Consider the following 57,671-nt stretch of genomic DNA (forward strand, 5'->3'; position numbering starts at 1 on the left):
AAAACAAGGAAATGCCTCCAAAAAATACGAGCACCTTGAATCGGGATTGGTAGGATCTATGTTAAATGTAAGAGGTGTAGAAAACGTAAAAGCAGTTCAGAAAATTGCTGTTGAAAAAACAAGACTCGGAATTCCATTACTTATTGGTTTTGATGTAATCCATGGGTACCAAACTTTAAGTCCAATTCCTTTAGCAGAAGCAGCAAGCTGGGATTTAGCTGCCATTAAAAAATCATCTGAAATAGCAGCCGAGGAAGCAGCAGCAGCCGGTATCAACTGGACTTTTGCTCCTATGGTTGATATTTCTAGAGATGCTCGATGGGGACGCGTTATGGAGGGGGCTGGTGAAGATCCTTATTTAGGAAGTTTAATTGCTGAAGCCCGTGTTAAAGGTTTTCAGGGTGAAGATTTAAGTGCTGTCAACACAATTATTGCCTGCGCAAAACATTTTGCGGGTTATGGATTTGCAGAATCGGGTAGAGAATACAATACGGTAGACATCGGAACTTCTACTTTATACAATACCGTCTTCCCTCCTTTTATTGCTGCTACTAAAGCAGGAGTAAGAACTTTTATGAATTCTTTTAATGAATTGAACGGCATACCAGCAACTGGTAATAAGTTTTTACAAAGAGACATCCTAAAAAACAAATGGGGCTTTGAAGGTTTTGTTATTTCTGACTGGGAATCGATAATTGAAATGACAGACCATGGATATGCAGAAAACGACAAACATGCTGCCGAAATAGCGATCAATGCGGGGTCTGATATGGATATGGAATCTTATGTATATGTAAATTATTTGGCCGAATTAGTCAAAGAAGGTAAAGTTGACGAAAAACTAATTGACGATGCAGCAGGGAGAATTCTAAAGGTAAAATTTGAATTGGGCTTGTTTGATGACCCTTATAAATATTGCGACACCGAAAGAGAAAAAACCATTGGAAGCAAAAAAAATAAGGAAGCTGTTTTAGATGTTGCAAAAAAATCTATCGTACTATTAAAAAACGAAAACAATCTTTTACCGCTTAAAAAGAAAGGTGCTAAAATTGCTTTAATTGGCCCATTGGCAGCCGACAAAACGAGTCCGTTAGGAAGTTGGCGTTTGGCAGCTGAAGACAATACGGCTATTTCTGTATTGGAAGGTTTGCAAAAATATACAGACAACAAAGTAACTTATCATAAGGGAGTAACACTTACTGAAGGAAAACCAGAATTTGTGACGGAAACCCAAATCAACACAACGGATAGAACCGGTATAAAAGAAGCCGTAAGTATTGCCAAAAAGAATGATGTTGTAGTTCTTGTTTTAGGGGAACATGGTTTCCAATCTGGAGAAGGTAGAAGTAGAACTTCCTTAAACCTACCTGGATTACAGCAAGAACTATTAGAAGCTGTTTATCAAGTAAATAAAAACATTGTATTGGTTTTAATGAACGGACGCCCCTTAACAATTAATTGGGCTGACAAAAACATTCCTGCCATAGTTGAAGCCTGGCAGCTTGGAACACAAAGTGGACATGCCATAGCTCAAGTTTTATATGGAGATTACAACCCTAGTGGGAAATTACCAATGACTTTTCCGAAAAGCGTAGGGCAAATTCCAATTTACTACAATTACAAAAACACAGGAAGACCCACAATACCCGCTCCAAATCAAGTTTTTTGGTCGCATTATATTGACGAAAGCAATGAGCCTTTGTATGAATTTGGATATGGATTGAGCTATACTACTTTCAAATACGAAAATTTAAAACTAAGTTCTCATAAATTCAATAAGGACACTGAATTTACGGCAAGCATTAGCTTAACCAATACAGGTAAAGTGGCCGGTAAAGAAGTTGTTCAATTTTATATCCAAGACTTATTTGCCAGTATTACAAGGCCTGTAAAAGAGTTAAAAGGATTTGAAATGGTAGCGCTAGAACCTGGTGAATCAAAAGAAATTTCATTTACAATTGATAAAAAAATAATTGAATTTTATACTGTGAACAACAAATGGGAATCAGAACCCGGTGACTTTAAAATCTTTATTGGAGGTAGCTCAAAAACGGTTTTAGAAGACACATTTAGTTATAGTAATTAGTTACAAAATACTTTTAATAAATAGCCGCTAAGCTTTTCACAGTTTAGCGGCTATTTGTATTTTAGTACAACTAGAAATTTATCGTTTTCGAAGGATATATTTCTGAATTTTAATTACTTTATTCAACAGCTAAATTCACTAAATTGGATTTTATAGTTCCAACACGAACCTCAACACTTGCGTTTTCTTTTTTACTTGTTGATTGCAGTAAAATAATGGCCTTTCCTTTGTGAGTTACAATTTTATTTGATTGGTGATTTTGTACGTTCTTTTCCCAACCATTATCAATACCAATATTTTTTACAGCACCCGTCATATAAAATTCTATTTCCACATCTGCATCGGTGATTAAGTTATTGGCTTCATCTACCAACTTGGCAGTTAGCACGGCTACATCATAGCCATCAGCATTTAACGCAACCTTATTTGATTCTAAAATAATTTTAGAGAATTTACCGGGCGTGTTTAAAACAAATTCATCTGCTTTTTGCCCATGATTATATCCTATCACTTTTAATTCCCCTTTTGCAAAAGGAACCATCCATTTGATAATATTATCATCTTCACTATAAGCTGAACGTTTTTGTTTTCCTAGTGATTTTCCATTCAAAAACAATTCTGCCTCTTCGCAGTTTGTATAAGTTTGCACAACAATTTGTTCCTTTTCCTTATAGCTCCACTTTTCGTACACTTTGTACCACTCCCATTTTCTTAGCATTTTCCATACTGGAGGTGCCGTATACTGTATATCAAATTTCCATCCTTCTTTTTTATCAAAAGAAAACTCAGATTCTGAAGCCGGCGTAGTTACTGCATATACTTTAGGATCATTTTTCCACAAGCATTCAAAAAAGTGCCCTCTCGGATTTTTAAATCCTGCATAATCAAACAACGAAATATTCAAACCTTTACGTGGCCAAGGACCAGCTTCACCCATATACGCAAATCCTGTCCAAAGAAAAATACCCGATACAAAATCTCTATCTACAACATTCTTCCACTCAGAATAAGCACACCAATTTTCTGAACCAATTATTTTTAAGTTCGGATATCTTTTATGTGCCGCATCATAATCAGCCGCTCTATAATTAAACCCAAATACATCCACTGCTTGTCCGTAGCCACTTACCATTCCTATAGAAGGCTGCACACTACCACATGTAACGGGTCTACTTGTATCTATTTCTTTTACCCATGCCACTAATTTTTTTGCAGTAGCTGCTAAAGGATCTACTCCCTTGGTTATTTTATCAAATGCTTTTTTGATTTTTATAGAATCATAACTTGGCGTTCGATGATATCCATCGGCTTTATTTTTTCCATTCACAGCCGCATATGTTTTCGAATAATCGCCAAAGGTCCATTCAATCTCATTTCCGATACTCCACATAACTACCGAAGGATGATTAAAATCGCGTTTTATTAAATCTTTCAAATCTCTTTCTGCCCATACTTTAAAGTGTTCTGGATAGGCTTTTGCCGCTTCTTTAGGAGCTGCATTGTCACCTAAATACACCAAACTTTTTCCTTTCGGCACATGCCATTCGTCAAAAGCTTCATCCATCACCAGCATTCCTTTTTCATCACAAACTTCTAACAATTCAATAGAATGCGGATTGTGTGAAAGACGTATTGCATTGACACCAATAGATTTTAATTGATTGATTCTGTACTCCCAAATTGCTTTTGGAACAGCAGCACCAACAGCACCTGCATCATGATGTAAGTTGACACCTTTTATTTTTACGCGATTCCCATTCAATGAAAAACCTGTATTTGAATCAAAATTAATGGTTCGTACTCCAAATTTTTCAGATGTATTGTCTAAAAGTTTTCCGTTCTGTTTTATTGCTACTTGAAGTGTATACAAATGTGGCTTTTCCAAAGACCAAAATATAGGATTGGCCAATTCCATCTGTACATTATTATCTGTTGCTTGGGTTTTTACTTCCTTGCTTGCCACAGATTCATTTTGCTGATTAAAAACTTCGTATACGATAGAAATTTCATTTTTAGCATTGCTTGGAAAATTTACTTGCGTTGCTATATGTATTTCAGCCAAGCCTGTTTTTACAACAGGAGTAGTTATTTGCACTCCCCATTGTTTGATATGTAAAGGAGCTTTTTTAATGAGTTGTACCTTTCTATAAATTCCAGAACCGGTATACCATCTTGAATCTACATAAGCTGTATGATCTACTTTAACGGCAATGGTATTTTCCTCTTTTCCATAATGCAAGTAGGGAGATAAATCATAAGAAAAGGAACTGTAACCATTTGGTCGAGTTCCTAATAAATGTCCATTAACCCAAACGGTAGAATTGTTATAGACTCCGTCAAAAGCTATAGAAATATGCTTTCCTTTGTCCGATTCATCTAAATTAAAATCTTTTCTGTACCAACCCATTCCACCAGGAACAAACCCCGTACTGGCCGCTGTATTTTCTTTTTGATAACCTTCCTCAATACTCCAATCGTGTGGCACTTTTACAAGCTTCCAATTGTCATCATTGAAGCTTAACTGTTCTGCATTTGAGAAATCTCCTAAATTAAACTTCCAATTGGCATTAAAATCTTCTACTGTCCGTCCTGTTTTTTCTGGTTCAGAGCAAGAATACAAACTCAGAATTAAGCATATTAATAAGGCTATTTTTTTCATATTTTGAAAACGAATTTTGGTTGATATACATTTAGTTTTACGGAGTACCGTGCAACAAGTATACTTAAACAAAAAGGTGAAACCATAGAAAAAATCAAGATTACTGTTTTGGCAACGGTGGTGTTAACCGTTAAAACACTGCGCAAAACCCCTTATAAAACCTAGGTTTATAAAGATTCAACTCAAAGTAGAGCAATTTTGACTATTTTTGTAACAATGGCTAAAAAACCGACACAGACCGAAATAAATGAGGCATTGCAAAAAATTTGTAAACATGCCTTATTTGTAAATTCTCCTCAAAATACACGGTTGTTAAGCTATCTTGTAGAACAAGCAATAAAAGGGAATAAAATTAAAGAACATGTGATTGGTCTTGATGTATTTCCCGACTCTTACTCCCTTGAAAAAAACGATGGTTCTGTTAGAGTGTACATGTATAAGCTTCGTAAAAAACTTGAAAAATACTACGCCTTAGAATCAAAACACACGACCCTTGTTTTTGAAATAAAAAAAGGGCAATACAACCTTAGTTTTTCAGACATTAAAAATTATGATGCCTCAAAAAAAGCTTCGAAAAAAAGTATCGAAATCCCTTTAAAACAGCTCTACTTTTGGGCAATTATTTTATTTCTGCTTGCTAGCTTTGCTTTTTTTTACACTCATTTATTCCCGAAAAACAATTATTGTTGGAATGCTTTTTTCTCTGGAAAAGAAAAAAATCTATGCCTCGTTGCTGATCATTTTGTGACGATGAACAAAGACCAAAATAATTTTAGTATCTCAAATGAAATAAACAATCAGAATGAATTTATAGTCTATGCAAACAAGCATAATGAAGCACATTTTGAAATAGCCGACTTTACCTTGTTTACCAAAATGGCTCCATTTACAATCCAAACATTGACCGCTTGGTTTTATGATAACCGAAGTGATTTTCTTTTAAAAACGGACAGTGATTTTAAATACGAAGAAAGCAGAGAGAAAAATATTCTTTATGTAGGACAGTTTAAAACCATGAAAGAAAGCAAATCTATATTTCTGAAAAACAGCAAAAAATTTAAAATAAACAAAGACGGCTTTTCTTATATAGAAAGTGGTGGTATAAAAAATTACACCACCACTTTTAATCAGTCAAATAAAACGGAATACGCTTTGGTTTCTTTTGAAAAAACAAGCAACAACAAAGAAGCTTTATTTTTTGTTTCCAATCATGATATTGGCGTACTGGCAACGGTAAGAAATTTCACCGATAGAAATTGGCTTGAAAACTTCTACAAAAACCTACCTACTAAAACGTCTCATTTTAATGCTTTATTTGAAGTACACGGCATACAACGTACTGATATGAATTGCAAACTGGTACAATTAGAAATTTTAGATTAAATAACACCTTGTGCTAACATCGCATCTGCAACTTTTACAAAACCGGCAATATTTGCCCCTTTTACATAATCCACATAACCATTATCATCCGTACCATATTTGATACAAGCATCGTGAATATCTTCCATAATTTCTTGCAATTTATGATCTACTTCTTTTCTAGACCAATTAAAACGCAAAGAATTCTGTGTCATTTCTAAACCAGACGTTGCCACTCCACCTGCATTGGAAGCTTTCCCAGGAGCAAACAAAATTTTAGCTTTATGAAATTCGTAAATGGCTTCTGGAGTAGAAGGCATATTTGCCCCTTCACTTACACAAACACATCCATTGGAAAGTAACTTTTTAGCATCCTCACCATTTAATTCATTTTGCGTGGCACATGGAAGTGCAATATCACATTTAATGCTCCAAGGGTTTTCACCTTTGAAAAACTGAGCTTTAGGATATTTATTTAAATATTCAGAAATACGCGCTCTTTTCACATTTTTCAATTCCATTACATGCGCTAATTTTTCTGCATCTATCCCTTCTGCATCGTAAACAGTTCCTGAAGAATCAGAAAGACTTACTACTTTAGCCCCTAATTGTACCGCTTTTTCTGCCGCAAACTGTGCTACATTTCCTGAACCTGATACCGTTACTATTTTTCCTTCAAAAGAATCATTGATTCCTTTCAACATATTTTGAGCAAAATAGACATTTCCATAACCTGTCGCCTCTGGTCTAATTAAAGAACCACCCCAGCTTATTCCTTTTCCTGTTAGTACCCCAGTAAATTCATTTCGAAGTTTTTTATACATCCCAAATAAAAACCCAATTTCTCTAGCACCAACACCAATATCTCCTGCTGGAATATCTGTATTCGGACCAATATGACGGAACAATTCACTCATAAAAGCATGACAAAAACGCATAATTTCATCGTCTGATTTTCCTTTCGGATCGAAATCAGAGCCCCCTTTACCACCACCCATAGGAAGCGTAGTTAATGAGTTTTTAAAAACCTGCTCAAAAGCCAAAAACTTTAGGATGCTCAAATTCACAGAACTATGAAAACGCAAGCCTCCTTTATAGGGTCCAATAGCAGAATTCATTTGAATACGGTAGCCTCTATTTACGTGTATAATTCCTTTATCATCAACCCATGAAACACGAAACATAATCACTCGTTCTGGCTCAACCATTCTCATTAAAATATGCTGTCCCCTATAAATGCTTTGACTTTTAATATAAGGAATTACCGTATCTGCTACTTCTTGTACCGCTTGTAAAAATTCAGGTTCATGAGGATTTCTGCTCTTTACCTGATTCATAAAATCTTGGATAATTTTTTTCATATCGTAAATGGATTAAACTATTTTTAACTTGTTATTACGAATGTAATAAAAGTCCTTCTCAAAAATTAGAAACTCCATAACTTTGTCGTATAAAATATTTCTCTATACATTTTTTAACATTATTTTTTATTTCATGTAATTTTACAAAATGGAAAAAAAACAAATGGCACTTACTTGGACTATACTAATTGGCTTAAGTGTACTTTTATATTATCCACAAATTAAAACACCTGTACAAGGGCGTCATGCTTGGGCAATGGCAGATCATTTTGCCATCTCTTTAAATTTTTTGGAGAACAGTTTTGATTTTTTTCACCCCGAAACCTATTGTTTAAATCCTCAATTTGCTGCGACAAATGCTCCTCAAATAAAAAATGACGCTTGGTATTCTTCCCCAAAAACCCCACAGGGAATTACTTCAATAGATCCGCCGATGCATCACTATGTAGTGGCCTTGCTGATGAAGACATTCCAAACAAAGAATCCCATTGTTTATCGGTTTTACATGCTTTTGCTTAGTCTTATCGGACTCTTTTATCTTTTCAAACTCAGTTATTTAGTAACCCAATCTTTTTGGATTACCACAGCAATGTCCATTTTTGTAATGCTTGCCCCTACCTTTACCTACTATGCTGTTGGTTTTTTACCAAGTAGTGCTGCTTTAGCATTCCTGTTTATTAGCGCTTTTCATATAACGCGTTTTCACTTTGAAAAGCAAAACAAGAATTTATACTATTCGTTAGTCTTTATGACCTTAGCCGCATTGACAAGATTTCCATTTATTATATACCTTATCGGTTTATTAAGCACTTATTTACTTATTGGCCTCTTGGATAAAAAAATCTATTGGAAAAAAATGCTTTTACTAGTAGCTTGTTTGGTTATTGTGCTTTCTTATTTCATGTACAACAAATTTTATCTATCAGCTTATTTTGGCTCCAATTTTTTAAGTCACCCTTTGCCCGTTACAAGTTTGCATGAATTTATCAATGCTATTTGGAAAACCCTGTACCACGAAAGCTGGAGGTACTTTACTTTAATACATTATTTTTGTCTATTCTTCGTTGGATTTCTCTTTCTAAAAAAACGCAAACAGCAGCTTTCTTTTAAACAAAAAAACTTTTTATTTTACTATTTAAGCATTGTAAGTATTGGTGTTTTTTGCTATTCCTTTTTAATGCTCCAGCAATTTGTAGCCCATGATTATTATATACTAGATACTTTTTTTCCGATTCTCCTATTTTGGTTGCTCGCCTTTTTAAAACAGGTTGATCTGAAGCATTTAACCAACGTAAAAAAATACTTGGTTATTTTTACCATTTTAGCCTTTGGACTAAATCGTCTTGTTTTTAAAATGGGTTATGATGCGAGACCCACTACCCCTTTAGAAATAACCAGAACGAACTTTATTGACAGTCATAAAATTTTAGACAGTTTACAAATAGCTAAAAAAGCCAAAATTCTATTGATTGATTCTTACAGTCCAAATTTAGCATTTATAGGATTGCAACGAAAAGGCTTTTGCTTGATGAGGCCTACTAAAAAACGCATCCTAAGAGCCATGACTTGGGAGTTTGATTATATTATTACGCAAAATTTTTCGTACAAAGAAAAGGTTTTAAAAAACTATCCAACATTCGAAAATGAGACTGAAATCTACTTTTCAAATGATAAATTTACTATTCATAGAAAAAAATAGTTCAGGTCTGTTTCTTTTTTTAAATTTGCACCCTAATTTCAATAGACAATGTTAGATAAAGTAAACGAACTGATTGGTGAGGTAAAAGCTTTTAAAGCCACGAAAAAAGAAGAAGTTGAAACTTTTAGAATTAAATACTTAGGAAGTAAAGGAATTTTAAAAGACTTATTCAACGACTTTAAAAATGTTGAAAACAGTTTAAAAAAAGAAGTAGGTCAGGCATTAAATAGTTTGAGAACTGCGGCTACTGAGCGTGTCAATGAATTAAAAGATTCGTTTGAAAACAGTAGTGAGTCACAGAGTTTTTACGGAGACTTGACTAGACCTTCTGAACCGATTAACTTAGGTGCTAGACACCCTATCTCTATTGTTAGAAATCAAATTATTGAAGTTTTTGACCGCATTGGATTTACGGTTTCTGAAGGACCAGAAATTGAAGATGACTGGCATAATTTTACTGCATTAAACTTGCCTGAATACCACCCGGCTCGTGATATGCAAGATACTTTTTTCATTGAAAAAGATCCAGATTTGTTATTGAGAACGCATACTTCCTCAGTACAAACTCGTTATATGGAAAACAACACACCTCCTATTAGAACTTTATCGCCTGGTCGTGTATTTAGAAATGAAGATATTTCAGCTCGTGCACATTGTATTTTTCATCAAGTAGAAGGATTGTACATTGATACAGATGTTTCTTTTGCCGATTTAAAGCAAACCCTTTTGTATTTCACAAAAGAAATGTTCGGAAAATCAAAAATTCGTTTACGTCCTTCTTATTTTCCATTTACAGAGCCAAGTGCCGAAGTAGATATTTATTGGGGATTGGAAACTGAAACAGATTACAAAATTACCAAAGGTACTGGTTGGTTAGAAATAATGGGATGCGGAATGGTAGACCCAAATGTATTGAAAAATGCAAATATTGACCCAACAAAATACAGTGGTTACGCATTTGGAATGGGAATTGAACGTATTGCTATGTTGTTGTATCAAATACCAGATATCCGTATGTTTTATGAAAACGATGTTCGTTTCTTAGAGCAATTCAAATCGGCTTTATAGCACTTTTACAAGCCTGTTATATACCATTTTAAAGTTTAAATAGTATCTTAGTAGAAACAAAAAAAAGACACTTATGAAAACGATGACTTGTAAACAATTGGGCGGAGCCTGTGCAAAAGAATTTCATGCAGAAACCTTTGAAGAAATGGCAGAGCTGAGTAAAAAACACGGAATGGAAATGTTTCAAAAAGGAGATGCATCACATTTAAAAGCGATGGAAGAAATGCAATCTTTAATGAAATCTCCAGAAGCAATGCAGCTATGGTTTGAAGGAAAAAGAAATGAATTCAACGCCATTTAAAAAAATATCATTACTAAAAAAACACTGAAATAAGTTCAGCCTTCATGAAAAAAGATATCGTAATCCCAGAAGTATCAGATGTTTTTATGGCCATTGTAAAAGAATACAATGAAGATTTTAAATGCGATGATTGGAATGCTTATATCATCAATAACAAAGAAGTAGCTTTAGAAATGTGTTTGATTGTTTCTAAAGGAGATGAGGAAACAACCAAACTAAAAACTTCTGTTTTAAGAAAGAAAATAGAAACCTTACCTGCCAAATCTTTTGCCAAAGTAGAATACATAAATCCTGCAGTTTTAAGGTTGAACAACACCTTTGAAGTCACTTTTTTTGAAGGAAACAAAATGTTTGACAAATCGTACACCTTTAAAAAAGGAACGGTAAAAGAAGGCACCTTGCGTATGTTACCTTTGCTAAAAAAAGAAGGCGTACTCATCAAATAAGTAGCGTGTATCCAGGTTTTCTTAATTTTTAATTTATCTTTAGGCGAAAATTAAAATTAAGCAAAACCATTCCCCATGTCTTTGAAACCTTTTTTTATCGCTTTTATCATGTCTCTATCTCTTAATGCCCAAAACATTCCGATGTATGTAGGAGGTTACACCACGGGAGAAAGTGAAGGAATTTACCAATTTCAATTCGACACAAAAACAGGGAAATTATCTGAGAAAAAATTAATAGCTAAAGCAACAAACCCAAGTTACTTAGTACTCTCTCCTAAAAAGGATTTTTTATATGCTGTTTCGGAAGGAGCTAAAAAAGGAAGTAATTCTGGAGATGTAACTTCGTATAAATTCAACAACGACGGAAGTCTAGAAAAAACAGCTACTATAAGTGCCAACGGAAAATCACCGTGTCATTTAGGTATCAACAAAAAAGGAAACAAATTGGTTGTCTCTAACTATGGAGGAGGTAATTTTAGCATATTTCCTATTGCTGATGGAATTTTAAAAGAAGCTGTTCAAATAGTCAATTTGAATGGAGCAGATAAAAAAGCACACACCCATTCTGCACAGTTTCACAAAAATGAATTATTTGTCGCTGACCTAGGTGTAAATACGCTAGAGCACTACAGCTTTAACAAAAAAAGATACATCTCTCAAAAGAGCATCCCAATTACTCAAAAAGCAGGTCCTAGACATTTTGTAGTGACTAAAAAAAGAGACTTTATTTATATTATTAATGAATATGGTGGTACCATAACTACCTTAAAAAAACAAGGAGATTCCTATGCTAGAACGGGTAAAGATGTAGCAACTGTGAAAGAAGGCTATAAAGGAAAAATTTCTTGTGCAGATATTCATTTATCGAACGATGAAAAATTTATTTATGGAACAACACGTGGTGAAAATACCATTGCCGTATTTAAAAGAAATAAAAAAGATGGAAGCATCGAACAAATTCAAAATATTTCTACCGAAGGAAACTGGCCTAGAAATTTCACTTTAGCTCCTGATGGAAATTTCTTACTTGTGGCCAACAAATTAAGTAGTAATATTACTGTGTTTTCAGTTGATAAGAAAACAGGTAAATTAACTTATTTACATGAAACTGCAAGCCCAAACCCTTCTTGTTTAAAATTCTAACTACAAGTTCCATCAATTTTTTAACTATTGAATTCGAAACTTATAAAAGCTTAATCCAATAGCTCTGTCAATAATTTAAACTGTCTTTTCGGACTTCTTTTTAAATACACAATATTGTAAACAGTATCAATAATTGGCGTACAGGCTTCGTTCTTTTGATTTATTTCATAAGCACTTTTAACGGCATAATACCCTTCAGCAACCATGTTCATTTCCATCATGGCAGACTTAACAGTATAGCCCTTCCCTAGCATGTTACCAAACATTCTATTTCTACTAAACGTTGAATAACCCGTCACCAATAAATCACCCAAATAGGCCGAGTTATTGATATTTCGTTTCATCTTATGAATTTTTTTGATGTAGCGTTTCATCTCACGGATAGAATTCGACATCAGTACGGCTTGAAAATTATCGCCATAACCTAAACCATGTGCAATACCTGCCGCAATAGCGTAAATATTTTTCAACATGGCTGCATATTCGGTTCCAATAATATCATCTGAAATTTTACATTTGATATAATCGCTTGATAGAACCTCACTTAAAAACTGTCCTTTCTCTTCATCTTTACAAGCAATTGTTAAATAAGAAAGACGTTCCATAGCCACTTCTTCTGCATGACAAGGTCCTGTGATGACACCAATATTTTCATAAGGAACATCTTGTTCTTTATTTAAATGCTCTCCAACAATCAACCCCGTTTCAGGCACAATTCCTTTAATCGCAGAAAAAATAGTCTTCTCTTTTAAACTAGATTTTATTTTTGCCAATTCCGAGCTTAAAAAAGCAGAAGGAATTGCCAATATAATAACATCGGCATAGTCTACCATTTTATTGATATCACTACATAAATATAATTTATCTACGTTAAATTCCGCAGAAGAAAGATAATTCTGATTGTGTTTGTTTTCTTTGATATATTCTATAGAAGCTTCATTTCTCATATACCAGCCCACAGTTTTAAGATTCTCGCACAGCATTTTTACAATGGCTGTAGCCCAACTTCCTCCTCCAAAAACGGCAACTTTTAATGATTCATTCATATTCCTTGGTTGATTTATTCTAGACCTCAAAAATAACAATTAATAGTGAACTAAAAATTCTTTCCCCACTTATTCTAATAAACACGTAGACTGCAAGCACTTTTACTATCTTTGCAAGGACCTAAAACAATACATTGAGCACTCTTAAACGTTTTTTAAAAGACACCTTAATCTATGGCTTTGCTGCAATTATGCCCAAAGCAATCAACGTTCTTTTGGTAAAGCTTCATACAAGTTCATTAAGTACCAGCGAATACAGTGTAAATACTTCTTTTTATGTTTGGGCTGCCTATTTTAATGTGCTTTTTACCTACGGAATGGAAACCGCTTTCTTTCGTTTCTTCAACAAAGAAAAAGACAAAGGAAATGTTGTTTCTACTTCATTTATTAGTGTTTTAACAACATCCATTATTGCATTATTGGTATTGCTTCTCTATAAAAATGAAATGGCAAGCTTTTTAGGCTTTTCAAACCCCTTGTATTTTAGCATTCTTGTTTGGATTTCCATTTTAGAAACTCTTGTCGTTATTCCTTTTGCCTACCTAAGAGTTACTGGAAAATCGAAAAGCTATACTTTGTTTAAGCTTTTAAATATTTTAATTTATGCCGTATTTAATTTGTTCTTTTTATGGTTGTTGCCAAAGCAAATAAACCTGACGAGCACTGTAAATCATTGGTATAATCCTACTTTTAAAGAAGGCTATATTTTTATTGCCAATTTAATTGCTAGTTCTATCACCTTTTTATGCGTTTTACCTTTAATATTGAAGTTTAAAATTTCATTTAATTTTTCTTTATTAAAAAAAATGCTTTCGTATTCTTGGCCAGTCTTAGTAGCCGGAATTGCCTATACCACCAATGAAAATTTAGACAAATTATTGCTTGAAGAATGGTTGGGTAAAAGTGTAATGGGTGCCTATGCGGGTGCCTATAAAATTGGGGTAATCATGTCTCTATTTATTTTAGCATTTAGACTTGGAGCTGAACCTTTTTTCTTCAACCATGCCAAAGAAAAAAATGCGCCTGTTACCTATGCACTTATTTTAAAATGGTTTACCATAATTGGTGCTTTATTCGTTGTATTTATTGTTGGATTTATGAATCTAATTTCGCAACTATTTTTAGGAAGCAAAGAATATTATACCGCACTTTCTATTGTTCCTATTATTTTAATTGCCAATTTACTTTTAGGTATTTATAATAATTTATCCATTTGGTACAAGCTTACCGACAAAACACGTTACGGAATGTATTTTTCCATTTTCGGAGCTCTTATCACTGTTTCATTGCTATACTTATTAATTCCAAGTGTAGGGTTTATTGGCGCCGCATGGGCTACCCTAGGAGCTTACGGATCTATGCTCGTACTCTCTTATATTTTTGGTCAAAAGCACTATCCAATTCCATACGATTTAAAAAAGATTGGCATCTATTTAGGCCTGTCAATTAGCTTTAGTAGTTTGTCTTATTTAAAATTCCAACAAAACTATTTTGCCAGCGTTCTTTTCCTAATTCTGTTTTTAGGAATTGTATACCTGTTAGAAATAAAAGAATTGAAAAAACTACTTTTAAAAAAGTAAATACGCTTAAAGATAAAACCCTAAATTTGCTATCGATTTCAGTAAAATTTACCATTCCCCTTTTTAAAACCTACGCACTAAACATGGAAATACACATCATCAACAAATCAAAACACGCTTTGCCACATTATGAAACTTTAGCTTCAGCAGGTATGGACTTAAAAGCAAATATTGACCAAGCTGTTGTTTTAAAACCTTTAGAAAGAGCTATTATTAAAACCGGCCTTTTTATTGCCCTACCAGTAGGTACCGAAGCACAAGTTAGACCTAGAAGTGGTTTGGCTGCCAAATTCGGAATTACGGTACTAAATAGCCCAGGAACTATTGATGCAGATTATAGAGGTGAAATAGGTGTTATTTTGGTCAATATTTCTAATGAAGATTTTACAATTAACGACGGTGAGCGCATCGCACAATTAATCATTGCAAAACACGAACGTGCTGAATGGAAACAGGTAAATACGTTGGATGAAACTGCAAGAGGTGAAGGCGGCTTTGGAAGCACAGGAATCTAGAATAATTTAACAAGTTCTATCACTTATTTAAAGTTCGGACTTTACTATTTTTTGTATCTTAACTTCTTATAAAATTACGTTATGAAACTTATGAAAATAGTACTACTCCTTGTTTTGCTACTTGTTATTGTTGTTGGCTACCTACACTACCCAAAACTAAATATGATTTCAGGTTATGCTGCAAAAAACATGGCGACCAATGTGTTTTATGCAAACCGCCCTATTGATTCAATTAACACATATGACAACGGTGTTCCGTTAATTAAATTGGCCAAAACTAAAGTTGATTCAAAGAATAAAATTGTAAACTCGAGTGTATTTGGCATGCTTGAAAGGAAAGCCTTTTATAGGGAGGGGCTTGGAGCTGTATTAATTGATGATGACTATAACACAGAACAAAAATTTATTCAACCTAAACGGAGTAAAATTGACAATAAACTTCCTTTCCCTTATGGAGATATTCTTCCAAAGGACAGCCTATTTTCAACGATAGATTATGACAAATTAAATACAGCTATTTCCAATGCTTTTTTAGAAAATCATCGTCCAAATTTAAAAAACACGAGAGCCTTACTCGTCGTTTACAAAGATCAAATTATTGCTGAAAAATATGCGGAAGGCTTTGACGAAAATTCAAAATTTTTAGGCTGGTCAATGGCAAAAAGCTTGTTAGCTGCTGTTTTTGGAACCTTAGAAAAAGAGAAGAATTTTGACATTCACCAACCTGTTATTGCAACTTTAAAAAATACTGGCTGGGAAAATGACGAACGAGCACAGATAACAACCCATCATTTATTAAAAATGGTTAGTGGTTTAGATTGGGAAGAAGACTACACCAAAATATCAGATGTTACCAAAATGCTGTTTTTAGACAGAGACATGACAAAGTCGCAAGCATTAAAAAAAGCTTCACACAAAGCAGGAACCAATTTTATATATTCTTCTGGAACTACAAATTTATTATCTGGAGTATTAAGAGCACAGTTTAAAACCTACCAAGAATATTTAGATTTTCCCTACACCTCACTTATCGATAAAATTGGAATGAATTCCATGCTATTTGAAACAGACATGGAAGGTAATTATGTAGGCTCTTCATATGCATGGGCAACCGCTAGAGATTGGGCTAAATTTGGATTGCTTTTTTTACATGAAGGCAATTGGAACGGAGAACAAATTTTCAATAAAACTTGGGCACAGTACACAGCTACACCTACAAAAGAATCGGCCAATGAATATGGCGCACAATTTTGGACAAATACAGACGGCTTTTTACCAGATGCTCCTAGGGATATGTATTATGCCGATGGATATCATGGACAAAGAGTGTTTATCATTCCTTCCAAAGAATTGGTTATTGTAAGAACCGGTCTAACTCATAAAGGAAGAACCGACTCCTATGACATAATGAACAAACTAGTAGGAGATGTTGTTAGTGCTATTAAGGACTAATTTTTCAATCTAAAAGTAGAATCACGAACAATTAGTTCTGTTTCTACCTCAATTGTTTTAAAACTAAACGGTTCTTCGTTTTCATTTTCCATTTCCTTAATCAGGTACTTTATGGCTGTTTTTCCAATTTTTGAACCGGGTTGATTTATAGTCGTCAACTTTGGCTCAATAATGGTTGAAATATTCGAATTACTAAAACCCACAACAGCAATCTCATCTGGAATACGCACATTGGCATTCTTCAAAGCTTTGATAACACCAACTGCACAACTATCGGTAATACAAAATATAGCATCTGGACGCACCTTATAACTCAATACAATATTGCACAAACGTCGACCGTGTTCTAAGGAAATGTCTTGTGTACTCAAAACTAAATTTTCGTCAACTTCTAAACCGTTGTTTTTCAAAGCCTCCAAATAACCTTCATAACGCATTTTAGAATTATAAGAACCCTCAGACTCTTTAAATATCGCTATTCTTTTTTTTCCCAAACGGATAAGATGCTCAACCGCATTGTAAGCCGCTCCTTTATCATTAATAATTACTTGAGTACAAGGAATTTTTCTCGAAACTTTATCAAACAATAGAACTGGAACCTTATCGGCAACATTCAATATTTCCTCTATGTCTTTGGTTGTTCTTGCAAGTGAAAGCAAAATACCATCAACTCCAAATTGCAGCATCGTATGCAGCATTTCGGTTTGCCTTTCAAAACTATTTTTTGATTCAGTAACAATTACACGATAACCTTTTTCTTCTGCTTTGCTAATAATTCCTTCAATAATAGTAGACGTATAATAATGTGATATTTTAGGAACAATAACACCCACTATTCGTGTGCGATTGGAGCGAAAACCTTGCGCAAACAAATTGGGAAAATAACGCAACTCCTTTGCTTTAGCTTTTACTTTATTCTTGGTTTCTGCACTAATATCTTTATGGTCTTTTAATGCTCTTGAAACCGTTGAAATAGACAAACTCAATTGATCTGCTATTTCTTTTAAAGTGACATTGTGTTTTTTTTTCATCCTCAAATAGTTAGGCAAATAAATTTATTTAGAACAAAATACAAATTGCAAACGTTTCCGCAAACGTTTGCTGGTGTTTTTTTGTAAATTTCATAAAAAACACTTGTTTTTGTAAATACTTTTACACCATAACCATAATCTAATTATTAAATCGAGAAATCATGAAAAAAATTATTTTCACATTTATTTGTACATTTCTTTACTTCAATAGCAATGCACAAACCGAAATTAGGGGGACTGTAAAAGACGACAGTAACATGCCTATTCCGCAGGCAAATATCTTTATAAATGGAAGCACGTCAGGAACTACAACTGACTTTGATGGAAATTTCAGTTTCACTACAAATTTGGAAGGAACGCAAACCTTGCAAACTTCCTATGTAGGTTATGAAACTAAAAATCAAACCGTAAACTTAAATGGCACGACCATAAAACTAAATATCATTTTAAATGAAGGAGCCAATGCTTTGGATGAAATTGTGTTAACAGGTACTTCTACAAGAAGATCTCAAAAAGAAACACCGCTTTCAATAACATCGTTTGGCGCCAAACAATTAACAAAAATAAGCACAAGCAGTCAGGCCGATATTTTACGAAGTGTTCCCGGTATTACCGCTGAAGGTGGTGGTGGTGAAGTTGCTTCCAATATTTTTGTGAGAGGTTTGCCTTCTGGAGGACAATACCAATTCAACCCTTTACAAATTGATGGGATGCCTGTATTGAGTACTTTCGGATTGAACTCTTCAGCACATGATGTTTATTTCAGAAATGACATTGGAATGAAAAGCTTGGAATTTGTCCGTGGAGGATCTTCCATCTTATATGGCGTTGGTTCTGTTGCCGGAATTATTAACTATACAAGTGCTACCGGTAGTTCTGAGCAAAAAAACATTTTAAAAACTGAATTTGGATCTAACTCAAGATTTAAAACCGACTTCTTAACTAGCGGTCCTTTAGGAGGAAAAGATTCGAATACTTTTTATGCTTTATCAGGATTTTATAGATACGACCAAGGACCTATAAAAACAGGTTTGGATACGGAAGGTTTTCAATTAAGAGGAAACATCAAACAAATTACTAAAAATGGTTCTATAACTGTTTCTGCACAATATATCGATGACAAAGTACAATTCTACTTACCATATGCCTTAGAAGGAGGTACTCGTAACAGACCTACAGGAAATAACGGAAACAAAATCTACACGCTACAAACGGCTGCGGCTTCCGACATTTCTTATGCAACTCCTAACGGAATCTACAACTCTCCTATTGAAGATGGTGTAGTTACCAATGGTGGTTATATTTTAACCAACTTCAAACATAATTTTTCTGACGATCTAAAATTAGACGCCAAAGTACGTTACTCAAAATACAAACATCAATTTAACTTATTTTTAGACGGTAGTGGACTTAGCGGTGCTAAAGTGGTAGAAACACAAGCAGAATATTTAGCAGCAAGAGGCTTAGCTTCTGGAAATTTCACATCCTTAAACGGACAAGCTTTACCTGCTGATGCTTTGCTATTTGAAAACAGAATTCTTGATAGAGATAGACCTTTAACTGAATTGATGGGAGATTTTAAAATCACGAAAACTGCCGGACAACACAATATTACTTTAGGTACTTTTATGTCAAGATCTAAGGCCGGAGATTTTAATGTCATTACCAATTACTTAAGTGAATATAACGACAGACCTGAATTGGTAGATGTTTCTGGATATACTGTAAACGGTGTTACGAACAGAGGAGCTTCTTACACAAACAGAAATATAAATAGTAACAAAATTGCCGTTTTTATTGCTGACGAAATAAAATTAGACCGTTGGAATTTAGATTTTGGTGTTCGTTACGAAAGAGCTTCTGGAGATATTGAATTTGAAGGAAACGATGTTTACACTGTAGACAATACCGGAATTGAAAATTTAGACAATGTAAAATGGGGAAATGGAGCTTGGACAAGAGGTCATGTTTCTGCCGATGATTTTGCTGTTGCCGCTGCTGCTTTGTACAAAGTAAATGACAATTTAAGTACCTATGGAAACTTCTCTAAAGGTTATTTCTTTCCTGAATTAAGAGGAACTAGTTTTAACGCACTTGGCCAACCTGCTTCTTATGACACAGAAACAATTATTCAAGGGGAATTAGGTGTAAAATATGGAAAAGAGAAATTCTCTGGAACGGCTGCCTTGTATTCTGTGAATTTAACAGACAGACGCTCGGTTAGTTTTGTAAATGATGGATCAGGAGGAGTTATTGAAGAAGTAGATACACAAGATACTCGCACCTTTGGTATTGAAACTACATGGAAATACAGATTTACAGATAGTTTTGATTTTTCTGGTTCACTTACTTACCAAGATCATGAAATCACAAAATCTGAAAGTAACCCAGAATTTGAAGGAAACGAATTACGAAGACAACCAAATTTAGTTTCTTCATTGTCTCTTAATTATGACGATAGCGCTTTTGATGGTAGCTTGGTATACAATTACACAGGAGAAAAATTCTCTAACGATTCTAATTCAATTGTATTAGATGCCATTGGCGTAACCAACTTTAACCTAGGATATACTTTTTCTGCAGGTGAAAATGGTGAAACTGTTAGAATTGGGACACAAGTCTACAATGTATTCAATTCAGAAGGAATTACAGAAGGTTCTCCAAGACTAAACAACGGTCAAACAGAAGAAGAATTTTTTGTAGGAAGACCTGTATTACCTACCCGAGTATTCTTAAACGCAACTTTCAACTTCTAAAAAAATAAAAGTTAAGATTGGTTTTAAATCCGCTCATCACTTGCAAAAATCCCCCTTTTGCAGTGGTGAGCTTTAAAAAACATAGTATGGAAAATTTAGAAAAAAAAGCACAAAACGTATTAGTACAAAATTGGAAAGACGGTTTCAGTATTCCTTGTGCTAAATTATACCCTTTTCAATGGAAATGGGACTCTGGCTTTATTGCCATTGGTTTTGCTCATTTTGATATGGACAAAGCAGAAAAAGAAATAGAAACCTTGCTAAACGCACAATGGTCAAACGGATTTATACCGCACATAGTTTTTCATACAGAAAGTGATACTTATTTTCCTGGACCCGACTTTCACAGAGCCGACTTGCATCCAAATGCTTCCAAAGAATACAAATCAACAGGAATGACACAACCTCCTGTTACCGGCTTTGTATTGGAGGAAATGTACAAAATCAGTAAAGATAAAAAGCGTTCTTTGGCTTTTATAGAATCTGTTATTGACAAAGTATATGACAATCACAGCTATTTTTACAGAGAAAGAGATCCGAAAAATGAAGGCTTGGTATATATCTATCACAACTGGGAATCGGGTACTGACAATTCTCCTCTTTGGGATGATATATGGGCAACAATGAATCCGCCTGTGTACACTTTTGAAAGAAGAGACATCAAACATGTAGATCCAGCTGAAAGACCAACACAGAGAGAATACGACCACTATTTACATATTATCGATATTGCAAAAAAACACAATTATAACGATGCTAAAATTGCAGAATTATCTCCGTTTTTAGTGCAAGATCCTTTGTTCAATTCTATGTTGATCAAATCAAATGAAAGTCTGATCAACTTGTACAAACTTATAGATAGTTCTTCTGAGAAAATAAAACAACTAGAAGCTTGGCAAGAAAAAAGTATCGCTAATTTCAATGCCAAATTATTTGACGAAGAACTTGGAGCTTATATTCATTATGATTTAAGAAATGAAGTTCCCTTAAAACATTTGTCTTCTTCATCATTTGCACCTATCTATGCAAATATTCCAGACAAAGAAAGAACTGCTATTTTGGTAAAAAACATGCTTGAAGTTTTCGGAAAAGAAGAACATTATTTATGTGCCTCTTTTGACCCAAGAAGTAATCGATTCAATCCTAAAAAATATTGGAGAGGTCCTGTTTGGATAAATTTAAACTGGATTCTTATCAAAGGACTTCAACAATACGGCTACCATGATGTTGCCGAACGCATAAAAAAAGACAGCTTAGAAATTGTAGAGAAAAACGGTTTTTATGAGTATTTTAATCCCATTAAAAAAGTGCATTTAGAAGAAAATGCAGGCTATGGAGGAAATGATTTCTCTTGGACTGCCGCACTTACAATTGACTTGTTAAACGACTAAAACTAAAATTATGAATTGGCTAGACTATAGTATTATATTGGTATACATTATTTTCTTTTTGGGAATGGGTTTTTTCTTCAAAGAGAATAAAAATTCTGACGATTATTTCTTAGGTGGAAAAAGCTTAGGTTGGTTTCCTTTAAGTTTATCTACTATGGCCACACAGCTTTCGGCTATTAGTTTTATATCTGCCCCTGCTTTTGTAGGACTTAAATTAGGAGGAGGAATGAAATGGCTATCATTTGAATTTGCCGTTCCTTTAGCCATGATTTTTATAATGGTGGTTATTGTACCTCCCCTATTCAGATCTGGTGTTGTAAGTATTTACGAATTTGTAGAAAAAAGGTTTAGCACATCTACAAGATTAATTCTAAGTATCGTTTTTCAAATAAGTCGCGCCTTAGGTACTGGTGTTATGGTATACACCATTGCCATTATTTTACAAGCTGTATTGGACATTGATTTTGTATACACCATCTTAATTATTAGTATTATTACCATTATTTATTCTTGGCAAGGTGGAATGAAAGCCGTTGTTTGGGGAGATGCCATTCAAATGATTATTTTATTTGCAGGACTGCTCATCTGTTTGTATTTCGGTTGGAATTTATTACAAGAACACGGTGGGTTGGCCAACGGTTTTGACCCAGAAAGACTAAAGGTAATTGACCATAATTTAGGCTTAGGAGAAGGAAATGAATACGGACTTTTACCCATGATTATAGGGGGCTTCTTTTTATATGTTTCCTATTATGGCTGCGACCAAACACAAGCTCAAAGACTATTGTCGGCCAAAAATGAAAAAACAATTAGAACCCTACTTTTAGCCAATGGATTGTTACGATTCCCAGTCGTATTAATTTATTGTACTATGGGACTTATTATGGGAGCTTTGATAAGCCTAGCACCTGATTTTTTAGAAGACATTTCTTTAGCAACACAAAAATATTTTCCAGAAGAATTCGCTACGCATGGAATTAAAGCCGACTTGATGGTGCCTATTTTTATTCTTAAATATTTGCCACATGGATTGATCGGGATTTTAATGGTTGGAATACTTTCTGCTGCTATGTCTTCCTTAAGTTCTACCGTTAATTCTTTATCCGCCGTTACTGTTGAAGATTTTTTTAATAGAGGGCCTAAAAAATTAACCACTGAAAAATACATGATGATTTCAAAAGCATCTGTAGTATTTTGGGGCTTGGTTTGTATTGCAAGTGCCTTTCTTTTTGGAGGAAGTAAAAGTGCAGTTATTGAAATAATTAACGCCATAGGGTCAGTATTTTATGGTCCTGTTTTAGTTACTTTCTTATTGGCTTTCTTTTCAAAAAAAGTAAATCATATTGGAATGAATGCAGGTATTATTTCTGCAGTATTGATCAACTTGATGTTTTCAAAAACAATACAAGAATTATTTCATATTGATTTAGGCATACATGTTTTCTGGATTTGGTTGAACTTTACAGGAGTAATCATGGCACTTGTCATTGCATACCTTGTAAGTTACTTTACAAAAAACACCGCTGCAAAAACAATAACCGGTTTCGAGTTCAATCTTAAAAAAGAAGACTTTATGATAAAAGAAGTTTATATTTTACTTGCCTTTTTTGTCGTTATTCTAACACTTAGTTATTTTATACCCGCCATTTTCGGATAAAAACTCAACTTATGAAATTTGTAATTGCACCCGATAAATACAAAGGATCCTTAACAGGTATTGAATTTTGCAATGCTGTAGAAGAAGGTATACAAAAAGTTTTTCCAAAGGCTTCTATTGTCAAACTTCCTTTAGCAGATGGTGGAGATGGTACTATTGATGCTTTGCTTTATAGTCTTAAAGGTGAAAAAATATCAGTAACAGTAAACAATCCTGTTTTTAAACCTGTTAGCGCTACTTATTTATATGTAGCAGCCACCCAAACAGCAATTATTGAAATGGCAGAAGCTTCTGGCTTAAAACTAGTAAAGGGTACTGACGTAAATTGCATGCACAGTTCCAGCAAAGGAACCGGAGAGCTTATTATGGATGCTCTTAAAAAAGGAGCCAAAAACATCATTTTAGGAATTGGAGGGAGTGCAACCAATGACGCTGGAATTGGAATGGCCACAGCACTAGGCTATCGATTTTTGGACAAAAATGGACAAGAATTACTTCCAATAGGAAAGAATTTGCAATTTATTGACAAAATAGATGCTACCCAGACTTCACCTCTTTTAAACAACATAAATGTACAAGTTGCCTGTGACGTAACCAATCCACTTTATGGAAAAAACGGAGCTGCTTTTGTATACGCAAAACAAAAGGGAGCTTCATCAGAAGAAATTCAACTATTAGACAATGGACTTGCCCTTTTTTCAAACATATTACAAAAACATTTCAACATATATTGCCAAGAAATACCTGGCGCCGGAGCAGCCGGAGGTTTGGGAGCAGGTGCTATTACTTTTTTAAAGGGTGAGTTAACCTCTGGAATAGAATTGATCAAAAACATCACACAATTTGACACAATTATTCATAAAGCAGATTGGATTGTTACAGGTGAAGGTCAGTTGGATGAACAAACGCTATCCGGAAAAACAATACAGGGAGTACTGACCTCTGCTAGCAGACAAAACATTCCTGTAGCTGCTTTTTGTGGCTCTGTAGCGCTTTCAATCAGCACACAAGAACAATTAGGCTTGCGCTATGTTTGTTCTATTACAAAAGGAATTACAAACCTAGAAACAGCTATGAAACAATCCTATCAAAATTTAGTTTTTAGTACTTATAACTTTTGCAAAATTTTAAAGACTAGCGCCTAAATTGTTCACATTGACTTAAAATACTTCTGCCAGAGATTTGTTATTTTTGAGAAACTCAAAACCACAAATCATGAAATTAAAACTCTACCAGATTGATGCATTTACGAATACAATATTTTCAGGAAATCCCGCTGCAGTTTGCGTTTTAGACAAATGGTTGGATGAAAAACTGATGCAAAACATCGCTGCTGAAAACAATCTTTCTGAGACGGTATTTGTAGTCAAAAATAACTCGAATTATGAGATAAGATGGTTTACACCTACGGTAGAAATTGATTTATGCGGTCATGCCACATTAGCTGCTGCTTATGTGTTGTTTCTCTATTTCGGAATTGATGCCTATGAAATTGTTTTTCATTCTGCTAGAAGTGGTTATTTACCCGTAAGAAAAGAGCCCAATGATTATTTTACATTGAATTTCCCTACAGATGTTCTTCTTGAAAATAAATCTGTTGCTACTGAATTAGCAAATGCTCTTGGTTGTAAACCCTTAGAAACTTATAGGGGCACATCCAACTTTATGGTGGTTCTTTCTTCTCAAAAAGAACTAGAAATTTTGTCGCCAAATATGTTAGCACTTTCTAAAATTGACGCTTTAGGAGTCATTGTTACTGCTAAAGGTGATACTGTAGATTTTGTATCGCGTTTCTTTGCGCCACAATCGGGGATTAATGAAGATCCAGTAACAGGTTCAGCGCACACAAGTTTGATTCCTTATTGGAGTAAAAAGTTAAACAAAACCAAGCTTCAGGCAAAACAACTTTCACAAAGAACAGGAGATTTAACCTGTACCTATCTTGGAGATCGAGTAGAAATATCTGGACAAGCAGTTTTGTACATGGTAGGAAAAATACGACTTTAAACAAATAAAAAAAAGCCGACTTAATAAAGTCGGCTTTCTAATATTTTAAATATTTATTTCTTACAAATCGAATCCGATTTTTACATCTAGTTTCTTTGCAATAATTGCATTTATTTTTGTTTTCAATTCTGCAATTTTCACATTTTTTAAGGCATCGTTTGAAAAAGCATACATCAACAATGCTTTGGCTTCTTTTTTAGGAATACCTCTTTGTTGCATGTAAAACAAAGCACTTTCATCTAGCTGTCCAATTGTACAACCATGAGAACATTTTACATCATCAGCAAAAATTTCTAACTGCGGTTTAGAGTTTACAGAAGCTTTAGCACCAACAATTACATTGTTATTTTGTTGGTAAGCATTTATTCTTTGCGCCGCTTGTTCTACAATTACTTTACCGTTAAAAACTCCGGTAGAGCTATCGTCATAAATTCCTTTATACATTTCATGAGACTCACAATCTGGTGCTTTATGTCTCACCAAAGTATGATTGTCTACATGTTGTTTTCCATTTAAAATAGAAATTCCATTCATATGAGAAACACAGTGTGCACCATTTTGATAGAACTCTAAATTGTTACGAGTTAATTTACCACCAAAAGAAAAAGTATGAACAGAAGCCACACTATCTCTTTGTTGAGAAACATAAGTACCATCAATTAAAGAAGCTGTTTCTACATCATTTTGCATTTTGTAAAAATCTACAATCCCCCTCTTATTCACGAAAATCTCCGTAACTGAATTTGTTAGCGTAGTGTTTGACGTCAGACTTTGATGACGTTCAAATATTTGTACATGTGCGTTTTCACCAACAATGACCAAATTTCTTGGTTGAATCAAAATTTCTTGTTCTGTACCTGTAGAAAAATTGATGATTTGAATTGGTTTTGGCACTACCTTATTCTTAGGAATATTGATAAAAGCACCTTCGTTAGAAAAAGCCGTATTCAAATCAGAAAGGCTATTGTTATCTTTTGCCAATTTGTTAAAATAAGCATCAATAACCATTTTGTATTTCGGCTTATTTAAGGCTGAAGACATGACACAAACATCTATACCGTCATGAGTAGTTTCAGACATATACGAACTGAACTTTCCATCAATAAAAACCAAATTATAACAATCAGTTTCATTCAGAAAATATTTCTTCACATCGTTATAAGCCAAAGATTCTTCAGTTTTAGGAAACACATTATAGTCGTGTTTTAAAATTGAATTCAAGCTTGTATATTTCCACTCCTCATCTTTTCTAGTAGGAAAACCTTTGTTTTCAAAATCACTAAAAGCCTTTGATCGAATATTGTGGACATTAGAATCTGTGTCTATATCTACTTTATTTTCAAAAGCCAAAAAAGAGGATACTAATTTTTCTTTTAATTCCATTTTTCTTCAAGTTTAAAGCCGAAAGTTCACCATCAAAAGTCCGAAGAAGTTTGACAAAACTAACCACTCAAAATTTATGCATTCAACTCTTCCTTTATCCAATCGTAACCTTTTTCTTCTAGTTCTAAAGCCAAATCTTTAGTCCCAGATTTCACGATTTTTCCATCATACAATACGTGAACAAAATCAGGAATGATATAATCTAACAAACGTTGGTAATGTGTAATTACAATTACGGCATTGTCTTTAGATTTTAATTTATTGACTCCGTTGGCAACAATACGCAAAGCATCAATATCCAAACCAGAATCTGTTTCATCCAAAATAGCCAATTTAGGCTCTAACATTGCCATTTGGAAAATTTCATTACGTTTTTTTTCACCACCAGAAAAACCTTCGTTTAAAGAACGTGATAAGAATTTACGGTCAATTTCCAACAATTCAGATTTTTCACGAATTTTCTTCAGCATTTCCTTCGCCGGCATTTCTTCTAAACCTTGAGCTTTTCTCGATTCATTGATAGACGATTTGATAAAGTTAGTTACCGTAACTCCTGGAATTTCTATCGGATATTGAAAAGATAAAAACACACCAGCATGTGCTCTCTCTTCAGGAGCTAGCTCGCTAATATCTTCTCCATTCAATTCTATTGTACCCCCTGTTACTTCGTATTCTTCTTTACCAGCAATTACATTTGCCAAGGTACTTTTACCAGCACCGTTTGGTCCCATAATGGCATGTACTTCACCTGCTTTTACTTCGATGTTCAATCCTTTTAGGATTTCCTTATCGTCTATTCTAGCTTGTAGATTTTCTATTTTTAACATCTTCTATATTGTTAATTTGTTTAATTGTGTAATCGTGTAATTGAAAATTCATTTTTAACAATTACACAGTTCAACGATTCAACGTTTTACCCAACCGATCCTTCTAAACTGATTTCTAATAATTTTTGTGCTTCTACAGCAAACTCCATTGGCAATTTATTCAATACATCTTTACTAAAACCATTTACAATTAAGGCAATGGCTTTTTCAGTATCAATTCCACGTTGGTTGCAATAAAACAGTTGGTCTTCACCAATTTTACTTGTTGTTGCTTCGTGTTCTATTTGAGCTGTTGTATTTTTTGCTTCGATATATGGGAAGGTATGTGCTCCACATTGATCGCCCATTAGCAATGAATCACATTGTGAAAAGTTACGTGCATTTTCTGCTCGAGCATTGATTTGTACCAATCCACGGTAACTATTTTGAGACTTACCTGCTGAAATTCCTTTTGAGATAATAGTACTCTTGGTGTTTTTACCTAAATGAATCATTTTGGTACCCGTATCTGCTTGTTGGAAGTTATTGGTAACTGCAATTGAATAAAATTCACCTACAGAATTATCTCCTTTTAAAATACAAGAAGGATATTTCCATGTAACCGCAGAACCTGTTTCAACTTGTGTCCAAGAAACTTTTGCATTTGTTTCACACAACGCTCTCTTGGTTACAAAGTTATAAACACCACCTTTTCCTTCTTTATTTCCAGGGAACCAGTTTTGAACTGTTGAATATTTAATCTCTGCATCGTCCATTGCAATCAATTCTACAACGGCAGCATGCAATTGATTTTCATCTCTTGCAGGAGCAGTACAACCTTCTAAATAACTTACAAAACTACCTGCATCAGCAACAACCAAAGTACGTTCAAACTGCCCCGTACCTCCTTCGTTAATTCTAAAATACGTAGACAATTCCATTGGACATTTCACCCCTTTAGGAATATAGCAGAAAGATCCATCCGTAAATACGGCTGAATTTAAGGCTGCATAAAAATTGTCTGTTTTAGGAACTACAGAACCCATATACTTTTTCACCAACTCAGGATGTTCTTGAATGGCTTCAGAAATAGGCATAAAAATAATTCCTTTTTCACCCAAAGTCTTTTTGAAAGTAGTTGCTACAGAAACTGAATCGACAACGATATCAACCGCAACACCTTGCATTTTCTTTTGCTCATCCACAGAAATTCCTAATTTTCTGTACATCTCTAACAATTCTGGATCTACATCATCCAAACTTTTGTTAGGATCTGCTTTTTTAGGAGCTGAATAATAACTGATGGCTTGAAAATCTGGTTTTTCATAATGAACATTTGCCCACTCTGGCTCTTCCATTTCTTCCCAAATTCTAAAAGCATCCAATCGCCAGTCTGTCATCCATTCCGGCTCATTTTTCTTTTTTGAAATAGCACGAATCACATCTTCATTCAATCCTATTGGAAATGTATCTGATTCGATATCTGTATAAAAACCATACTCATATTCTTGAGTTTCTAGTTCTTTCTTTAAATCGTCTTCTGTATACTTTGACATATGCTTTCTATCTTTTTTAAAGAGAAAATGATTCTCCACATCCACAAGTTCTGCTTGCGTTAGGATTGTTAAAAACAAAACCCGTTCCGTTCAATCCTCCTGAATATTCTAAAGTCGTTCCTATTAAATACAAGAAACTCTTTTTATCTACAATAATTTTAACCCCGTTGTCTTCAAAAACCTTATCATCATCTTTTCGATTTTTATCAAAATCTAAATCATATGACAAGCCTGAACACCCTCCACTTTTAACGCCTACTCTAACGAAATCAGTGGCCGCATCATAACCGTCATCGGCCATAAGCTCAACGACTTTCTTCTTCGCGATATCTGAAACTTTTATCATAATGTTATTGCTTACCTAATTAAGTGACTGCAAAGATACAACTTGTTCCCTGTCTTTAGAACAAATCTAAGTTGTATTTATTTATAGATTAATAGAGGTTCTTTATATAGAAACCTTACAGTACTAATTACAGTAATTTTACAAAAAGAAAAGCGGCCAGACTACCTGGCAAAATAGTGATGTAAAAATAATATTCAGAGAACATTACCAATTGAAAAACACACCTGTATAACCATTAAACTTATAACAATTGTTTTCTTGATATACCTCAACCAAATCACAACGATACCTATAGGTTGCAGCCAATAGCACTCCCCAATTTTTATTAAAATGGTAACGAGTTTCTGCATTTACAGCGAAAGTAACACCTCGATAATCTTCAACATTTCGTATCAATCGACCTACTTCAGCTCCAATTAAAAAGCTGAAATTTTCAACAGCAATTCCAAATGGATTCTTGTAGTTGTAAAATGCAGAATAACTAAAATAACCAATCTCCGAGAAATTTTCTAAGGAAAGTCCATACTCATGGGTTTCACCTGTAGCACCTAACCTAAAAACATAATTAAGTGCGCCTTGTTTACTGGTATCATAGGGGCCAGTAATTAACATTTTGGGATCTAAAGAAAGGGACAGAAAAACAGATTTCTGTGCGGTACAAACTATTTTGCATAGCAGTAATGCAAAAAATAATACTAAGATTTTTTTTGTAATCATGGGGGTAGATTTAAATTAACTTTACTAAAGTTACGCCAAATACCCTGAAAATCAAAACGTTTGATTAACATTTAAACAAATCTTAATATTCAAACAATAGAAAACGACTAACCAAATTATTTAAGCTTCAAATTAGTAATTTCGAAATCAGCATCCTATTTCATATTGTTATGTGCATCACATTTATGGACGAAAACAATTCAGAATTGAAAAAAAAGAAGGATTTTTGCAATTCACAAACAAGCGTACCATGATAGAAGACAAATCACAAAGCAGAACTAGTATCTCAGAATTAGGAGAATTTGGATTGATAAAACACCTAACGGAGCATTTTAAAGTTTCGCAAACTTCTACAATAAAAGCAGTTGGTGATGATGCTGCTGTTTTAGACCATACAAACAAAAAAACATTAATTACTACTGATTTATTATTAGAAGGAATCCACTTTAATTTGACCTATATGCCTTTAAAACATTTAGGTTACAAAGCCGTAATGGTCAATCTTTCTGACATATTCGCTATGAATGGAGAAGCAACGCAAATTACGGTTTCCATTGCCGTATCTAACCGTTTTCCGTTAGAAGCTTTGGAAGAGTTATATGCTGGAATTCAACTGGCTTGCGACACCTATGCCATTGATTTAATTGGTGGCGACACAACCTCTTCTCAAACGGGCTTATTAATTAGCATAACCGCTTTAGGAACCGCCAATGAAGAAGACATTGTTTATAGAGATGGTGCCAAAGAAAACGATTTATTAGTTGTTACTGGCGATTTAGGTGCTGCCTACCTCGGCTTTCAAGTTTTAGAAAGAGAGCGCCAAGTTTTTGACGTAAATCCAAATGCACAACCTGATTTAGATGAATACACCTACCTAATAGAACGTCAACTAAAACCTGAAGCCAGAAAAGACGTTTCTAAACTTTTAAAAGATTTAGACGTAAAACCAACCAGTATGATTGATGTTTCTGACGGGCTATCCTCTGAGATTATTCATTTATGCCAAAGCTCAAATGTGGGTTGTAATGTATATGAAGATAAGCTACCTTTAGATCCTCAAGTTATTTCTACATCGGAAGAATTTAATATGGACAGTACGGTAGTTGCCCTAAACGGAGGTGAAGATTATGAGTTGCTATTTACTGTTGCTCAAACTGATTTCGATAAAATAAAAGGAAATCCTAATTTCTCAATTGTTGGACATATGACTGATAAATCAGAAGGAATAAATTTGGTTACAAGAGCCAATCAAAAAATGGAGTTAACAGCACAAGGCTGGGATGCTTTTTTAAAGAAAGAATAAACAAAAAACGGCTATAAAACACAAACAACCCCCTATCCAATCGGATAGGGGTTTTTAGTTGCTTCTAACTAAAAAACAAGAAAATATTAGCCCAATGTTTCTAAATCATTAGCTATAAAAAAGTAAAGTTATCAAACCGTTAAACCCATCGTCTAAAAGAAATTTATAAGCGCTAATTAAAAAGAAACATCTATTTTAGCCTTGTGCGTTTGTAACAAATACTCACCCACATAAAGAAACTTGATACACCAATTTGCTACCCCCTTTGAATTGTAAAAATCAAGACAAAATATCTGCCAAACGGCGGATATTTTTGTTTAAAATAAAAATGAAGGTAAAATGAAAAGAAAAGATTTTCCTAAAAAATTTGAGTGGGGAATAGCTTCTTCTGCCTACCAAACAGAAGGCGCTTGGAACATTGATGAAAAAGGACCATCTATATGGGATACCTTTACCAATGCCAAAAATTTTACCGAAGGGAATGGAAATACAGCAACCGACTTCTACCATAGTTACAAGGAAGATATTTTAAAAATTAAAGACTTGAATCTATCTTCATTTCGTTTTTCAATTTCTTGGTCACGAATTTTTCCTGACGGAATTGGAGCCCCAAACCCAAAAGGAGTTGCTTTTTACCATGCTGTTATTGCCACTTGTTTAGAACACAAAATTACACCTTGGGTAACACTTTACCACTGGGATTTACCTCAGAAACTAGAAGAAAAAGGCGGTTGGACCAATAGAGAAATACTACATTGGTTTGCACATTATGTTGAATTTTGTTCTTTAGAATACGGCGACAAAGTAAAAAATTGGATGGTATTAAATGAACCCATGAGTTATGTTGGTTTGGGCTATTTTTTAGGAGAACATGCGCCCGGCAAAACAGGACTCCAAAATTTTCTACCCGCCGCGCATCATACGGTTTTATGCCAGGCTATTGGCGGAAAAATTCTAAGAAAAAATAATAAAAACGCATGTATAGGAACAACATTCTCTTGCTCACAAGTGACTCCTAAGAATATTTTAAGAAGAAATTTAAATGCTGCAAAACGATTGGACGCTCTATTAAATCGTTTTTTTATTGAACCAGCTTTAGGCTTAGGCTACCCTACTGAAAGTCTGCCCGGCTTAAAAAAAATTGAAAAATATTTTAAACCTGGAGATGAAGAATTAATGCAATTCGATTTTGATTTTATTGGTATTCAATACTATTTTAGAATTGTTGCACACTACAGCCTTTTTCCGCCTATTTTATTCGCCAAAGAAATTCCTGCCACAAAACGAAATGTTAAAACCAATACCATGGGCATGGAAATTTATCACAAAGGACTATATAAAATGCTGAAAAAATTCAGCAAATACAAAGGTGTTAAAAACATATACATTACTGAAGCTGGAACTTGCCTAGAAGACAGCCTAAAAAACGGTACTATTAACGACAAGGAGCGCATTAAATATTTCAAAAAAAACTTTAAACAAGTACTTAAAGCAATTGACAAAGGTATAAAAGTAAAGGGGTATTTTATTTGGACCTTGGTCGATAATTTTGAATGGGCGGAAGGCACAAAACCACGTTTTGGAATTATTCACAACGACTTTAAAACACAAGAAAGAAGATTTAAAAGATCTGCTTTATGGTTTCAAAAATTTTTAAGCAAAGACTAAATTCGTCTAGATCAAATTTACGTTTTGCTTAAAAAACGAAATCAACTCACCGGTAGACCCAATACTAAATTTTTTTAGAATATTTCGCCTATGCGTGTCTATGGTATGCTTGCTTAAAAATAATTTTTCTGCAATTTCATCACTATTCAAGTTCAATAGTAATAGCCGAATCACATCTCGTTCTCTATTTGTTACCGCGCCTAGTAAATTTTTGGTAGACATATTTTTAAAAAACAAAGTTTCGTATTCATTGTTTTCATTTAAAAATTTAGCAGAGGCACAAATATCCATATAAATAGAATCGTCAAAAACAGTATAATGCGCCAGTCCAATAACCGGTTTTCCTGATTGATCAAACTGCATTGGTGTGGTATTTTGAATTATATTGACATAACCACCAGCTCCTTTTTTAATTCTATAATTCCAAGTATAACTCATTTTAGAGCGTTTTTCTTCAGGTAATTCAACCATGGTAAAATGCATCAAACTTTGCAAGCACTCCAACCAAAGCTTGATATCTTCTTCATGAAAAAGGGACCAAAAGAAATCCATTCCACCATCCATCATTTTTTGCTTGTCAATTCCTGTACACGCTGTAAAATTTTTACTGATGTATTCAAAGCTTTGATCTACAGTATTGGTAATGCAAAAAAAGGTAGACATGTTTGGATAGTAATAATCCAACTCAATTAATTTTTTTATGTGTTCTTCTATTTCAATTCCCGAAAAGGTATCGAAAATATCTTTGTACTTATTCTTTATGTCATTCATTCGTAGCAGGGAGCATTAGATGAACCTAAAATACTTATTTTTTGCACTCTTTAAAAATTAAAAGCAACTAAAAACAAATAATTACATCATATCGCTATCCAAAATAGCAGATATCAAAAAAGTTGACCCAATATTGATTCTAAAATCGATATTAGTTATTCTATTAAACACGAACCCCCAAATTAGTCACACTACTAACCTAGCAACAATCAAAGCTACTATATCCTCATTTAATGCATCAACTTCTTGATATCTGTACAACATAAAAGTTTAAATACCTCTACCTAAACAATATATTAAAGTTAATTGTTTACAAATCCCCACACCATACTCATTGATGAGTAATTTAACTTGAAAATATTAAGAAAATAAAACACCTCAAACACATTCCTACTTTATAAGAAGGTTCTTTTATCAACAAAAAAAGCGTCCAATTTTTTGGACGCTTTTTCTAATTTCACCTGTAACTCACACAGAAATAGCTGCTCTAAAAAACTATTTATTATTCTCCTTCCAATTTTGCGGAAAGTTCAAACCAGCGCTCTTCTTTTTGCTCTAGTTCTTCAATGGTTTTTTGTAATTTTACAGAAACTTCATTGATTTTATCATCGGCAACTTCTCCATTGGCAAACTGTCCCTCAATCGTTTCTTTTTTTCGTTCTAATTTAGCAATGTCACTTTCTAAAGTTCCCCATTCGCGTTTTTCATTATAAGTCAGCTGACCTTTCTTCTTTGCTTTTTCAACAGGTTTTTCAATTGCTCTTATCACCTCTTTTTTCTGTCCCCCTTCTTTAGGTTTTGAATCTTCATAAGCTCTAAAGTCAGAATAGTTTCCTGGGAAATTTTCTATCTCACCATGTCCTCTAAAAACAAACAAAGAATCTACAATTTTATCCATAAAGTATCTATCATGCGATACCACAATTAAGTTTCCCGGGAAATCTAACAAAAAATTTTCTAGTACGTTTAAGGTAACAATATCCAAATCATTCGTTGGCTCATCCAATATTAAAAAATTCGGATTTTGAATTAAAACAGCACATAAAAACAATCTTTTACGCTCTCCTCCACTTAATTTTTCAACAAAATCATACTGTCTTTTTCTATCAAACAAAAAACGTTCTAATAACTGACTTGCAGAAATTTTATTTCCTTTTGCCAAAGGAATGTATTCTCCAAATTCTTTGATGACTTCAATTACTTTTTGACCTTCTTTGGCTTGAATTCCATTTTGCGTATAATAACCGTATTTTACGGTTTCTCCCAAAATTACTTTTCCTTGATCTACCGGTTCTTTGTGTGTAATTAAATTTAAGAAACTAGATTTACCTGTTCCATTTTTTCCTATAATTCCAATACGTTCACCACGTTTAAAAACATATTCGAAATTGTCCAATATTTTTAAATCACCCCAAGATTTAGAAACTTTATGCATCTCAAGAATTTTACTTCCTAGGCGCTCCATACTAATTTCCAATTGCACCTTGTGCTCAATTCGTCTGTTATGCGCTTTTTCCTTTATTTCGAAAAAATCATCAATACGAGATTTAGATTTTGTGGTTCTTGCTTTAGGCTGACGACGCATCCAATCCAATTCCTTTTTGAATAAATTTTTCGCTTTTTCTTGTACCACTTGCTCCAAGGCAATACGTTCTTCTTTTTTCTCTAAATAATAAGAATAACTTCCTTTGTAACGATACAATTCGCCACCATCTAGTTCTATAATTTCATTACAAACTCTTTCTAAAAAGTAACGATCATGCGTAACCATAAACAAGGTCATTTTTTCTTTTTTGAAAAAAGCCTCTAACCATTCAATCATTTCCAAATCCAAATGATTGGTAGGCTCATCTAAAATTAACAAATCAGGTTTGTTAATTAATACCGTAGCCAAACCTAAACGCTTTCTTTGCCCTCCAGAAAGCTTTCCTACTTTTAAATGAATGTCTTCAAATTTTAATTTTGTTAAAATCTGCTTGTATTGCGATTCAAAATCCCATGCATCGTATTGATCCATTAACTCAAAAGCTCTTTGATACGCATCTGCATCTTCAGGATTTTCTATGGCCTTTTCATACTCCTGAATTACTTTTAAGGTTGGGTTGTCTGAACTAAAAACCACCTCTTCAATTGTTAAATTCGGATCAAATTCATCATTCTGCGCCAAATACGCCATATGAAGATCTTTCCTCATCACAACCTGCCCTGTATCAGAAGTATCTCTGCCTGTAATAATATTCAAAATAGAGGTTTTCCCCGTACCGTTTTTTGCGACAAAAGCTACTTTTTGGCCTTTGTTAATTCCAAAAGAAATATTGTCAAACAACACGCGTTCTCCATATGCTTTGGAGATATTTTCTACTGATAAGTAATTCATTTAATTTGTATTAAGCTTTGATATAGGTATTCCTTGCAAAGAAACGATTATTTCATTTATCAATACTGCTAGAAATTCGATTTAAATAACATAAATTGCATACCCAATACAATTTGCCTCAATTTTTCATGGAACAAGCACTTTTAAAGATAGAAAACCTTCATATTTCTTTTCCTTCTAAAAAAGAAGAAAACAAAGTAATTCATGGGATTTCTTTCGAATTAAATTCCAATGAAATATTGGGAATTGTAGGAGAATCAGGAAGTGGAAAATCTGTTTCATCCTTGGCTGTTTTAGGCTTGCTTCCTAAGGCAACAAAAATAGAAGGTGCTATTACTTTTGAAGGAAAATCGCTTTGTAAACTTTCCAACAAGGAATTTCGAAAAATTAGAGGTAATGAAATCTCCATGATTTTTCAAGAACCTATGAGTTCTTTAAATCCCAGTATGACTTGCGGAGAACAAGTTTTAGAAGTGCTATTACAACACACAAAACTTTCAAAAAAAGAAGCTAAACAGGAAGTCATTCAACTTTTTGAAAAAGTAAAATTACCAAGAGCCACCGAAATGTATGGCCAATATCCACATCAAATTTCTGGCGGACAAAAACAACGAGTTATGATTGCCATGGCCATTGCTTGTAAACCAAAAATTTTAATTGCAGATGAACCTACAACCGCCCTTGACGTTACGGTTCAAAAAGAAATAATTAAACTGCTAAAAGAATTGCAACAAGAAACCGAAATGAGCATTTTGTTTATCTCTCACGATCTTTCTTTGGTTTCTGAAATTTGCAACCGTGTAGTGGTTATGTACCAAGGAAATATTGTGGAACAAGGAAATGCTTTGGAACTTTTTCACAATCCAAAAGACAATTACACCAAAGCCTTAATCAAATCGAAACCCAGCCAGACAGAACGTTTAAAAACGCTGCCATCAGTTAAAGATTTTATTGAGGGGACTTTTGATAATGATATCTATACAACTACGGAAAGAGAAGCTTTTCACGAAAAAATTTACGCAGAAAAACCCTTGTTAGAAATTAGCCAGCTTAAAAAATATTATGTTGGAAACAAAGCTTGGTGGTTTCAAAAAGAGAGTTTGGTAAAAGCCGTTGATGACATTTCTTTTAAATTGTACGAAGGAGAAACTTTAGGATTGGTTGGAGAATCGGGCTGTGGAAAATCTACTTTAGGAAGAACCATTGTTCATTTAGAAAAAGCGACAGCTGGAACAATTCATTATAACGGACAAGACCTAACAAAACTTTCGAATGCTGAAATTAAAACACTAAGAAAAGACATTCAAATTATTTTTCAAGATCCTTTTTCTTCCTTAAATCCAAGAATTGTAGTGGGTGAAGCTATTTTAGAACCCATGATAGTTCACCAACTTTATAAAAATGACCAAGAACGCAAAGAAAAAGTTTTTGAAATTTTAGAAAAAGTAGGACTGAATAAGGAACATTATTTCCGATACCCTCATGAGTTTTCTGGCGGACAGCGCCAAAGAATTGGAATTGCTAGAACCATTGCTCTTCAACCCAAATTAATTATTTGCGATGAATCTGTTTCTGCTCTAGACGTTTCCGTACAAGCACAAGTCTTAAATTTATTAAACCAGCTTAAAGTTGATTTTGGTTTTACCTATATCTTTATTTCACACGACTTGGCCGTTGTTAAATATATGGCCGATCAATTAGTAGTAATGAATAAAGGAAAAATAGAAGAAATTGGTGATGCCGATGAGATTTATGCGAATCCTAATTCTGAATACACTAAAAAATTAATTGAATCAATTCCGAAGGGGAAATAAAAAACCCGTCAAAAATCAAAATTTTTGACGGGTGCAGAAACAATTTCATAGCAATTTATTTGTTCCCCTAATTTAAAATGCATGGCATTCTAGCAATTTTATTTCTAATTATTTTAATCTCCTAAAACCGATAACCAACAGAAACATCTCCTGTTAAGGTAATATCCGGAACATATTGCGCAAAAGAATGAAAACTAATAGTACAACTTGCGTCAATCTAAATTTTCTTTTCATAATTTTTTTTTAACAACTGCATCAAAACTAAAAATTCAATTGAAACAAAATGTCCGAATACATCCATTTTGGATAAATTCGGACAAATTACAATAAGATTTATTCGGCACTAATAATCTTTCTAAACTGGGTAGGCGTGCATTTTTCGTGTTTTTTAAAGGCTGAATAAAAAGTAGACTTTGAATTAAAACCAGATTCTAAACCAATGGCTACAATAGTATATTGCCTGTATTGAGAATTCATTAGCATTTTTTTTGCCTGCTCAACTCTAAAAAAGTTTATATAATCGGGAAAGGATTTTTTGGCGTGTTGATTTATCAATTGTGAAAACAAACTAGTGCTTATTCCCAAATCTTTGGCCAAGCTCTCAAGAGTTATGATAGGATTTGTAAAGCTATTGTTTTCTATTATGTAGTTTTCTATTTTTATGAATTGCTCTGTTTTTGCTTCTTTTTGACAAAGAATTAAATTTTGATCTGGCTTTTTAGACAAATTATTTTTTTCGTTATTTCTAATTTCACTTCGCTCTTTCATCAATCGAAATTGAATAAACCCTTGATAACCGAGCCAATAAATTAAAATGGCAGAAAATAGTTTTAATGGATAATAAGCATATTTAAATTCATAATTATTTATAAAAACGGTAACAAACAAAGCTGCAACCCACATCAAATAGGTAAAACCCCCTAACTTAAAAAAACGATAAACCCAGTTTAAATTATCTAATGATTGGATTTTTAAAAACAACTGCTTCTTCTTGTAAAAAAGATAAAAAGCATAGCCAAAACTTCCAAATGAAAAAACCATGCTAACCAATTCTTCCAAAATGGTATATTTTCTAAAAAGAACATACAAATTTTCAGGATTTTGTTGCGCACTTAAATAGTAATAAACAGATATTCTAGCCAAAATAACAAAAACAAAAATTGGCATAATAATCCTTTCAATAGGAAAACACTTTTTAGCAATTTGCAAATAATTCACTAAAAACCCATAAAAATAAACGCCAATTAAAAAGTGCCAAGGCCAATAAAAATAATTTAAAATTCCGAAATCTTTTAAAAGCGGTTTTACTCCCCAAGTTTGTAAATTACTTAAGGAAACCATCAACACCAAGAGTGTTAAATAACGCATGCTTTTTTCTTTTCCTGCTTTAGAATACAAAGCGATTCCGCAAAAGACAAAACCATGGATAGCACTAACAATTAAAAATAAATTGAAAATATAATCTAATTCCATTTCATAGCTTTAACTTCAAAAATAACAAAAATCGAACGGAATCTATTCCTAATATCTAACAATGCCTTTTTCTACTAAGACAGTTCTTATGAATTTAACAGTTCATGCACATAAATTCATCCGTCAAAAAACGTATCTTGCAACCCAAATTAAAAGATAAAAAATGTGTATACAAATCTTCTAATTTGAAATAAACAGTGATAAAATTACCTATTGTGAGAACCAAAATATTCTATATACTTTCTGCATTTATACTTTTCTCTTGTGGAGCAAATCGAAACTTAAAAGACCGAGCAAATGTGGTTGAAGAATCTTCAAAAAGAGTTATAAAAAACCATTATAAAAACACTTTTGATCAAGAAACTTTAAGCGCTGATTTAAAAATAAATTTCAAAAAAGGGGGAAGCTCAAAAAGTATTTCTATGAGTTTGAAATTACAAAAGGATGAAACAATTTTATTGAACGGTTCTTTTTTCGGGTTTTCCATTTTAAAAGCCTTAATTACTCCAGACCGAGTGAGCTATTATATAAAACCTACCAAAACCTATTACGATGGTGATTTTAGCAGTTTAAGTAAATTGCTAGGAACCGATGTAAATTACGAAATGGTACAAAATCTTCTTTTGGGTGATGCCATTGTAAAACTAAATGCTACAGATTATGATTCAACATTAGACCAACAAGCGCATTTGTTAACTCCCAAACAACCCAATGAATTGGCTAAAATATTTTTCTGGGTACACCCTTTAAATTACAAAATTGAAAAGCAAGAAGTGATCAGCAATGAAAAAAATGGTTTCCTGACTATTAACTATGAAGACTTTCAAAACATAAATGGAACTTCCATTCCTGGAGCGATCTCAATTCAAGCCAAAAACGACAAAAACAACGCTAGTATTCATCTAGATTACAAATCGATAGAATTAAACAAAAAATTATCGTTTCCCTATAAAATTCCAAGCGGATACAAAAGAATCGAAAAATAATGCAAAAAACAGCTTTCCTTTTATCTTCTTTTAACCCAACTAAAAATTTAGGTTTTATCAAATACCTCCTGCTTTTTTTATTCGTTTTTTCGACCGCAGCAAATTACGCACAATCTACGAGTCAGAAAACTCTTGAAAAAAAGAGAACGCAGTTACAAGAAGAAATAAAAAAAATAAACTCGCTGTTATTCAACACCAAAAAGGAAGAAAAAAACCTTTTAGAACACGTTAATGATTTAAAACAAAAAATAAATGTTCGTTCAAAATTAATTGCCACTATCGATAAGCAGGCGGATAATTTAAACGCCAAAATCAATAGCAATTCTAAAAAAATAAAAAGCCTTAACAAAGATCTTGATGTACTGAAAGAAGATTACGCCAATATGATTTACAAATCCTACAAAAGTAAATCTTTGCAAAGCAGAATGATGTTTTTGTTTTCTTCAGACAATTTTTTACAAGCTTACAAACGTATAAAGTATATGGACCAATATACAGATTACAGAAAAAAGCAAGGAGAAGAAATAGCAAAAAAAACCAAAGAAATTGAAATCTTAAACGAGTCTTTAAAAGTTCAACAACAAGAAAAAGAAGCTTTAGTTATAGAACACAGGGAAGAACAAGCAATTATTGAACAAGACAAAAAAGAACAAGAAGTACTTGTTAAAAAAGTAAAATCTAAAGGAAATAAATACCTCGCAGAAATAAAAGCAAAACAAAAAGAAGAACGAAAAATAGATGCGCAAATTGAAAAGCTAATCCGCGAAGCTATTGCTGCCTCTAAAAAGAAAAGTAGTACAAATACCACAAAAGGATTCTTTTTAACCCCAGAAGCCAAAGCCTTAGCCTCAAAATTCACTTCAAACAAAGGAAAACTTCCTTGGCCGGTAATCAATGCCTTGGTGGTACGTGATTTTGGTAAAATAGCTAGTAAAATTTATAGTGGTATATACCACCAAAGTAACGGAATACATATTGCCACAAACAATGGAGCAAGCGCCAAAGCAATTTTTGAAGGAACTGTATTAGCCATACAAATGGATACAAGCGGCTTAAAAACTGTCATGATTCAGCACGGTAATTATATTTCCATTTACAAAGGCCTAGATACCGTAACTATCCAAAAAGGAGACCGCGTAAATGTCAACCAATCACTAGGTAAAATTCACACCGACAAAGTAACCGGTAAAACCATTTTAAAATTTCAAATATGGAAGGACAATATGACCAAAGAAAATCCTAAATACTGGTTGCTGCGTTTGTAATCTCCCCTCCTATTCAAACAAAGATTTTAATTCTGTTGCATTTTTAGGACTTAATTTCCCTGAAAGCACCAAACTTAGTTGACGCCTTCTTAAAGCCGCCTCATAGCGTTGTTTTTCTAGCTCTGTTTCTGGCACCAACTCAGGAATAGCAATGGGTTTTCTATGTTCATCTACCGCTACAAACGTATAAATTCCTTCATTTACCTTTGTTTTTTTTCTAGAAGTTCTATCTTCTATCCAAACATCAGCATACACTTCCATAGAAGTAGAAAAAGCTCTTGAAACTTTTGCCTCAATAGTAATAGTGGTTCCCAAAGGTACTGGCTTGGTAAACGCCACATGATTTACAGAAACCGTTACACAAATTGCATTTGAATGTCTTTGCGCGGCAATGCAGCAAATTCTATCCATTCTCGATAATAACTCACCTCCAAACAAACTATCTAAGGCATTTGTGTCACTTGGCAAAACCAAATCTGTAGCAATAGAATGCGATTCTTTTGCTGCTTTGTATTTTTTTGACTCCATAAATTTATAAAAGAGACAAGTTACAAAATTGCCCTTTAGCAGCAAATAAAATGACTAATATTAGTCTTAGGTGAATTTGCATTTACAAATGTTAACATATTCCAATTTTCTTAGCATTTTATCAATTACATCGAATATTATTCTGTAAATTCTACCTCTTTAAGTAATGGTTCACCGACTAACCTCAACAGTATGCCCATAAAAGTCAACACAGAACAGCTTGAAAAAAGTATTGAGTTAGCCCAAATACTCCAAAAACCACAGGAACAAGCAAAATCCAACCTTTTTTCAAAAAGAATAGGCCCCTTAATTGAGAGCCCAAAATCAAAAGTATTTTTGATCCGATTGATGGATGCATCCTTCAGGTCTAAAAACCGAAAACGTATCGCATCATTTGTACTTTCCATACTAAAACGAAATTCGAACTACACAAAAGTTTTTAATCAAAAGGAGCTAATACTCATCAAGCTATTTAAATTATTTGCACATAAAATAGCATTTATCAGCATTCCATTAATGCTGCAACAAATAAAAAAAGTCACTCGGCCTATTCTATTTTTCGTGGGCACATCTACCTTAAAAAACCATTTAAAAAACAGAAATTCTAACAACCGTACTCTAAATATAAATTTAATTGGGGAAGCTTTAATAGGGGAAGAAGAAGCCAATAGAAGAATTGAAAACTATGTTGATTTATTAAATCAAAACAACGTCAATTATATTTCCATCAAAATATCTACTATTTGTTCTTTGCTAAAACCTTTGGCCTTTAATGAAACGGTCAATCTTTTGGTTGAAAAACTCTCCATTCTTTATACAGAAGCCCTTCGTATTGAAAAAGAAACAGGTCAGCAAAAATTTATCAATCTTGATATGGAAGAATATCGCGATTTAGAACTTACCGTTGCTACTTTTATAAACACCCTAAACAAACCTGAATTCAAACACTTAAAAGCAGGTATTGTACTACAAGCCTACCTACCCGATTCCTTTTTTGCCATGCAAGAATTACAAAATTGGGCACAAGAACGATTTAAAAATGGAGGATCTCCTGTAAAAGTACGCTTGGTAAAAGGGGCGAATTTAGAGATGGAAAGAACGGAAGCAGCCTTAGAAAATTGGCCACTTGCTCCCTACAATTCCAAATTAGAAACAGATGCCAATTACAAAAAGATGATCTGTCATTTGTTAGATCCTAAATCGGCGAATTCTTTACATGTGGGAGTGGCTTCTCACAATATTTTCGATTTGGCATTTGCCCTTCAAATTGTACAAGAAAAAAATATTGAATCTTATATAGATTTTGAAATGCTTGAAGGAATGGCCAATGAAACCGTGGCTGAACTGCTAAAGCAAAAAGTTCATATTGTTTTATATACCCCTATTGTCAAAGAAAAAAATTACAACAGCGCTATGGCGTATTTGGTAAGAAGGCTGGATGAAGGAACTCAGCCCGGTAATTTTTTAAAAGAAGGTTTTCAGTTAAAAACAGGTTCTAAAAAATGGAATACCTTGCAACAACATTTTATAGATTCAGTTACCAAAATACCCAAAGTTCAAGAACTTCCAAACAGAAATCAGAACCGAGCAACTGACCCAATTTTACCGCAAATAGAATTTAAAAATACGCCTAATACCGACTGGACTTTAAAACAAAATAGAACCTGGATTTCAGAAATGAAAACCCGTTGGCAAGCTCCAAACCAAATCATACAAAGTAAAATTCCAATTGTTGCCGACTTACCTGAAAAAAAACGCGAACTTTTAAAATTATCTGGATGGAACGGCGTGGCTCCTTGGGCTTATGAACTTGCTGATTATTATGATTACAAAATGGTCATTGACGGCCAATCTTCATGGCAAGAAATAACAGCTGTAAAACGAGCTGAAATCTTAAGGGCAGCCGCTGTAGAAATAGAAAAAAACAGAGCCGATTTAATTGGTGTTGCTATTACTGAATTAGGGAAAACAGTACCAGAAATTGATGTAGAAATTTCTGAAGCCATAGATTTCGCCAATTATTATGTACAAAATTCTCTCGATCAAAATGAAATTCCTTACGAAGCTTCTGGAATAAATTTAGTTTTATCTCCATGGAATTTTCCACTCGCCATTCCTATTGGAGGCGTGTTAGCTTCTTTAGCTGCAGGAAAAAGAGTTATTTTAAAACCCTCACAAAATGCCGCAGCCTGTGCTTATTTAATCTCAAAATGCTTGTGGGATGCTGGAATTCCTAAAAGTGCTTTTGCCTTTTTACCTGCCAAAGAAAACACCTTAGATCCCTTTTTAACAGACCATACCGTATTTGACGCAATTATATTAACGGGCTCAACAGATACGGCACGTTTCCTATTAGACCGCACGCCGAAGCTTAAATTATTTGCAGAAACAGGTGGTAAAAATGCGACCATTATTACTGCCATGTCAGATCGTGAACAGGCTATAAAAAATGTAGTACAATCAGCTTTTGGAAATACAGGTCAGAAATGCTCTGCAACTTCTTTGTTAATACTAGAAGAAGAGGTTTTTCAGGATGAAAATTTTAAAGAATTATTAAGAGACTGTACAGAAAGTAAAGTCCACGGAAACCCTTGGGACTTTGCAACTGATATAGGCCCGTTGGCTGTAGAAATTTCAGACAAATTATTAAAATCCATAAAAAAAACACCTGATGAAGCTTGGTTGGTAAAGCCCAAAATTATTGGCAAATACAGTCTTACTCCAGGAATTAAGTGGGGAGTTACCACCGAGGATTATGAATATCAAAACGAACTTTTTGGACCTATCCTAGCGGTCATAAAAGCAAAAGACCTAAAAGATGCGATACACATAGCCAACGGCGTAGACTACGGATTAACGAGTGGTTTAGAAAGTCTAGCCCCCCAAGAAGTTTCGTATTGGACAGAAAACATCAAAGCAGGTAACCTATATGTAAACAGACCTACTACAGGTGCTGTTGTAGAACGGCAACCTTTTGGAGGGATTAAAGCTTCTAGTTTCGGATTTGGAATGAAAGCTGGTGGTCCAAATTATGTCTTACAATTCCTTCGAAGAAAAGAAAAATCTATATCTCCTTCAGAAATCAGTGAGGATTATAAAAAAGCATACAACACATATTTTTCCAAGTCAATTGATTATTCCAAACTAAGGGGACAACATAACAAAAACCGTTTTCTAAAACCCAAAAAAATTATTATTTGCCTTGACAATCATGTCAGTTTTGAATGTGTGACCCGAGTAAAACTCATCGCTGAAATTTTAGAAGTAGCATGTGTGCTATACACTAATGAAAGCTTCTCAAAAATCACCTATCCTTTTGAAGTAAAAAAATTGGATAATTGGCGAGAACTTTTACCAGAATTAAATCATGAAACGGTTGTAAGAGTTTTGAACTATGAACGGATTAGTGACGACTTTTTACGCATGTGCCACAATGCTTTTATACCTATTTATTCAGAAAAACCAAGCAATTATGGTCGCTATGAATTTTTAAATTATTTAAAAGAACAAAATCAATCCATTAATTACCATCGCTATGGAAATTGTATGGGCGTGAAAAGCGAATAGCTGCTAAAAAAATGCTGTAGAAATATATATCTTTACAAGAAATATATTCTAATGGCGTTTTCTCCTTCTCAATTTCCATCGAAGTTACCTTCTGTAAAAACCACTATTTTTACTGTAATGAGCAAGCTTGCCAAAGAGCAAGGTGCTCTTAATTTATCGCAAGGATTTCCTGATTTTGAAAGCCCTAAAAAATTAGTTGAAGAAGTAAATAAAGCGATGCTTTCGGGACTTAACCAATATGCTCCCATGGCAGGAATAGCAGAACTAAGAGAAATTATTTCAGAAAAATTCTCAAAACTATACAATCAATATTACTGTCCAGAATCTGAGATTACCATTACTTCTGGAGCTACGCAAGCTATTTATACAGCCATTTCTACTTTTGTAAATAAAGGCGATGAAGTAGTATTGTTAAAACCTTGTTTTGATTGTTACGAACCCGCCATTGAAATCAATGGAGGCATACCCGTTTACGTACAATTAAAATCTCCTGACTATAAAGTGGACTGGGAAGAATTCAAAAAGAAAATTTCCTCGAAAACAAAAATGGTCATCATCAACACGCCTAACAACCCCACAGGGACCTTATTAGAAAAAAAAGACCTACTAGCCTTGCAGGAAATTTTAAAAGGAACCAACATCTTGTTATTGTGTGACGATGTATACGAACATATTATTTACGATGGTCAGACGCACCAAAGTGCTTGTTTGTATCCCTATTTAAAAGAACGCGCCATTATTGCTTCTTCCTTTGGAAAAACATTTCATATTACTGGTTGGAAAGTTGGCTATTGTTTGGCTCCTAAAGAATTGATGCACGAGTTTAGAAAAGCACATCAATTTACCGTTTTTTGTGTAAGTCATCCTTTTCAAAAAGCAATTGCCAATTATTTAAAAGAACCGCAACATTATCTTGAGTTAAATAATTTTTACCAGAACAAACGAAATTTATTTTTAGACAACTTAAAAGGATCCAAATTTAAATTCACCCCTAGCAAAGGAACCTATTTTCAATTGTTAGATTATACAAATATTACCCAAGAACACGATGTAGATTATGCCATACGCATGGTGAAAGAACACAAAATTGCCTCTATTCCTATTTCACCATTTAACACAAACGCCATAGACCCAAAAACCTTGCGATTTTGTTTTGCGAAAAAAGATGAAACCTTAAAAAAAGCTGCTGACCTATTATGCAAGATCAACTAAAAATAACCCTCGTCCAAAATGACACCCAATGGAGAGCCATTGCTGAAAACTTAAAAGAGCTTTCAAAAATGATCACTTCTCTAAATGAAAAAACGGATTTAATTATCCTTCCTGAAATGTTTTCTACAGGTTTCGACATGGAGCCTCAACTAGCTGCAGAAACAATGAATGGTTCAGCCATACAATGGATGCAAAAAACAGCCAAAGAAAACAACACTGCAATTGCAGGAAGTTTAATTATTGAGGAAAAAGGGCACTATTACAACCGATTCATTTTTGTACACACAACCGGAGCTATGGTGCATTACGACAAAAAACATTTGTTTAGTTTAGCTGGTGAAGACAAGATTTATACCGCAGGAGAAAACCGTTTAATTTTTGAGTACAAAGGTTGGAAAATTGCTCCTTTTGTCTGTTACGATTTGCGCTTTCCTGTTTGGTCTAGAAATACCGAATTTTACGATTTGGCAATTTATACTGCCAACTGGCCAAAACCAAGAATTACGGGTTGGGATACCTTACTAAAAGCCAGAGCTATTGAAAATTTATGCTATGTAGCAGGGGTAAATAGAATAGGCATCGATGCCAATAACTATGAATATCCAGGACATTCACAAGTTTTAGACCCACTCGGAGAAACTGTAGGTAGTATTTCTGAAAACAAAAAAGAAACCCTAACGGTAAGTCTTAGCAAAAAACATATAGAAAACACAAGACAAAAATTTCAATTCCTAAACGATCGGGATACATTTGAATTCTCATAAACAAAAAAACATGAATAGTTTAAAAAACGAGTTTCTAGAAATAAAAATAAAAGATACGGGATCTGAATTAGCCAGTATTATTGCCAACGGAAAACAGTATTTATGGGAAGGAAACCCAACCTACTGGGGCGGACAAGCACCCATTTTATTTCCTTTTGTTGGTCGCTTTAAAAACGACGAATATTTTTATCAGGGTAAAAAATACACACTTCCTCAACACGGATTTTATAGAAGAAGTAATGCGATAAAACTGATCAACAAAACAGCCAACTCACTTTCTTATTCTTTAAAAAGTTGCGACGAAAGTCTAAAAGTATACCCCTTTCATTTTGAAATTATCAATACTTATAAAATAGATAAGAATACGATTACCATAGAACATAAAGTAAAAAATACAGGAAGTGACCTACTTTATTTTTCAATTGGAGAACACCCTGCTTTTAAATGTTCCTTAGAAAACCCAAATGAAAGTTTTGAAAACTGCACTTTGGAATTTGAAAAAACGGAAAATGCAGTCATTCACCTTATTGAAAACGGCCTTATTTCCAACACAACGGAACCCTGCCTAAACAATAGCAATAGTATAGAACTAGATGCTAATAGCTTTGAAAAAGATGCGCTAGTGTTTAAAAAAATGAACTCGAAAAAAGTAAGCCTTATCCACAAAAATGAAGGAAAATTGGTTACCCTTCGTTATGCAGATTTTCCTATGTTAGGAATTTGGTCAAAAGCAAAAGCTCCTTTTGTTTGTATAGAGCCTTGGCTAGGAATTGCTGATAGCGTGGATAGCGATCAAAAAATTGAAAACAAGGAAGCAATAATTTCACTTGAAAAAGGAAAAACATTTACAGCTTCCTATTCTATTGAAATACATCTATAAAAAAAGGCTCTCATAATCTGAGAGCCTTTTTTAAATTATTTTACAACCAATGGATTCATCCATTTAAATTGATATTCTGTATCTGGAACTACAATTCTTTCTGCAATTCTTCTCATTCTATCTGGCAAACGCATTAAATATGTTCTTGCTTTATCTGCTTCTGGAGTTAAATCTCTAAATTGATCAATTGCCCATGCTTTGTTCAATTTTTCTAAAATATCAATATAATCATAAGCGCTATATACTCCTGATCTTTGAGCTACGTCAGAAAACCTGTCAAATAAACTAGCTTTCTTCTCAAAAGACTCTCTTAAATACATGGCTGGCATTTCAATTTTATGTTTCATCATGTCACAAAATGCTAGCATCATTTCGCTAGGATCTACTGCAAAAATTTGACGAATAAATTCTACATACGCCAAATGGTGTCTCATTTCATCACCTGCAATAATTTTGGACATTTTAGCCAAACCTTTCATTCCTGCTTTACGTGCAATTTTTGCTACGTTGTTATGAGAAACATAAGTTGCTAATTCTTGAAAACTAGTATATACAAATGTTTTATAAGGATCTCTAGCCGTTCCAATATCAAAACCATCTGCTACCAAATGCTGTGTTGTAATTTCTACTTCACGCATATTTACACGACCTGATAAATAAATGTACTTATTCAGTACATCCCCATGTCTATTTTCTTCGGCAGTCCAACGACGAATCCAACTAGACCATCCTTTTTGCTCTCCATGTTGGTCGATACCATCCAAATCTAATAACCAAGATTCATAGGTTGGTAAGGCTTCTTCGGTAATCATATCTCCTACTAAAGAAATCCAAAAATCGTTGTCTAACTCTTTAGACAATTCTCTAATTTCCTTTACCTCTTCAATAAAACTATCTGATTGTGGGTTTGGTAAAAAGTCTGTAGGTTGCCAAATTTCTTCTGGCGGAATTAAAAACTTCCCAAAAGTTGTTTCTATATCCTTCTCAAGTGACAACATCACTTCCTTTCTTACGTTTTTTATAGACATCAAATAGTATTTTAAATTACCTGCAATTTACAAAGTTACAGAGTTTTTAATGGTTTTCTCCACTTTTTGAAATAAATCCTCAAAGCTCATTGAATTTACAGCAATTGGTTCATGTACTTCTAATTTCATTTTCACTCCCAATCCTAAAGGAAAACTTCCGTTGGCAACTAATTTCCAAGAGTTGTTTATTGTTAAAGGAAGTATATAAGCTGAAGGTGCATATTTCACTAAAAGTTTCAAACCGTTTTCAGAAAAACGTTTCGGTTCTCCTGTTTTACTTCTTGTCCCTTCTGGAAAAATAACCCCCGACCAATTATTTTTTTCTAAGCTTTTTCCGAATTTGGCCAATTCACTTAAAGCTTGTCTTGGATCATTTCGATCAATTAAGACTGAACCTCCATGTTTTAAATTAAAAGAAACACTTGGAATTCCACTTCCTAATTCTATTTTAGAAACAAATTTAGGATGTGTGTCTCGTAAATACCAAGAAATTGGTGAAATTTCATTTGCACTTTGATGATTGGAAACAATAATCAGCGGTACATTTTTAGGTATTTTATGTGTATTGACAAACTCAATTTTTGTTCCTAAGACATACAGACTCCACAACAAAAAATAATTCAAATAATCTACAGATTTTTTATGTGCTGAATATCCAAAAAATTTCAATGTAAACCATTGAATTGGATGAAACAAGCTAATAAAAAAACCGAAAATCAGATAATGAAGTACTGAAAGCGGGTAAGAAATAATTTTCTTTAAAATCTGCATTGACAATCGTTTTATTTTACAACCACTGACCCCAAGGAATACGAGCTAAAATAAGGACTAGCGCCGCTCCGTAAAAAATAGCAAAAGTCTTGAATTTTGCAGCAGCTTCTGTTTGTTTTTTATGTTTAGACCAGCCAATAGTAATTAAAGCAATTGCTATAAGCATCATTAAAGGGTGCTCTACCAATATCAATCTACTTTGTGGTATTTTCATCATGTTACCAAAACCAGTTACTTTTGTCGCTTTATATAAAGGAGACATAAAATACCATCCCAACCCAATTAACAATTGAATATGAGAGAAAATCAAGGTAAACAAGCCTAATCTTAAATCTTTTGCTTGAAATTCTTTTTTAGAGGTTAAACCAATAATTGCATTTACAACAGCAATAACTAAAACGGCTAAAACTAGGTATGCCCAATACGAATGTACTTCTTTCATAATTTCAAATAATTTATTTGCTGCAAATGTACTAAAAAGATTTTTTCACAAGCTAACGAATCTATTCAATCTACATCACTTTGTAGGCTGTATATTTTGAGGTTGGCAAACAGCGCTTTATTCAAAAAAAAAGAGGCTTCTAAATTTAGGAGCCTCTTTTTAAAAATTATATTATCCGATTACGAATTGTACTTTTCAGCATAAATTTTATTCGCCATCACTTTTCCTAATTCTACTCCCCATTGGTCGTAGCTATAAATATTCCAAATAATTCCTTGTACAAAAATTTTGTGTTCGTACATAGAAATTAAGCTTCCTAAAGATTTAGGTGTTAATTTTTTAATTAGAATTGAATTACTTGGCTTGTTACCCGCAAACACTTTGAAAGGAATTACACTTTCACTTGTTTTTCCTTCCGCAATCACCTCTTCTTTGGTTTTTCCATTAGACAAGGCCTCTTGTTGTCCGTAGTAGTTAGACATCAATTTGTTATGATGCTCTTCTTTTCCGTATAAAGACTCCTCATATCCAATAAAATCACAAGGAATTAATTTGGTTCCTTGGTGTACCAACTGCATAAAAGCATGCTGCATATTGGTTCCTGTACTTCCCCAAACAATTGTTCCGGTTTGGTAATCAATAGCATCTCCATTTCTATCTACACTTTTTCCATTACTTTCCATAATAGCTTGTTGTAAATAAGGAGTCAATTTTTCTAAATATTGTGAATAAGGTAAAATTGCTTCTGTTTCAGCACCAAAGAAATTGTTATACCAAATACTTAACAAGGCCAATACTACAGGAATATTTTCTTCAAAAGAAGCAGTTTCAAAATGCGAATCCATATCTGAAGCTCCGTCTAATAAAGCTTTAAAATTATCAAAACCAACAGCCAAACTAATAGATACCCCTACGGCGCTCCATAAAGAAAAACGACCACCAACCCAGTTCCACATCGTGAAAACATTGTCAGCATCAATTCCAAAACTAGCAACAGCTTCTGCATTTGTAGAAACCGCAGCAAAATGTTTCGCTACATCAGCTTCTGTTGCCGACTGTAAAAACCATTCTTTGATCGTCATTGCATTTGTAATTGTTTCTTGTGTTGTAAAGGTTTTAGAAACAATTAAAAACAAGGTTGTTTCAGGGTTTAAATCCTTAATTATTTCAGAAACATGATCACCATCCACATTGGATACAAAATGTGTTGTTAACGGTGTTTTGTAATACTGCAAAGCATCAACCACCATTCTAGGTCCTAAGTCAGATCCTCCAATACCAATATTTACAACATCAGTAATTGATTTCCCTGTATAACCTTTCCAATCTCCAGAAACTACCTTGTTTGTAAAACCTTCAATTTTGGCTAAAGTTGCTTGTACATCTTCTACTACATTTTCACCATCTACCAATACTTCTTTAGAAGTACGTAAAGCGGTATGTAGTACTTCTCTTCCTTCTGTAGCATTTATTTTAGCGCCTCCAAAATATTTTGAAATGGCATCTTTCAACTCAGCTTGATCAGCCAACTCTACTAATAACTCTAAGGTTTTGCTGTCAATTCTATTTTTAGAAAAATCTACATCAAAATCGTTAAATTTTATGTTGAATTCTTCTTTTCTATTTTCGTTTTCCGCAAATAAACTTCTTAAGTGCGTGTCTTTAATTTCAGCAAAATGAGCTTCTAATTTTGCCCATGCTTCTGTTGTTGTTGGATTTACATTTTTTAATGCCATCTTACGCTTGTTTTAATTTGTTACTTCCACATTTTCATACCCAATTTGATCCAAAGATTCTTTGATAGATTTGATATGTGTTAAATAATGTGGTTTTATTGTTTTTTTCATTGCCTCTGCTGCGGGCAATTTTTGTTTTAAAGGATCTACTTGAACACCGTTTTTCCAAAATCGATAACAAACATGAGGTCCTGAAGTATTCCCAGTCATACCCACATAACCAATTACATCTCCTTGTTTCACATATTGCCCTACTTTTACTTTTCGGCTTTTCATATGCAAGTACTGGGTTGAATAGGTAGAATTGTGACGAATTTTTACATAATTTCCATTCCCTCCTTTGTATCTTGATTCTATAACACGACCATTTGCTGTACTCATAATTGGACTCCCAACAGGAGCTGCAAAATCGGTTCCCTTATGAGGTCTTACACGACCGTAGTACGCAATTTTTCTTTTTAAATTATACCGAGAAGATATTCGACTAAATTTTAAAGGTGCCTTTAAAAAAGCTCTTCTTAAATGTTTTGCATTCTCATCATAATACTCTTCAATTCCAGTAATAGAATCGGAGACATATTTAAATGCATAAAACGGACTTCCACCATGTTCAAAATAGGCTGCTTTTACGCGTCCTATCCCAGCAGAAATCGTGTCGTCTATATATTTCTGTTCGTAAATAACTTTAAATTTATCGTTTTTTTGCAACCTAAAAAAGTCAATTGCCCAAGCATATATTTCAGATAAATCGTTGGCTAAAACAGCATTTATTCCTTGTTGGTCCAAAGCTTCAGAAAGCGAACTTGTAATAACGCCAGAGGCTGTCTTTTCAACAATTTTAATTGGTTTTTGAATTTTTTCTGCAACAATTAGAGAATCTTTAAAGTCGATTACTGTATAATTGATCAAATCGTGTTGGTAAATAAAAACCTGTGCTCTTTCGGTAGAATCTTTACTTGCTAAAACCATGTAGGGTTTTCCAGCTCTAATTCTCCTAACATCAAATATTCCTTTTACTTTTTTTGATATTTCTAATACTTTAGGGTACCAAATATGATGTCTGTCTAATATTTCACCGAAGCTTTCACCGTGTTCTACGGTATCTTTTACAACTTTAAAATCTTTAAGTTTATAACCAAACTTATACACCGGCTTAGGAACTACAGGCTTTACCTCTTCCTTTTGTTTTTCAGGTTTTTTGTCATTATTTCCTCCTCCACAAGAGCTTATGAAAAAAACAAGACTAACAAGGATAAGAAAATGTTTCAAAGGATAAGTATTTTGTAAAATTTGTAGCTGCGAATTTACGATATTTCTTACAAAATAATGTGAAATGGATGCGACAATCCTTTGTATTGATGTAAATCTACTTTGATAGAACCAACAGCTAAAGAAGCTTTAATTCTGATGGGTATTTTATTGGCATCCGAAGATACCCAAAGTGTTAAACTTTCTTTGGCTTTAAAAACTCTTCCCGACTGAACCAAAGGACGCAACATATAACATTCTACTTTTCCAAATTTAGTACTCAAGGTTTCTTTTCCTAAATATTTTAATTTGAATGGGAATTTTTCAGCATCAAAGAACATATCCAATTCAACACTATCTCCAATTGCAAGTGAGTCAATATCTTCATTTCGCAAACTATAAAATGCAGAAATCATATCTTGAACACCGTATACTGCAATTTCTTTTTTTGTTTTGTGTTTGTGATCTTCAATGCGGGCTACTTTTTTTTCGTGATCAAAATAAGTATCTCTATTAATAATATACCCACCTTCGTCAACTCTTCTAATAAAATGAATTGGCAATTGTGATTTCTTATCTACTACGGATTCATAAGTGTCTCGAACTTTAAAAAACCAACTCGCCATTCCGGTGGTCCATCCTTTTCCTTTAAAATGAAATAAATCTTTCTCTTTATTTTTAACTTCATCTACGGTAAGACTTGCATAACCTGCGTTTACAATTCCGTAATGAATTCTATATTTTAACCATTCTCCTTTATCAAATGCTAATTTTTTTTCTTGAGCAGAAAGCCCTTTAGCTAAAAGAAACACTAAAACAAGTAAGATTTTTTTCATAATAGAATTGAATATGTTTTCGAAAAAACAACTACAGTGCCAAAAATAAAAAAGCTTAACGATATATACGTTAAGCTTTTGTGAAAATATTTAGAAGAAGCATTAAATAACGCTACTAATATCTATTACTTTTTTAATTTGAGGAGCATACTTTTTAATAGAAGCTTCAACCCCATTTCTTAGGGTCATCTGATTGATTGAACACCCTACACAAGCACCTTCTAATTTCACTTTAACAATATCATCTTCAATAGAAACCAAAGAAATATTACCTCCATCAGAAATTAAAAACGGACGAATTTCTTCCAACGCTTTTTCTACAACACTTGTCAATTCTTGTATCTCCATAGTAACACTCATTATTTAGTAGAACAACCACTCATAGTTGTAATTTTTACCACTTCTGTTTCTGGTAAATCTTCATTTCTTTTCACCAACTGGGTCAACATATTTTTAGTGATTTCACTAAAAGCATTTTCCAACGGTGTATTTTGTTGCAATGCAACTGGATGCCCTACATCTCCTGATTCACGAATACTTTGTACCAAAGGAACTTCACCTAAAAATGCAGTCTCAATATCTTCCGCTAAATTTCTAGCACCATCTTGTCCAAAGATATAGTATTTATTGTCTGGTAATTCAGCAGGTGTAAAATAACTCATGTTTTCTACAATTCCTAAAACAGGGACATTGATGTTTTTTTGTTGAAACATCGCAACTCCTTTTTTAGCATCTGCCAAAGCGATGTTTTGAGGAGTACTAACCACAACAGCTCCTGTAATAGGCAATGCCTGAACTATTGATAAATGAATATCACCCGTTCCTGGAGGTAAGTCAATTAACAAGAAATCTAACTCTCCCCAATCAGCATCAAAAATCATTTGGTTCAATGCTTTTGAAGCCATAGGTCCTCTCCAAATAACAGCTTCGTTAGGATTTGTAAAAAAACCTAGTGATAATAATTTTATTCCGTAGCTTTCAATAGGTTTCATTTTTGAACGCCCATCTACATTTACCGAAACAGGTTTCGATTTTGCCACATCAAACATTAAATGCATAGAAGGACCGTAAACATCTGCATCAAGAACTCCTACTTTAAAGCCCATTTTTTGCAATGTTACAGCTGTATTTGCGGTGATGGTAGATTTACCTACCCCACCTTTTCCAGAAGCAATAGCAATGATATTTTGAATTCCAGGTAACTTATCACCTTTTATTTCATTCGGATTTTTCTTCTTCTCAACAGGTTTTGTAGATACATTCACCTTTACAAGGGCTTCACCTGAAACTTTTTCCAAAATTACATTTGAAATTTCAGTTTCCATTTTTTTCTTAGCCTGTAATGTTGGATTGCCAATTGCAACATCAACAACCACTTCATTTCCAAAAATAACAATGTTTTTCACATTGTTATTTTCTACCAAACTCTTTCCTTCTCCCGGTGCTGTAATCGTATCTAAAGCCTTATTGACGGCTTCTTTTTGGATGCTCATATTTTCAATAATTTATGAGCACAAAGATACTAGGAAAACTTTAGAAAAACACCCTTGTCTATAATTATTCTTGATAAGGTCATAAGCAGCACTTTTTAAACTATCGCTTTTTAAATTCTCTTAAAACACAAAGTCTACAACTCTAAATTTGGATCCCAAAAAACCGTCGAAAGATCTTGAATTTGATTTTCAACAACCACAATCCCTTCACTTTCTAATAGTTGTTGCATTAAATTGGTTCCTTCAAAATGATGCTTACCCGTTAACAAACCTTTTCTATTCACCACTCTATGTGCCGGAATGGACAAATCGCCATGAGAAGCATTCATAGCCCAACCTACCATTCTAGCCGACCTAGCCGCACCTAAATATTTTGCAATAGCACCATAACTGGTCACTCTTCCGTGTGGAATTAGCTTAGCGACTTCATAAGACTTTTCAAAAAAATTAGGTTCTGTTTTCAATTGAGTATTGGGTATTGAGTATTGAGTATTGAGTATTGAGTAAAACTAAGAATTAAACAGTTAAAACCCAAAATTTAAATTCACTCCGCAATCACTAAATCTTCTTCTGTCAACAAATCTTCATTATTGAACCGAAGAAATAACTGAGCCACCGCTACCGTATCCTTTTCACAGTAATTAGCAATTCTTTTTACATCTTTTTCTTTGTAATACACTGCCGCTACCTGACTCCCATCAATATCATCTTTTGGAGAAGGAATTTCTAACAAATTGGTTAATAATTTTAAAGATGTATAATGCTTATAATCTCCAAACTTCCATAATTCTAGCGTATCTAAATGCGGAACTTCCCAAGGCTTTTTCCCAAATAAATTTAATTTTTGAGGTAAATTAATTCTGTTGACAATCATTCGACGTGCAATAAAAGGAAAATCGAACTCCTTGCCATTATGACCACAAAGCAAGTGTTGGGGTTTGCTAAAATGCTGATCTAACAGGTCCCTAAATTCATTTAATAATTTGGCTTCATCATCTCCGTAAAAAGATTTTACACGGAAAGAAACAGCTGCATTCGTATTCACAAAATACCCAACAGATATACAAACAATTTTTCCGAATTCTGCCCAAATACCTGCGCGTTCATAAAAGTCTTCAGGTAAAATTTCTTCCTCACTTTC

47 protein-coding genes (2 of these 47 running past the window's edge) are annotated in these 57,671 nt (G+C 33.7%); 24 read left to right on the plus strand and 23 right to left on the minus strand.

Translation table 11 applies throughout. The features are described from left to right. Positions 1-2,086, plus strand: the 3' portion of a protein-coding gene (bglX, locus tag FGM02_RS04695; protein WP_139957154.1) for a beta-glucosidase BglX. The gene continues 203 nt to the left of window position 1, outside the view; only the last 2,086 of its 2,289 coding nucleotides appear in the window; its start codon lies beyond the left edge, outside the window; it ends in the stop codon at positions 2,084-2,086. A 118-nt stretch (positions 2,087-2,204) separates the two neighbouring features. Here the strand turns inward: bglX and FGM02_RS04700 are convergent, their stop codons facing one another. Further along, positions 2,205-4,745 (minus strand): sugar-binding domain-containing protein, encoded by a 2,541-nt coding sequence (locus tag FGM02_RS04700; protein ID WP_139957155.1) that lies wholly within the window; start codon positions 4,743-4,745, stop codon positions 2,205-2,207. Between the two features lie 216 nt (positions 4,746-4,961). On the opposite strand from FGM02_RS04700, the gene FGM02_RS04705 reads away from it, so the two are divergent. Beyond that, positions 4,962-6,128 (plus strand): helix-turn-helix domain-containing protein, encoded by a 1,167-nt coding sequence (locus FGM02_RS04705; RefSeq protein ID WP_139957156.1) that lies wholly within the window; start codon positions 4,962-4,964, stop codon positions 6,126-6,128. On the opposite strand, the gene gdhA is transcribed toward FGM02_RS04705, so the two are convergent. Further along, entirely contained in the window at positions 6,125-7,468 is a 1,344-nt protein-coding gene (gene gdhA, locus FGM02_RS04710; protein ID WP_139957157.1) for an NADP-specific glutamate dehydrogenase, read from the minus strand. The two genes, FGM02_RS04705 and gdhA, sit on opposite strands and share 4 nt — an antisense overlap. Before the next feature lie 148 nt (positions 7,469-7,616). Between gdhA and FGM02_RS04715 the strand changes: the two genes are divergently transcribed. From FGM02_RS04715 to FGM02_RS04735, 5 genes are all read left to right on the plus strand, one after another. Continuing rightward, positions 7,617-9,167 carry a glycosyltransferase family 39 protein gene (locus FGM02_RS04715; protein WP_139957158.1) on the plus strand — a complete coding sequence of 517 codons (1,551 nt, stop codon included), beginning with the start codon at positions 7,617-7,619 and terminating at the stop codon, positions 9,165-9,167. Between the two features lie 48 nt (positions 9,168-9,215). Beyond that, a complete protein-coding gene (gene pheS, locus FGM02_RS04720) occupies positions 9,216-10,235 on the plus strand; it encodes a phenylalanine--tRNA ligase subunit alpha (protein WP_139957159.1) in 1,020 nt (339 codons plus the stop codon). 73 nt (positions 10,236-10,308) lie between these two features. Further along, on the plus strand, positions 10,309-10,536 hold the full coding sequence (locus tag FGM02_RS04725) for a DUF1059 domain-containing protein (RefSeq protein ID WP_139957160.1): 228 nt from the start codon (positions 10,309-10,311) through the stop codon (positions 10,534-10,536). Positions 10,537-10,580: 44 nt separating this feature from the next. Beyond that, positions 10,581-10,982, plus strand: coding sequence for a hypothetical protein (locus FGM02_RS04730; RefSeq protein ID WP_139957161.1), 402 nt, complete (start codon positions 10,581-10,583; stop codon positions 10,980-10,982). A gap of 75 nt (positions 10,983-11,057) precedes the next feature. Next, positions 11,058-12,125, plus strand: a complete 1,068-nt coding sequence (locus tag FGM02_RS04735; protein WP_139957162.1) for a lactonase family protein — start codon at positions 11,058-11,060, stop codon at positions 12,123-12,125. A gap of 50 nt (positions 12,126-12,175) precedes the next feature. Here FGM02_RS04735 and FGM02_RS04740 read toward each other — a convergent pair whose 3' ends face one another. Further along, positions 12,176-13,171 (minus strand): NAD(P)H-dependent glycerol-3-phosphate dehydrogenase, encoded by a 996-nt coding sequence (locus FGM02_RS04740; protein ID WP_139957163.1) that lies wholly within the window; start codon positions 13,169-13,171, stop codon positions 12,176-12,178. Between the two features lie 134 nt (positions 13,172-13,305). Here FGM02_RS04740 and FGM02_RS04745 point away from each other — a divergent pair, with 134 nt between their 5' ends. The 3 genes from FGM02_RS04745 to FGM02_RS04755 all read left to right on the plus strand — a co-directional run bounded on the left by FGM02_RS04745 (position 13,306) and on the right by FGM02_RS04755 (position 16,718). Then, positions 13,306-14,751, plus strand: a complete 1,446-nt coding sequence (locus FGM02_RS04745; RefSeq protein ID WP_139957164.1) for an oligosaccharide flippase family protein — start codon at positions 13,306-13,308, stop codon at positions 14,749-14,751. Between the two features lie 83 nt (positions 14,752-14,834). Beyond that, positions 14,835-15,266: a dUTP diphosphatase gene (gene dut / locus FGM02_RS04750; RefSeq protein ID WP_139957165.1), complete on the plus strand. Its 432-nt coding sequence runs from the start codon at positions 14,835-14,837 to the stop codon at positions 15,264-15,266. A 90-nt stretch (positions 15,267-15,356) separates the two neighbouring features. Continuing rightward, entirely contained in the window at positions 15,357-16,718 is a 1,362-nt protein-coding gene (locus FGM02_RS04755; RefSeq protein ID WP_243739353.1) for a serine hydrolase domain-containing protein, read from the plus strand. Here FGM02_RS04755 and FGM02_RS04760 read toward each other — a convergent pair. Further along, positions 16,715-17,749, minus strand: coding sequence for a LacI family DNA-binding transcriptional regulator (locus tag FGM02_RS04760; protein WP_139957167.1), 1,035 nt, complete (start codon positions 17,747-17,749; stop codon positions 16,715-16,717). The genes FGM02_RS04755 and FGM02_RS04760 overlap by 4 nt on opposite strands. Positions 17,750-17,910: 161 nt before the next feature. Here FGM02_RS04760 and FGM02_RS04765 point away from each other — a divergent pair, with 161 nt between their 5' ends. The 5 genes from FGM02_RS04765 to FGM02_RS04785 all read left to right on the plus strand — a co-directional run bounded on the left by FGM02_RS04765 (position 17,911) and on the right by FGM02_RS04785 (position 25,560). Continuing rightward, a complete protein-coding gene (locus tag FGM02_RS04765) occupies positions 17,911-20,505 on the plus strand; it encodes a TonB-dependent receptor (RefSeq protein WP_139957168.1) in 2,595 nt (864 codons plus the stop codon). Between the two features lie 86 nt (positions 20,506-20,591). Further along, complete coding sequence (locus FGM02_RS04770; protein ID WP_139957169.1) at positions 20,592-21,896, plus strand: MGH1-like glycoside hydrolase domain-containing protein; 1,305 nt, start codon at positions 20,592-20,594, stop codon at positions 21,894-21,896. Between the two features lie 10 nt (positions 21,897-21,906). Then, positions 21,907-23,553, plus strand: a complete 1,647-nt coding sequence (locus FGM02_RS04775; RefSeq protein WP_139957170.1) for a sodium:solute symporter family transporter — start codon at positions 21,907-21,909, stop codon at positions 23,551-23,553. 11 nt (positions 23,554-23,564) lie between these two features. Next, on the plus strand, positions 23,565-24,698 hold the full coding sequence (locus tag FGM02_RS04780; RefSeq protein WP_139957171.1) for a glycerate kinase: 1,134 nt from the start codon (positions 23,565-23,567) through the stop codon (positions 24,696-24,698). A gap of 70 nt (positions 24,699-24,768) precedes the next feature. Next, positions 24,769-25,560, plus strand: a complete 792-nt coding sequence (locus FGM02_RS04785) for a PhzF family phenazine biosynthesis protein (protein WP_139957172.1) — start codon at positions 24,769-24,771, stop codon at positions 25,558-25,560. Between the two features lie 60 nt (positions 25,561-25,620). Here FGM02_RS04785 and sufD read toward each other — a convergent pair whose 3' ends face one another. From sufD to FGM02_RS04810, 5 genes are all read right to left on the minus strand, one after another. Then, the gene (gene sufD, locus FGM02_RS04790; protein ID WP_139957173.1) at positions 25,621-26,943 is read right to left on the minus strand and encodes a Fe-S cluster assembly protein SufD; all 1,323 of its coding nucleotides are present in this window, start codon (positions 26,941-26,943) and stop codon (positions 25,621-25,623) included. A gap of 74 nt (positions 26,944-27,017) precedes the next feature. Next, complete coding sequence (gene sufC / locus FGM02_RS04795; RefSeq protein WP_139957174.1) at positions 27,018-27,770, minus strand: Fe-S cluster assembly ATPase SufC; 753 nt, start codon at positions 27,768-27,770, stop codon at positions 27,018-27,020. An 86-nt stretch (positions 27,771-27,856) separates the two neighbouring features. Beyond that, positions 27,857-29,305 carry a Fe-S cluster assembly protein SufB gene (gene sufB, locus FGM02_RS04800; RefSeq protein ID WP_139957175.1) on the minus strand — a complete coding sequence of 483 codons (1,449 nt, stop codon included), beginning with the start codon at positions 29,303-29,305 and terminating at the stop codon, positions 27,857-27,859. A 16-nt stretch (positions 29,306-29,321) separates the two neighbouring features. Beyond that, positions 29,322-29,651, minus strand: coding sequence for a HesB/IscA family protein (locus FGM02_RS04805; protein WP_139957176.1), 330 nt, complete (start codon positions 29,649-29,651; stop codon positions 29,322-29,324). A 204-nt stretch (positions 29,652-29,855) separates the two neighbouring features. After that, positions 29,856-30,368: a hypothetical protein gene (locus FGM02_RS04810; RefSeq protein WP_139957177.1), complete on the minus strand. Its 513-nt coding sequence runs from the start codon at positions 30,366-30,368 to the stop codon at positions 29,856-29,858. Positions 30,369-30,618: 250 nt separating this feature from the next. On the opposite strand from FGM02_RS04810, the gene thiL reads away from it, so the two are divergent. Together thiL and FGM02_RS04820 are read left to right on the plus strand one after the other, a co-directional pair. Then, a complete protein-coding gene (gene thiL, locus FGM02_RS04815; protein ID WP_139957178.1) occupies positions 30,619-31,671 on the plus strand; it encodes a thiamine-phosphate kinase in 1,053 nt (350 codons plus the stop codon). A gap of 339 nt (positions 31,672-32,010) precedes the next feature. Then, a complete protein-coding gene (locus tag FGM02_RS04820) occupies positions 32,011-33,339 on the plus strand; it encodes a GH1 family beta-glucosidase (RefSeq protein ID WP_139957179.1) in 1,329 nt (442 codons plus the stop codon). 6 nt (positions 33,340-33,345) lie between these two features. Here FGM02_RS04820 and FGM02_RS04825 read toward each other — a convergent pair whose 3' ends face one another. Together FGM02_RS04825 and FGM02_RS04830 are read right to left on the minus strand one after the other, a co-directional pair. Continuing rightward, positions 33,346-34,110, minus strand: coding sequence for a response regulator transcription factor (locus tag FGM02_RS04825; RefSeq protein WP_139957180.1), 765 nt, complete (start codon positions 34,108-34,110; stop codon positions 33,346-33,348). 502 nt (positions 34,111-34,612) lie between these two features. Then, a complete protein-coding gene (locus FGM02_RS04830) occupies positions 34,613-36,487 on the minus strand; it encodes an ABC-F family ATP-binding cassette domain-containing protein (RefSeq protein WP_139957181.1) in 1,875 nt (624 codons plus the stop codon). 128 nt (positions 36,488-36,615) lie between these two features. Between FGM02_RS04830 and FGM02_RS04835 the strand changes: the two genes are divergently transcribed. Further along, complete coding sequence (locus FGM02_RS04835) at positions 36,616-38,301, plus strand: ABC transporter ATP-binding protein (RefSeq protein WP_139957182.1); 1,686 nt, start codon at positions 36,616-36,618, stop codon at positions 38,299-38,301. 333 nt (positions 38,302-38,634) lie between these two features. On the opposite strand, the gene FGM02_RS04840 is transcribed toward FGM02_RS04835, so the two are convergent. Continuing rightward, on the minus strand, positions 38,635-39,774 hold the full coding sequence (locus FGM02_RS04840; protein ID WP_139957183.1) for a helix-turn-helix domain-containing protein: 1,140 nt from the start codon (positions 39,772-39,774) through the stop codon (positions 38,635-38,637). Positions 39,775-39,989: 215 nt separating this feature from the next. Here FGM02_RS04840 and FGM02_RS04845 point away from each other — a divergent pair, with 215 nt between their 5' ends. Continuing rightward, on the plus strand, positions 39,990-40,760 hold the full coding sequence (locus FGM02_RS04845; protein ID WP_166461133.1) for a DUF4292 domain-containing protein: 771 nt from the start codon (positions 39,990-39,992) through the stop codon (positions 40,758-40,760). Then, positions 40,760-42,025, plus strand: coding sequence for a murein hydrolase activator EnvC family protein (locus FGM02_RS04850; protein WP_139957185.1), 1,266 nt, complete (start codon positions 40,760-40,762; stop codon positions 42,023-42,025). The genes FGM02_RS04845 and FGM02_RS04850 overlap by 1 nt, the downstream gene beginning before the upstream one ends. A 9-nt stretch (positions 42,026-42,034) precedes the next feature. Here FGM02_RS04850 and FGM02_RS04855 read toward each other — a convergent pair whose 3' ends face one another. Further along, the gene (locus FGM02_RS04855; protein ID WP_139957186.1) at positions 42,035-42,553 is read right to left on the minus strand and encodes an acyl-CoA thioesterase; all 519 of its coding nucleotides are present in this window, start codon (positions 42,551-42,553) and stop codon (positions 42,035-42,037) included. Positions 42,554-42,745: 192 nt separating this feature from the next. Here FGM02_RS04855 and FGM02_RS04860 point away from each other — a divergent pair, with 192 nt between their 5' ends. The 4 genes from FGM02_RS04860 to FGM02_RS04875 are packed head-to-tail and all read left to right on the plus strand — an operon-like array spanning position 42,746 to position 48,976. Further along, entirely contained in the window at positions 42,746-46,120 is a 3,375-nt protein-coding gene (locus tag FGM02_RS04860) for a proline dehydrogenase family protein (RefSeq protein ID WP_139957187.1), read from the plus strand. 51 nt (positions 46,121-46,171) lie between these two features. Next, a complete protein-coding gene (locus tag FGM02_RS04865; protein WP_139957188.1) occupies positions 46,172-47,332 on the plus strand; it encodes a methionine aminotransferase in 1,161 nt (386 codons plus the stop codon). Further along, positions 47,317-48,096 (plus strand): amidohydrolase, encoded by a 780-nt coding sequence (locus tag FGM02_RS04870; protein ID WP_139957189.1) that lies wholly within the window; start codon positions 47,317-47,319, stop codon positions 48,094-48,096. Before FGM02_RS04865 ends, FGM02_RS04870 begins: the two co-directional genes overlap by 16 nt. Before the next feature lie 10 nt (positions 48,097-48,106). Continuing rightward, entirely contained in the window at positions 48,107-48,976 is an 870-nt protein-coding gene (locus FGM02_RS04875) for an aldose 1-epimerase family protein (RefSeq protein ID WP_139957190.1), read from the plus strand. Between the two features lie 35 nt (positions 48,977-49,011). Here FGM02_RS04875 and FGM02_RS04880 read toward each other — a convergent pair whose 3' ends face one another. From FGM02_RS04880 to FGM02_RS04925, 10 genes are all read right to left on the minus strand, one after another. Beyond that, positions 49,012-50,004, minus strand: coding sequence for an acyl-ACP desaturase (locus tag FGM02_RS04880; protein ID WP_139957191.1), 993 nt, complete (start codon positions 50,002-50,004; stop codon positions 49,012-49,014). A 27-nt stretch (positions 50,005-50,031) separates the two neighbouring features. Beyond that, positions 50,032-50,775 carry a lysophospholipid acyltransferase family protein gene (locus FGM02_RS04885; RefSeq protein ID WP_139957192.1) on the minus strand — a complete coding sequence of 248 codons (744 nt, stop codon included), beginning with the start codon at positions 50,773-50,775 and terminating at the stop codon, positions 50,032-50,034. Positions 50,776-50,791: 16 nt separating this feature from the next. Beyond that, on the minus strand, positions 50,792-51,217 hold the full coding sequence (locus FGM02_RS04890) for a hypothetical protein (protein WP_139957193.1): 426 nt from the start codon (positions 51,215-51,217) through the stop codon (positions 50,792-50,794). Between the two features lie 179 nt (positions 51,218-51,396). Then, positions 51,397-52,953 (minus strand): glucose-6-phosphate isomerase, encoded by a 1,557-nt coding sequence (gene pgi, locus FGM02_RS04895; protein ID WP_139957194.1) that lies wholly within the window; start codon positions 52,951-52,953, stop codon positions 51,397-51,399. 12 nt (positions 52,954-52,965) lie between these two features. Next, positions 52,966-54,222 carry a peptidoglycan DD-metalloendopeptidase family protein gene (locus tag FGM02_RS04900; protein ID WP_139957195.1) on the minus strand — a complete coding sequence of 419 codons (1,257 nt, stop codon included), beginning with the start codon at positions 54,220-54,222 and terminating at the stop codon, positions 52,966-52,968. A 47-nt stretch (positions 54,223-54,269) separates the two neighbouring features. After that, entirely contained in the window at positions 54,270-55,037 is a 768-nt protein-coding gene (locus FGM02_RS04905) for a DUF3108 domain-containing protein (protein ID WP_139957196.1), read from the minus strand. 102 nt (positions 55,038-55,139) lie between these two features. Continuing rightward, entirely contained in the window at positions 55,140-55,385 is a 246-nt protein-coding gene (locus FGM02_RS04910) for a NifU family protein (RefSeq protein WP_139957197.1), read from the minus strand. Positions 55,386-55,396: 11 nt separating this feature from the next. Next, positions 55,397-56,530: an Mrp/NBP35 family ATP-binding protein gene (locus FGM02_RS04915; protein ID WP_139957198.1), complete on the minus strand. Its 1,134-nt coding sequence runs from the start codon at positions 56,528-56,530 to the stop codon at positions 55,397-55,399. 134 nt (positions 56,531-56,664) lie between these two features. After that, positions 56,665-56,994, minus strand: coding sequence for an MGMT family protein (locus FGM02_RS04920; protein ID WP_139957199.1), 330 nt, complete (start codon positions 56,992-56,994; stop codon positions 56,665-56,667). Between the two features lie 80 nt (positions 56,995-57,074). Continuing rightward, positions 57,075-57,671 carry the 3' portion of a 3'-5' exonuclease gene (locus FGM02_RS04925; protein WP_139957200.1) on the minus strand. It continues 141 nt past the right edge of the window, so 597 of the gene's 738 nt are visible here — the last part of the coding sequence; the start codon falls outside the window, past its right edge; the stop codon is at positions 57,075-57,077.

It is taken from the genome of Flavicella sediminum (assembly GCF_006381105.1).
In the GTDB taxonomy this organism is placed as follows: Bacteria; Bacteroidota; Bacteroidia; order Flavobacteriales; family Flavobacteriaceae; genus Flavicella; species Flavicella sediminum.

What these genes read in the sequence shown, in the direction of transcription:
- FGM02_RS04770 (WP_139957169.1), top strand. Translation starts at nt 20,592, where the DNA reads ATGGAAAATTTAGAAAAAAAAGCACAAAACGTATTAGTACAAAATTGG.
- dut (WP_139957165.1), top strand. Translation starts at nt 14,835, where the DNA reads ATGGAAATACACATCATCAACAAATCAAAACACGCTTTGCCACATTAT.
- FGM02_RS04780 (WP_139957171.1), top strand. Translation starts at nt 23,565, where the DNA reads ATGAAATTTGTAATTGCACCCGATAAATACAAAGGATCCTTAACAGGT.
- pgi (WP_139957194.1), bottom strand. Translation starts at nt 52,953, where the DNA reads ATGGCATTAAAAAATGTAAATCCAACAACAACAGAAGCATGGGCAAAA.
- FGM02_RS04870 (WP_139957189.1), top strand. Translation starts at nt 47,317, where the DNA reads ATGCAAGATCAACTAAAAATAACCCTCGTCCAAAATGACACCCAATGG.
- FGM02_RS04830 (WP_139957181.1), bottom strand. Translation starts at nt 36,487, where the DNA reads ATGAATTACTTATCAGTAGAAAATATCTCCAAAGCATATGGAGAACGC.
- FGM02_RS04865 (WP_139957188.1), top strand. Translation starts at nt 46,172, where the DNA reads ATGGCGTTTTCTCCTTCTCAATTTCCATCGAAGTTACCTTCTGTAAAA.
- sufB (WP_139957175.1), bottom strand. Translation starts at nt 29,305, where the DNA reads ATGTCAAAGTATACAGAAGACGATTTAAAGAAAGAACTAGAAACTCAA.
- FGM02_RS04785 (WP_139957172.1), top strand. Translation starts at nt 24,769, where the DNA reads ATGAAATTAAAACTCTACCAGATTGATGCATTTACGAATACAATATTT.
- FGM02_RS04755 (WP_243739353.1), top strand. Translation starts at nt 15,357, where the DNA reads ATGAAAATAGTACTACTCCTTGTTTTGCTACTTGTTATTGTTGTTGGC.
- FGM02_RS04880 (WP_139957191.1), bottom strand. Translation starts at nt 50,004, where the DNA reads ATGTCTATAAAAAACGTAAGAAAGGAAGTGATGTTGTCACTTGAGAAG.
- sufC (WP_139957174.1), bottom strand. Translation starts at nt 27,770, where the DNA reads ATGTTAAAAATAGAAAATCTACAAGCTAGAATAGACGATAAGGAAATC.
- FGM02_RS04760 (WP_139957167.1), bottom strand. Translation starts at nt 17,749, where the DNA reads ATGAAAAAAAAACACAATGTCACTTTAAAAGAAATAGCAGATCAATTG.
- FGM02_RS04700 (WP_139957155.1), bottom strand. Translation starts at nt 4,745, where the DNA reads ATGAAAAAAATAGCCTTATTAATATGCTTAATTCTGAGTTTGTATTCT.
- FGM02_RS04810 (WP_139957177.1), bottom strand. Translation starts at nt 30,368, where the DNA reads ATGATTACAAAAAAAATCTTAGTATTATTTTTTGCATTACTGCTATGC.
- FGM02_RS04805 (WP_139957176.1), bottom strand. Translation starts at nt 29,651, where the DNA reads ATGATAAAAGTTTCAGATATCGCGAAGAAGAAAGTCGTTGAGCTTATG.
- FGM02_RS04855 (WP_139957186.1), bottom strand. Translation starts at nt 42,553, where the DNA reads ATGGAGTCAAAAAAATACAAAGCAGCAAAAGAATCGCATTCTATTGCT.
- FGM02_RS04725 (WP_139957160.1), top strand. Translation starts at nt 10,309, where the DNA reads ATGAAAACGATGACTTGTAAACAATTGGGCGGAGCCTGTGCAAAAGAA.
- FGM02_RS04850 (WP_139957185.1), top strand. Translation starts at nt 40,760, where the DNA reads ATGCAAAAAACAGCTTTCCTTTTATCTTCTTTTAACCCAACTAAAAAT.
- gdhA (WP_139957157.1), bottom strand. Translation starts at nt 7,468, where the DNA reads ATGAAAAAAATTATCCAAGATTTTATGAATCAGGTAAAGAGCAGAAAT.
- FGM02_RS04705 (WP_139957156.1), top strand. Translation starts at nt 4,962, where the DNA reads ATGGCTAAAAAACCGACACAGACCGAAATAAATGAGGCATTGCAAAAA.
- FGM02_RS04775 (WP_139957170.1), top strand. Translation starts at nt 21,907, where the DNA reads ATGAATTGGCTAGACTATAGTATTATATTGGTATACATTATTTTCTTT.
- FGM02_RS04735 (WP_139957162.1), top strand. Translation starts at nt 11,058, where the DNA reads ATGTCTTTGAAACCTTTTTTTATCGCTTTTATCATGTCTCTATCTCTT.
- FGM02_RS04875 (WP_139957190.1), top strand. Translation starts at nt 48,107, where the DNA reads ATGAATAGTTTAAAAAACGAGTTTCTAGAAATAAAAATAAAAGATACG.
- FGM02_RS04890 (WP_139957193.1), bottom strand. Translation starts at nt 51,217, where the DNA reads ATGAAAGAAGTACATTCGTATTGGGCATACCTAGTTTTAGCCGTTTTA.
- FGM02_RS04740 (WP_139957163.1), bottom strand. Translation starts at nt 13,171, where the DNA reads ATGAATGAATCATTAAAAGTTGCCGTTTTTGGAGGAGGAAGTTGGGCT.
- FGM02_RS04715 (WP_139957158.1), top strand. Translation starts at nt 7,617, where the DNA reads ATGGAAAAAAAACAAATGGCACTTACTTGGACTATACTAATTGGCTTA.
- FGM02_RS04820 (WP_139957179.1), top strand. Translation starts at nt 32,011, where the DNA reads ATGAAAAGAAAAGATTTTCCTAAAAAATTTGAGTGGGGAATAGCTTCT.
- pheS (WP_139957159.1), top strand. Translation starts at nt 9,216, where the DNA reads ATGTTAGATAAAGTAAACGAACTGATTGGTGAGGTAAAAGCTTTTAAA.
- FGM02_RS04765 (WP_139957168.1), top strand. Translation starts at nt 17,911, where the DNA reads ATGAAAAAAATTATTTTCACATTTATTTGTACATTTCTTTACTTCAAT.
- FGM02_RS04730 (WP_139957161.1), top strand. Translation starts at nt 10,581, where the DNA reads ATGAAAAAAGATATCGTAATCCCAGAAGTATCAGATGTTTTTATGGCC.
- FGM02_RS04860 (WP_139957187.1), top strand. Translation starts at nt 42,746, where the DNA reads ATGCCCATAAAAGTCAACACAGAACAGCTTGAAAAAAGTATTGAGTTA.
- FGM02_RS04835 (WP_139957182.1), top strand. Translation starts at nt 36,616, where the DNA reads ATGGAACAAGCACTTTTAAAGATAGAAAACCTTCATATTTCTTTTCCT.
- FGM02_RS04885 (WP_139957192.1), bottom strand. Translation starts at nt 50,775, where the DNA reads ATGCAGATTTTAAAGAAAATTATTTCTTACCCGCTTTCAGTACTTCAT.
- FGM02_RS04915 (WP_139957198.1), bottom strand. Translation starts at nt 56,530, where the DNA reads ATGAGCATCCAAAAAGAAGCCGTCAATAAGGCTTTAGATACGATTACA.
- FGM02_RS04910 (WP_139957197.1), bottom strand. Translation starts at nt 55,385, where the DNA reads ATGGAGATACAAGAATTGACAAGTGTTGTAGAAAAAGCGTTGGAAGAA.
- FGM02_RS04825 (WP_139957180.1), bottom strand. Translation starts at nt 34,110, where the DNA reads ATGAATGACATAAAGAATAAGTACAAAGATATTTTCGATACCTTTTCG.
- thiL (WP_139957178.1), top strand. Translation starts at nt 30,619, where the DNA reads ATGATAGAAGACAAATCACAAAGCAGAACTAGTATCTCAGAATTAGGA.
- sufD (WP_139957173.1), bottom strand. Translation starts at nt 26,943, where the DNA reads ATGGAATTAAAAGAAAAATTAGTATCCTCTTTTTTGGCTTTTGAAAAT.
- FGM02_RS04840 (WP_139957183.1), bottom strand. Translation starts at nt 39,774, where the DNA reads ATGGAATTAGATTATATTTTCAATTTATTTTTAATTGTTAGTGCTATC.
- FGM02_RS04905 (WP_139957196.1), bottom strand. Translation starts at nt 55,037, where the DNA reads ATGAAAAAAATCTTACTTGTTTTAGTGTTTCTTTTAGCTAAAGGGCTT.